The 55,833-nt window shown below is 71.0% G+C and carries 48 protein-coding genes, 1 tRNA gene, 1 pseudogene and 1 riboswitch; of the genes and pseudogenes, 23 read left to right on the top strand and 27 right to left on the bottom strand.

The window, feature by feature from the left end:
• The first annotated feature begins 163 nt into the window (after positions 1 to 163).
• Positions 164 to 1,450: a Cmx/CmrA family chloramphenicol efflux MFS transporter gene (locus tag ACZ4Z1_RS26800; RefSeq protein ID WP_468489263.1), complete on the top strand. Its 1,287-nt coding sequence runs from the start codon at positions 164 to 166 to the stop codon at positions 1,448 to 1,450.
• A gap of 222 nt (positions 1,451 to 1,672) precedes the next feature.
• Here ACZ4Z1_RS26800 and ACZ4Z1_RS26795 read toward each other — a convergent pair whose 3' ends face one another.
• Both ACZ4Z1_RS26795 and ACZ4Z1_RS26790 read right to left on the bottom strand, forming a co-directional pair.
• Entirely contained in the window at positions 1,673 to 1,960 is a 288-nt protein-coding gene (locus ACZ4Z1_RS26795) for a DUF4031 domain-containing protein (protein ID WP_468489165.1), read from the bottom strand.
• Position 1,961: 1 nt separating this feature from the next.
• Positions 1,962 to 2,324 carry a hypothetical protein gene (locus tag ACZ4Z1_RS26790; protein WP_468489164.1) on the bottom strand — a complete coding sequence of 121 codons (363 nt, stop codon included), beginning with the start codon at positions 2,322 to 2,324 and terminating at the stop codon, positions 1,962 to 1,964.
• A gap of 154 nt (positions 2,325 to 2,478) precedes the next feature.
• Between ACZ4Z1_RS26790 and ACZ4Z1_RS26785 the strand changes: the two genes are divergently transcribed.
• The 3 genes from ACZ4Z1_RS26785 (at position 2,479) to ACZ4Z1_RS26775 (ending at position 6,137) form a co-directional block, all read left to right on the top strand.
• Positions 2,479 to 3,426 carry a MurR/RpiR family transcriptional regulator gene (locus ACZ4Z1_RS26785; RefSeq protein ID WP_468489163.1) on the top strand — a complete coding sequence of 316 codons (948 nt, stop codon included), beginning with the start codon at positions 2,479 to 2,481 and terminating at the stop codon, positions 3,424 to 3,426.
• Positions 3,427 to 3,581: 155 nt separating this feature from the next.
• Positions 3,582 to 4,529 carry an N-acetylmuramic acid 6-phosphate etherase gene (murQ, locus tag ACZ4Z1_RS26780; RefSeq protein ID WP_468489162.1) on the top strand — a complete coding sequence of 316 codons (948 nt, stop codon included), beginning with the start codon at positions 3,582 to 3,584 and terminating at the stop codon, positions 4,527 to 4,529.
• A gap of 60 nt (positions 4,530 to 4,589) precedes the next feature.
• Positions 4,590 to 6,137: a PTS transporter subunit EIIC gene (locus ACZ4Z1_RS26775; RefSeq protein ID WP_468489161.1), complete on the top strand. Its 1,548-nt coding sequence runs from the start codon at positions 4,590 to 4,592 to the stop codon at positions 6,135 to 6,137.
• Here ACZ4Z1_RS26775 and ACZ4Z1_RS26770 read toward each other — a convergent pair.
• Complete coding sequence (locus ACZ4Z1_RS26770) at positions 6,130 to 7,053, bottom strand: alpha/beta fold hydrolase (protein ID WP_468489160.1); 924 nt, start codon at positions 7,051 to 7,053, stop codon at positions 6,130 to 6,132. The genes ACZ4Z1_RS26775 and ACZ4Z1_RS26770 overlap by 8 nt on opposite strands.
• 129 nt (positions 7,054 to 7,182) lie before the next feature.
• Between ACZ4Z1_RS26770 and ACZ4Z1_RS26765 the strand changes: the two genes are divergently transcribed.
• Positions 7,183 to 7,791 carry a CGNR zinc finger domain-containing protein gene (locus tag ACZ4Z1_RS26765; protein WP_468489159.1) on the top strand — a complete coding sequence of 203 codons (609 nt, stop codon included), beginning with the start codon at positions 7,183 to 7,185 and terminating at the stop codon, positions 7,789 to 7,791.
• Positions 7,792 to 7,818: 27 nt separating this feature from the next.
• Here the strand turns inward: ACZ4Z1_RS26765 and ACZ4Z1_RS26760 are convergent, their stop codons facing one another.
• From ACZ4Z1_RS26760 to thrC, 6 genes are all read right to left on the bottom strand, one after another.
• Positions 7,819 to 9,294 (bottom strand): alanine/glycine:cation symporter family protein, encoded by a 1,476-nt coding sequence (locus tag ACZ4Z1_RS26760; protein WP_468489158.1) that lies wholly within the window; start codon positions 9,292 to 9,294, stop codon positions 7,819 to 7,821.
• Positions 9,295 to 9,472: 178 nt separating this feature from the next.
• A complete protein-coding gene (locus tag ACZ4Z1_RS26755) occupies positions 9,473 to 10,336 on the bottom strand; it encodes an SDR family NAD(P)-dependent oxidoreductase (protein ID WP_468489157.1) in 864 nt (287 codons plus the stop codon).
• Between the two features lie 138 nt (positions 10,337 to 10,474).
• Entirely contained in the window at positions 10,475 to 12,097 is a 1,623-nt protein-coding gene (groL, locus tag ACZ4Z1_RS26750) for a chaperonin GroEL (RefSeq protein ID WP_030022296.1), read from the bottom strand.
• Positions 12,098 to 12,627: 530 nt separating this feature from the next.
• Positions 12,628 to 12,831: a cold-shock protein gene (locus ACZ4Z1_RS26745; RefSeq protein WP_003986833.1), complete on the bottom strand. Its 204-nt coding sequence runs from the start codon at positions 12,829 to 12,831 to the stop codon at positions 12,628 to 12,630.
• 445 nt (positions 12,832 to 13,276) lie between these two features.
• Positions 13,277 to 13,555: a MoaD/ThiS family protein gene (locus tag ACZ4Z1_RS26740; RefSeq protein WP_468489156.1), complete on the bottom strand. Its 279-nt coding sequence runs from the start codon at positions 13,553 to 13,555 to the stop codon at positions 13,277 to 13,279.
• Between the two features lie 174 nt (positions 13,556 to 13,729).
• Positions 13,730 to 15,019 (bottom strand): threonine synthase, encoded by a 1,290-nt coding sequence (gene thrC / locus ACZ4Z1_RS26735; RefSeq protein ID WP_468489155.1) that lies wholly within the window; start codon positions 15,017 to 15,019, stop codon positions 13,730 to 13,732.
• Between the two features lie 17 nt (positions 15,020 to 15,036).
• A riboswitch (SAM riboswitch) is annotated at positions 15,037 to 15,192 on the bottom strand.
• A 160-nt stretch (positions 15,193 to 15,352) separates the two neighbouring features.
• Here thrC and ACZ4Z1_RS26730 point away from each other — a divergent pair.
• Both ACZ4Z1_RS26730 and ACZ4Z1_RS26725 read left to right on the top strand, forming a co-directional pair.
• Complete coding sequence (locus tag ACZ4Z1_RS26730; RefSeq protein WP_468489154.1) at positions 15,353 to 16,300, top strand: glucosyl-3-phosphoglycerate synthase; 948 nt, start codon at positions 15,353 to 15,355, stop codon at positions 16,298 to 16,300.
• A 115-nt stretch (positions 16,301 to 16,415) separates the two neighbouring features.
• Entirely contained in the window at positions 16,416 to 17,876 is a 1,461-nt protein-coding gene (locus ACZ4Z1_RS26725; RefSeq protein WP_468489153.1) for an alpha,alpha-trehalose-phosphate synthase (UDP-forming), read from the top strand.
• 77 nt (positions 17,877 to 17,953) lie between these two features.
• Here ACZ4Z1_RS26725 and otsB read toward each other — a convergent pair whose 3' ends face one another.
• The 3 genes from otsB to ACZ4Z1_RS26710 form a co-directional block, all read right to left on the bottom strand.
• On the bottom strand, positions 17,954 to 18,808 hold the full coding sequence (otsB, locus tag ACZ4Z1_RS26720; protein ID WP_468489152.1) for a trehalose-phosphatase: 855 nt from the start codon (positions 18,806 to 18,808) through the stop codon (positions 17,954 to 17,956).
• 150 nt (positions 18,809 to 18,958) lie between these two features.
• Entirely contained in the window at positions 18,959 to 19,228 is a 270-nt protein-coding gene (locus ACZ4Z1_RS26715; RefSeq protein WP_468489262.1) for a DUF3263 domain-containing protein, read from the bottom strand.
• A gap of 97 nt (positions 19,229 to 19,325) precedes the next feature.
• Positions 19,326 to 20,594 (bottom strand): extracellular solute-binding protein, encoded by a 1,269-nt coding sequence (locus ACZ4Z1_RS26710; RefSeq protein ID WP_468489261.1) that lies wholly within the window; start codon positions 20,592 to 20,594, stop codon positions 19,326 to 19,328.
• A 259-nt stretch (positions 20,595 to 20,853) separates the two neighbouring features.
• On the opposite strand from ACZ4Z1_RS26710, the gene ACZ4Z1_RS26705 reads away from it, so the two are divergent.
• The 3 genes from ACZ4Z1_RS26705 (at position 20,854) to ACZ4Z1_RS26695 (ending at position 24,405) form a co-directional block, all read left to right on the top strand.
• Positions 20,854 to 21,786 (top strand): ROK family protein, encoded by a 933-nt coding sequence (locus ACZ4Z1_RS26705; RefSeq protein ID WP_468489151.1) that lies wholly within the window; start codon positions 20,854 to 20,856, stop codon positions 21,784 to 21,786.
• Complete coding sequence (gene nagA, locus ACZ4Z1_RS26700) at positions 21,786 to 22,994, top strand: N-acetylglucosamine-6-phosphate deacetylase (RefSeq protein ID WP_468489150.1); 1,209 nt, start codon at positions 21,786 to 21,788, stop codon at positions 22,992 to 22,994. Before ACZ4Z1_RS26705 ends, nagA begins: the two co-directional genes overlap by 1 nt.
• 481 nt (positions 22,995 to 23,475) lie before the next feature.
• A complete protein-coding gene (locus tag ACZ4Z1_RS26695; RefSeq protein ID WP_468489149.1) occupies positions 23,476 to 24,405 on the top strand; it encodes a 1-phosphofructokinase family hexose kinase in 930 nt (309 codons plus the stop codon).
• 156 nt (positions 24,406 to 24,561) lie between these two features.
• Here the strand turns inward: ACZ4Z1_RS26695 and ACZ4Z1_RS26690 are convergent, their stop codons facing one another.
• Together ACZ4Z1_RS26690 and cdgB are read right to left on the bottom strand one after the other, a co-directional pair.
• Entirely contained in the window at positions 24,562 to 25,503 is a 942-nt protein-coding gene (locus tag ACZ4Z1_RS26690) for a carbohydrate-binding protein (protein WP_468489148.1), read from the bottom strand.
• A gap of 189 nt (positions 25,504 to 25,692) precedes the next feature.
• Positions 25,693 to 27,381, bottom strand: coding sequence for a diguanylate cyclase CdgB (gene cdgB / locus ACZ4Z1_RS26685; RefSeq protein ID WP_468489147.1), 1,689 nt, complete (start codon positions 27,379 to 27,381; stop codon positions 25,693 to 25,695).
• 302 nt (positions 27,382 to 27,683) lie between these two features.
• On the opposite strand from cdgB, the gene ACZ4Z1_RS26680 reads away from it, so the two are divergent.
• The gene (locus ACZ4Z1_RS26680) at positions 27,684 to 28,286 is read left to right on the top strand and encodes a flavin reductase family protein (protein ID WP_468489146.1); all 603 of its coding nucleotides are present in this window, start codon (positions 27,684 to 27,686) and stop codon (positions 28,284 to 28,286) included.
• A gap of 218 nt (positions 28,287 to 28,504) precedes the next feature.
• Here the strand turns inward: ACZ4Z1_RS26680 and arfB are convergent, their stop codons facing one another.
• A complete protein-coding gene (gene arfB / locus ACZ4Z1_RS26675; protein WP_468489145.1) occupies positions 28,505 to 28,942 on the bottom strand; it encodes an alternative ribosome rescue aminoacyl-tRNA hydrolase ArfB in 438 nt (145 codons plus the stop codon).
• Between the two features lie 225 nt (positions 28,943 to 29,167).
• Between arfB and ACZ4Z1_RS26670 the strand changes: the two genes are divergently transcribed.
• Both ACZ4Z1_RS26670 and map read left to right on the top strand, forming a co-directional pair.
• The gene (locus ACZ4Z1_RS26670) at positions 29,168 to 29,743 is read left to right on the top strand and encodes a TerD family protein (RefSeq protein ID WP_468489144.1); all 576 of its coding nucleotides are present in this window, start codon (positions 29,168 to 29,170) and stop codon (positions 29,741 to 29,743) included.
• 227 nt (positions 29,744 to 29,970) lie between these two features.
• The gene (gene map, locus ACZ4Z1_RS26665) at positions 29,971 to 30,582 is read left to right on the top strand and encodes a type I methionyl aminopeptidase (RefSeq protein ID WP_468489143.1); all 612 of its coding nucleotides are present in this window, start codon (positions 29,971 to 29,973) and stop codon (positions 30,580 to 30,582) included.
• A 27-nt stretch (positions 30,583 to 30,609) separates the two neighbouring features.
• Here the strand turns inward: map and ACZ4Z1_RS26660 are convergent, their stop codons facing one another.
• On the bottom strand, positions 30,610 to 32,007 hold the full coding sequence (locus ACZ4Z1_RS26660; RefSeq protein ID WP_468489142.1) for an SGNH/GDSL hydrolase family protein: 1,398 nt from the start codon (positions 32,005 to 32,007) through the stop codon (positions 30,610 to 30,612).
• A 135-nt stretch (positions 32,008 to 32,142) separates the two neighbouring features.
• Here ACZ4Z1_RS26660 and ACZ4Z1_RS26655 point away from each other — a divergent pair, with 135 nt between their 5' ends.
• The gene (locus tag ACZ4Z1_RS26655; RefSeq protein ID WP_073759346.1) at positions 32,143 to 32,640 is read left to right on the top strand and encodes a hypothetical protein; all 498 of its coding nucleotides are present in this window, start codon (positions 32,143 to 32,145) and stop codon (positions 32,638 to 32,640) included.
• 313 nt (positions 32,641 to 32,953) lie between these two features.
• On the opposite strand, the gene ACZ4Z1_RS26650 is transcribed toward ACZ4Z1_RS26655, so the two are convergent.
• Entirely contained in the window at positions 32,954 to 33,598 is a 645-nt protein-coding gene (locus ACZ4Z1_RS26650; protein WP_468489141.1) for a pentapeptide repeat-containing protein, read from the bottom strand.
• A gap of 359 nt (positions 33,599 to 33,957) precedes the next feature.
• Between ACZ4Z1_RS26650 and ACZ4Z1_RS26645 the strand changes: the two genes are divergently transcribed.
• Complete coding sequence (locus ACZ4Z1_RS26645; protein ID WP_468489140.1) at positions 33,958 to 35,157, top strand: NAD(P)-binding protein; 1,200 nt, start codon at positions 33,958 to 33,960, stop codon at positions 35,155 to 35,157.
• 207 nt (positions 35,158 to 35,364) lie between these two features.
• Entirely contained in the window at positions 35,365 to 36,378 is a 1,014-nt protein-coding gene (locus tag ACZ4Z1_RS26640; protein ID WP_468489139.1) for a zinc-binding dehydrogenase, read from the top strand.
• Positions 36,379 to 36,458: 80 nt separating this feature from the next.
• Here the strand turns inward: ACZ4Z1_RS26640 and ACZ4Z1_RS26635 are convergent, their stop codons facing one another.
• Positions 36,459 to 37,574: a M24 family metallopeptidase gene (locus ACZ4Z1_RS26635; protein WP_468489138.1), complete on the bottom strand. Its 1,116-nt coding sequence runs from the start codon at positions 37,572 to 37,574 to the stop codon at positions 36,459 to 36,461.
• 173 nt (positions 37,575 to 37,747) lie between these two features.
• Here ACZ4Z1_RS26635 and ACZ4Z1_RS26630 point away from each other — a divergent pair, with 173 nt between their 5' ends.
• From ACZ4Z1_RS26630 to ACZ4Z1_RS26620, 3 genes are all read left to right on the top strand, one after another.
• The gene (locus ACZ4Z1_RS26630) at positions 37,748 to 38,623 is read left to right on the top strand and encodes an AraC family transcriptional regulator (RefSeq protein ID WP_468489137.1); all 876 of its coding nucleotides are present in this window, start codon (positions 37,748 to 37,750) and stop codon (positions 38,621 to 38,623) included.
• 1,256 nt (positions 38,624 to 39,879) lie between these two features.
• Positions 39,880 to 40,866: an SRA domain-containing endonuclease gene (locus ACZ4Z1_RS26625; RefSeq protein WP_468489136.1), complete on the top strand. Its 987-nt coding sequence runs from the start codon at positions 39,880 to 39,882 to the stop codon at positions 40,864 to 40,866.
• An 84-nt stretch (positions 40,867 to 40,950) separates the two neighbouring features.
• Positions 40,951 to 41,925 (top strand): hypothetical protein, encoded by a 975-nt coding sequence (locus ACZ4Z1_RS26620; protein ID WP_468489135.1) that lies wholly within the window; start codon positions 40,951 to 40,953, stop codon positions 41,923 to 41,925.
• Positions 41,926 to 42,190: 265 nt separating this feature from the next.
• On the opposite strand, the gene ACZ4Z1_RS26615 is transcribed toward ACZ4Z1_RS26620, so the two are convergent.
• A tRNA-Thr gene (locus ACZ4Z1_RS26615) sits at positions 42,191 to 42,264 on the bottom strand.
• A gap of 177 nt (positions 42,265 to 42,441) precedes the next feature.
• On the opposite strand from ACZ4Z1_RS26615, the gene ACZ4Z1_RS26610 reads away from it, so the two are divergent.
• The 3 genes from ACZ4Z1_RS26610 to ACZ4Z1_RS26600 all read left to right on the top strand — a co-directional run bounded on the left by ACZ4Z1_RS26610 (position 42,442) and on the right by ACZ4Z1_RS26600 (position 45,002).
• Entirely contained in the window at positions 42,442 to 43,578 is a 1,137-nt protein-coding gene (locus ACZ4Z1_RS26610) for an ABC transporter ATP-binding protein (protein WP_468489134.1), read from the top strand.
• A 248-nt stretch (positions 43,579 to 43,826) separates the two neighbouring features.
• On the top strand, positions 43,827 to 44,246 hold the full coding sequence (locus tag ACZ4Z1_RS26605) for a hypothetical protein (protein WP_468489133.1): 420 nt from the start codon (positions 43,827 to 43,829) through the stop codon (positions 44,244 to 44,246).
• Positions 44,247 to 44,276: 30 nt separating this feature from the next.
• Positions 44,277 to 45,002 carry a nucleotidyltransferase family protein gene (locus tag ACZ4Z1_RS26600; protein ID WP_468489132.1) on the top strand — a complete coding sequence of 242 codons (726 nt, stop codon included), beginning with the start codon at positions 44,277 to 44,279 and terminating at the stop codon, positions 45,000 to 45,002.
• 363 nt (positions 45,003 to 45,365) lie between these two features.
• On the opposite strand, the gene ACZ4Z1_RS26595 is transcribed toward ACZ4Z1_RS26600, so the two are convergent.
• The 8 genes and pseudogenes from ACZ4Z1_RS26595 to ACZ4Z1_RS26560 all read right to left on the bottom strand — a co-directional run bounded on the left by ACZ4Z1_RS26595 (position 45,366) and on the right by ACZ4Z1_RS26560 (position 54,177).
• Positions 45,366 to 47,033 carry a DoxX family protein gene (locus ACZ4Z1_RS26595; protein WP_468489131.1) on the bottom strand — a complete coding sequence of 556 codons (1,668 nt, stop codon included), beginning with the start codon at positions 47,031 to 47,033 and terminating at the stop codon, positions 45,366 to 45,368.
• A 338-nt stretch (positions 47,034 to 47,371) separates the two neighbouring features.
• Positions 47,372 to 48,328: a 23S rRNA (guanosine(2251)-2'-O)-methyltransferase RlmB gene (rlmB, locus tag ACZ4Z1_RS26590; RefSeq protein ID WP_468489130.1), complete on the bottom strand. Its 957-nt coding sequence runs from the start codon at positions 48,326 to 48,328 to the stop codon at positions 47,372 to 47,374.
• A gap of 299 nt (positions 48,329 to 48,627) precedes the next feature.
• On the bottom strand, positions 48,628 to 50,022 hold the full coding sequence (cysS, locus tag ACZ4Z1_RS26585) for a cysteine--tRNA ligase (RefSeq protein WP_468489129.1): 1,395 nt from the start codon (positions 50,020 to 50,022) through the stop codon (positions 48,628 to 48,630).
• A 244-nt stretch (positions 50,023 to 50,266) separates the two neighbouring features.
• The gene (locus ACZ4Z1_RS26580) at positions 50,267 to 51,358 is read right to left on the bottom strand and encodes an IS630 family transposase (RefSeq protein WP_468489128.1); all 1,092 of its coding nucleotides are present in this window, start codon (positions 51,356 to 51,358) and stop codon (positions 50,267 to 50,269) included.
• Positions 51,359 to 51,587: 229 nt separating this feature from the next.
• Positions 51,588 to 51,902 (bottom strand): annotated as a pseudogene (locus ACZ4Z1_RS26575) (PPOX class F420-dependent oxidoreductase); the annotation flags it as partial.
• 104 nt (positions 51,903 to 52,006) lie between these two features.
• A complete protein-coding gene (gene ispF / locus ACZ4Z1_RS26570) occupies positions 52,007 to 52,513 on the bottom strand; it encodes a 2-C-methyl-D-erythritol 2,4-cyclodiphosphate synthase (RefSeq protein WP_468489260.1) in 507 nt (168 codons plus the stop codon).
• Positions 52,506 to 53,291 (bottom strand): 2-C-methyl-D-erythritol 4-phosphate cytidylyltransferase, encoded by a 786-nt coding sequence (ispD, locus tag ACZ4Z1_RS26565; protein ID WP_468489127.1) that lies wholly within the window; start codon positions 53,289 to 53,291, stop codon positions 52,506 to 52,508. The genes ispF and ispD overlap by 8 nt, the downstream gene beginning before the upstream one ends.
• Positions 53,292 to 53,694: 403 nt before the next feature.
• Positions 53,695 to 54,177 (bottom strand): CarD family transcriptional regulator, encoded by a 483-nt coding sequence (locus tag ACZ4Z1_RS26560; protein WP_003953493.1) that lies wholly within the window; start codon positions 54,175 to 54,177, stop codon positions 53,695 to 53,697.
• Between the two features lie 803 nt (positions 54,178 to 54,980).
• Between ACZ4Z1_RS26560 and ACZ4Z1_RS26555 the strand changes: the two genes are divergently transcribed.
• Positions 54,981 to 55,655 carry a copper chaperone PCu(A)C domain-containing protein gene (locus ACZ4Z1_RS26555; protein WP_468489126.1) on the top strand — a complete coding sequence of 225 codons (675 nt, stop codon included), beginning with the start codon at positions 54,981 to 54,983 and terminating at the stop codon, positions 55,653 to 55,655.
• Positions 55,656 to 55,833 lie beyond the last annotated feature (178 nt).

Here is a 55,833-nt window from a genome sequence, read left to right as displayed (position 1 = left end):
CCGGGGTACCCCGGGCCCACGGGACAAAACGCCACGGGGGCGCGACCCGGCCACCGGTCCGGAACCGCCCGGTACCGTTCCGGGACCGACACCGCGGCCGGGAATGTCATGAGCATCGGCACTGTTCGTGCGTGACATGCAAGACCATCCCGATCACGCCCGCATGCCCCTCGCCGTCTACGTCCTCGGACTCTCCGTCTTCGCCCTCGGCACCAGCGAATTCATGCTGTCGGGCATCCTCCAGCCCCTGGCCCGGGACATGGGGGTGTCCATTCCGCAGGCCGGTCTCCTGGTCTCCGCCTTCGCGATCGGCATGGTGGTCGGCGCGCCGGTGCTCGCCGGCGCCACCCTCCAACTGCCCCGCCGCACCACGCTGATCGCCCTGCTCACCGTCTTCGGGCTCGGGCAGGTCGCGGGCGCGGTGGCACCGTCGTACGCCGTGCTGTTCGTCTCCCGCGTGGTCAGCGCGCTCGCCTGCGCCGGGTTCTGGGCGGTCGGCGCGGCCGTCGCGGTGTCGCTGGTGCCGGTCACGGCGCGGGCCCGCGCGATGGCCGTCATGGTCGGCGGGCTGAGCATCGCCAACATCGCGGGCGTCCCGGCCGGCGCGCTGCTCGGGCAGCACGCGGGCTGGCGGTCCGCCTTCTGGGCGGTGGCGGCCCTCTCGGCGATCGGCCTGGTCGGCGTGGTCACGCTGGTGCCCCGGACGGCCGTGCCGACCGGTGACGAGCGGCCCGCACTCCGCCGCGAACTGAGCATCTACCGGGACAAGCAGGTCTGGCTGGCGCTGATCGGCACCGCGCTGAACGGCGCGGCGGTCTTCGCGCTGTTCTCCTACCTGGCGCCGCTGCTGACCGACACCGCGGGCCTGGCCGAGGGCAGCGTGCCGACCGTACTGGCGCTGTTCGGCGTCGGCGCGCTGATCGGTACGTTCGTCGGCGGCCGGACAGCGGACGCGCACCCCTTCGGGACGATCATCGGGGGCATCAGCGCCTCGGCGACCGTACTGGCGCTGCTGGCCCTGACCGCGCACAGCCCCGTCGCCGCCGTCACGCTCTCGCTGCTGCTCGGCGTCACCGCGTTCGCCACCGCGCCGGCCCTGAACGCCCGGATGTTCAACGTGGCGACCGCCGCGCCGACGCTGGCGGGCGCGACCACCACCTCCGCCTTCAACATGGGCAACACCGTCGGGCCGTGGCTCGGCGGAGTCGTCATCAGCGCGGGCTGGGGCTACCCGGCCGTCGCCTGGACGGCCGCGGCACTCGCGGCGCTGGGCGTCGCCACCACGCTCGTCGCGCTGCGGCTGCACCGTACGAAGAGCGCTTCCCGCCTGGTCGCCTCCTCGGCTGACACGCGGCGGACGACGGCGCGGACGGCAGCGGCGTCGGAGGCGGCCGGGACGACGGAAGCGGCCAGGGTGTCGGAGACCGCCGGGGCGGCGGACCGGGGCTGAGGCCCCGCCGCAACCGCCCGCGGCCACGCCAGGCCGCCCGCTCACCGGCCACGCCAGGCCCGCCCGCTCACCGGGCGGGCCTTCGTCGTTCCGGACGCGGCACCCGACCCGTCCGGGCGCCGGTCCCGGCCTCACGCTCCCGCCCCCGCCCACCGCTCCGCCGGCCCAGCCCACTGCCTCGCCCGGCCGGCCCGACCAGCCCCGCCCACCTCCCCGGCCCGCCTACTTACCCGGCCCCACCGCCCCGCCCTCCCGGCGCTTCGGCCGCCGCAGACCGGCCTCCCGCAGCAGCCGCACCAGCTCCTTGCTGCCGATCTCCCGCGCGCCCGCGCGCACCGCGTCCGCGTGCCGCTCCGCCGGGATGTCGTAGTGATCGCCGTCGAACGCCCGGCGGGGGCAGCCGAGGCGTTCCGCGAAGGCGTGCAGTTCGTCGAACGAGGCGTCGCTGACCAGATGGGCCCACATCCGGCCGTGCCCGGGCCAGGTCGGCGGGTCGATGTAGAGCGCCACGTCAGCCCCCATGGGTGACGCCGAGAGAGCCGACCGGCGCCACCGACACCGCCGTCTTGGGGCAGACCCAGTGCGGGTCGGGCCCCAACTCGGGCTCGACGTCGAGGGCGTGGGGGTCGCCGCCGTGCGTGCACACGGGGCACAGCGGCCAGCGGCCGTACCGCTCCAGGAGCGCGTCCTGGACGTCCTGCGCTATCAGCCCGGCCACGAACTCGGCGCCCTCGGGCCACTGCTCCACCCACCATCGGCGGTGCGCCACGGAATCCTCGACGAGCGAGACGATCTCCGCGTCGGCGACTTCGCCCGCCACCAGATCCGCGAGGACCAGCGCGCGGGCCGCGTGCAGTGCCTGTTCGAGCTCCATGCCCCCATTCTCTCCCGCACCACCGACAACCGCTCCGGCCGCCCGCAACGGCGGCCCGGCCAGGCGCCGCGGGCCCGTCCGGCCGTTCGTCCACAACCCGCGCAGGTGTCCACAGGGTGTTGACGCGGACCACTGGTGAAATTACTTTTCAGCTGTGAGCCCCGAGCTGAAGGAAACTTTCAAGGACTCCGGCGCCGCCGTCCGGGCGGCCCAGAGCCCGCCCGCCCCCGCGGCCCTGGCCGCCAAGGTGCGGACGCTGGCGCCGTCCATGACCCGCTCCATGCAGCGGGTCGCGGAGGCGGTCGCGGGCGATCCGGCCGGCTGCGCCGCGCTGACCGTCACCGGCCTCGCGGAACGTACGGGCACGAGCGAGGCCACCGTCGTACGGACCTCGCGCCTGCTCGGCTACCCGGGCTACCGCGACCTGCGCATCGCGCTCGCCGCCCTCGCCACCCAGCAGGCCGCAGGCCGCGCGCCCGCCGTCACCGCCGACATAGCGGTCGACGACGCGCTGCCCGACGTGGTGGCGAAGCTGGCCCAGGAGGAGCAGCAGTGCCTGGCCGACACCGCCGCCGGGCTGGACCTGACGCAGTTGGAGGCCGCGGTCGGCGCGCTGGCCGCCGCCCGGCGCATCGACGTGTACGGCATAGGGGCTTCCAACCTCGTCGGCCAGGACCTGGTCCAGAAGCTGCTGCGGATCGGCCTGATAGCGCACGCCCATTCCGACCCGCACCTCGCCGTGACGAACGCGGTCCAGATGCGCGCCGGTGACGTGGCCATCGCGATCACCCATTCAGGGCGTACGACCGACGTCATAGAGCCGCTGCGGGTGGCCTTCGACCGGGGCGCGACGACCATCGCGATCACCGGCCGCCCGGACGGCGGCATCGCCTCGTACGCCGATCACGTCCTCGCCACGTCCACCGCCCGGGAGAGCGAGCTGCGCCCGGCCGCCATGTCCTCCCGGACGAGCCAACTGCTCGTGGTGGACTGCCTGTTCGTCGGTGTCGCACAGCGTACGTACGAGACCGCCGCGCCCGCCCTGTCCGCCTCCTACGAAGCCCTCGCCCACCGCCACTCGCCCCGTACGCCCAACCGCTGACCACCGGCCGCCCGCCGGGCCCGACCGGACACGGCCGTCCGCCGCCCCGCCGCCCCGCCGGCCCCGGCCGCACGAGACCACGCATCCACCCGTCCGCCCGCCGCCTCCGCTCCCCCGTACAGAGCCGTACGAGCCCGGAAAGAGCCGCCACCGCCATGACCTCCCCCGCCGAGTACGCACAGCTGCGCGCCCAGCTGGACACGCTGACCACCGAAGCCTTCCGCCCCGAACTCGCCGAGATCGACCGGCTGTCCACCCTGGAGATCGCCCGCACGATGAACGGCGAGGACACCACCGTCCCCGCCGCCGTCGCCGACCGGCTCCCCGAGATCGCCGCCGCCATCGACGCCACCGCCGAGCGGATGGCCCGCGGCGGCCGCCTGGTCTACGCGGGCGCGGGCACGGCCGGCCGCCTCGGCGTGCTGGACGCGAGCGAGTGCCCGCCCACCTTCAACACCGACCCGTGCGAGGTCGTGGGCCTGATCGCGGGCGGCCCCACCGCCATGGTCGCCGCCGTGGAGGGCGCCGAGGACAGCAAGGAGCTGGCCGCCGCCGACCTGGACGCGCTGGGCCTGACCGCCGACGACACGGTCGTCGGCATCTCCGCCTCCGGCCGCACCCCGTACGCGGTCGGCGCCGTCGAGCACGCCCGCGCGGCCTGCGGCGCGCTGACCGTCGGGCTGTCCTGCAACGCGGGCTCCGCGCTGGCCGCGGCCGCCGACCACGGCATCGAGGTCGTCGTCGGGCCCGAACTCCTCACGGGCTCCACACGGCTGAAGGCCGGTACGGCGCAGAAGCTGGTCCTCAACATGCTGTCGACGATCACCATGATCCGGCTGGGCAAGACCTACGGGAACCTGATGGTGGACGTCCGCGCCTCCAACGAGAAGCTGCGGGCCCGCTCGCGCCGCATCGTGGCGCTGGCCACCGGCGCCGGGGACACGGAGATCGAGGCCGCGCTCGCCGCCACGGACGGCGAGGTCAAGAACGCCATCCTGGTCGTCCTGGCCGGGGTCGACGGGCCGACGGCGGCCCGGCTGCTGGCCAATTCCGGCGGCCACCTCAGGGCCGCGCTGCACACCCCGCCCCTTCAGGAGGACTGAGCGGCCGGGCGTTCCCGCCGCCAGACCGTCCCGGCACGTACGCACAGCAAGGCACCCCGCATGTCCGATGAGAAGAACCGCGCCACCGCCGCCGCGATCCTCCCCCTGGTCGGCGGCGCCGCCAACATCACGTCCGTCACCCACTGCATGACCCGGCTGCGCCTCGGCGTCGCGGACCGTTCGCTGGTCCAGGACGCCGCCCTGAAGGCGCTGCCCGCCGTCCTGGGCGTGGTGGAGGACGACACGTACCAGATCGTGCTGGGTCCGGGCACGGTCGCCCGCGTCACCCCGGAGTTCGCCGCCCTGGTCGAGGCCGGACGGGACGCGGCGGCCGGTCCGGGGCACGGAGCCGGGGCCGGAGATGCCGCCCCGGGAGAAGCTCCCGGCAGGCCCCCCACCGCCGAAGAACTCGCCGCTCAGGGTGCCGCCTTCAAGGCCCGCCGGAAGGCCAGGAACGCCACCCCGGTCAAGCTCTTCCTCCGCCGGATCGCCGACATCTTCGTCCCGCTGATCCCCGCCCTCATCGGCTGCGGCATCATCGCCGGCCTGAACGGCCTGCTGACCAACTTCGGGGTGCTGCCCGCCCTCGTCCCGGCGCTGGCCGCCATCGCCTCCGGCTTCATGTCGCTGATCGCGGTGTTCGTGGGCCACAACACCGCGAAGGAGTTCGGCGGTACGCCCGTCCTGGGGGGCGCGGTCGCCGCGATCATCGTGTACGCGGGCGTCGCCAAGGTCACCGTCTTCGGCCAGCAGCTCTCGCCGGGCCAGGGCGGTGTCCTGGGGGCGCTGGGCGCGGCGCTGCTCGCCGTACAGGTCGAGAAGTGGTGCCGCCGCCACGTCCCCGAGGCGCTCGACGTCCTGGTCACGCCGACCGTGACGGTGCTGGTCTCCGGCCTGGTCACGCTCTTCGGCCTGATGTTCCTGGCCGGTGAGGTCGCCACCGCCATCGGGACGTGCGCGAACTGGCTGCTCGCCCACGGCGGCGCCGCGGCCGGGTTCCTGCTGGGCGGCCTCTTCCTCCCGCTCGTGATGCTCGGTCTGCACCAGGCCCTGATCCCCATCCACGCCACGCTGATCGAACAGCAGGGCTACACGGTCCTGCTGCCCCTCCTGGCGATGGCCGGCGCCGGCCAGGTGGGCGCCGCCCTCGCGGTCTACGTCCGCCTGCCGGGCAACCGCTCGATCCGTACGACCATCAGGTCCGCGCTGCCCGCGGGTTTCCTGGGTGTCGGCGAACCGCTCATCTACGGTGTCTCGCTGCCGCTGGGCCGCCCGTTCGTCACCGCCTGCGTCGGCGGCGCGTTCGGCGGCGGCTTCGTCGGCCTGTTCAACCAGCTCGGTACGGCGACGGGCTCCACCGCCATCGGCCCGTCCGGCTGGGCCCTGTTCCCCCTGCTCAAGGGCGACCGGCCGCTGGGTGCCACCCTCACCGTCTACGCCCTCGGCCTGCTCGTGGGGTACGCGGCCGGGTTCCTGGCGACGTACTTCTTCGGCTTCGGCAAGCAGGCCCTGACGGACCTGAACTCCGCCACGTCCCCGCCCGCCGCCGGCGCCCCGGCCGCCGGGACCACCGGTCGGCAGCCGTCCGGCCCGGCCCTGATCAGCTGAGGAGGAACGGCAGGAGGTGTTCGAGGAGCGCGTCGGGGCACTCCTCGGGGACGTAGTGCCCGCAGTCGGGCAGGACGACGCTGTCGAGCCGCTCCGTCACGGGGGCGAGGAGTGCGCCGAGCCGCTCGCCCTGCCCCCGGGCTCCGGCGACGCCGAGCACCGGCACGGTGAGCGGCCGCTGCCTGCGCCGCCGGTTCTGCGCCAGGTTGGCGTCGGTGGCCCGGTAGTACGCGAAGCTGGCCCGCAGCGCTTCGGGGTCACGGGCGAGGGTCTCCACGTAGAAGGCGACCGCCGGTTCGGGCAGCGGACGCGCGGCCTTGTGGCGGAACTGATCGCCGTAATAGATGTGCTCCCGGCCGCGGACGAGCTGTTCGTTGACCGACCGCTTGCGGTTGAAGGCGAAGTGCCACAGCAGGTCGTTCTGCGCCTCGGGGCCGAACAGGTCGACCGGCGGCGCGAGGCCGGGGATGGTGGCGTCGAGCAGGGCGAGGCGTTCGACCGCGTCGGGGTGGTCGGCGGCCAGCGCGTAGCCGAGCCACATGCCGACGTCGTGCCCGGCCATCGCGAAGCGGTCGTGGCCGAGCGCCCGCATGAGGGCGGCGAGTTCGGCTGCCACGGTGCCCGTGTCGTACCCGTCGCGCGGTTTGGCGGACGGTCCGACGCCGCGCGGATCGACGGCGACGACCCGGAAGTGTTCCGCCAGGCGCGGCATGACGTGGCGCCACACGTACCAGTTCTGCGGCCAGCCGCCGACCAGGAGGAGGGGCCGTCCGGCGCCGCCCTGCACGGTGTGCAGGTCCACCTCGCCGACCCGGACGAGGCTGCTGTCGAAGACGTCCGTGAAGCCGTCGGGAAGCCAGGGGACGCCGCTCACGGTGCCGAATCCGGTGAGCGGGCGGGTGCTGGTCGGGGGCATGTCTCCTCCTTGGCGGCCGCTGAACCGTTTTAACAGGTTCAACTGGTTCTCTTGAACCGATTAAGACGGTTCGCCCAGCGGAAGTCAACCGGCGGCCCGGCAGCGGCACAGGGAGTACCATGAACCACCATGACCGGTTCACCCGCCGCCCCGGACGCATCGCCCTCGACCGCCGCTCGGCGCGGCGCGGAGGGCTTCCGGCTCGGCAACGAGATCCTCGCGTTCCGTTTCGTCGCCACGCTCGGCGAGCGGCGCGGCGATCCGGTGGAGCGGATCGCCACCCCGGACCGGCTGCGGGCCTGGCTCGCCGTCAACGACCTCGGCAGTACGGACATGCCGGTCTCCGAGGCCCTGCTGCGGGACGCCCGCGAGCTGCGCGAGGCGATCCACCGCGCCGGTACCGCCATCGCCTCCGGCGGCGTACCGGAGACGGCCGACGAAGCGCTGCTCAACCGCTGGACCGCGCGGCACAGGGCCCGGCTCGTCCTCAGTGGCGGGCAGGCGCGATGGCACCTCCCGGAGACCGACCCCGCGCGCGCCGCACTCGCCGTCGTCGCGCTGGACGCCGTCGCGACCCTGGGCGGTCACCGCGACGGCGTGATCAAGCGGTGCGAGCAGCACACCTGCGGAGGCCTCTTCGTGGACACCAGCCGCGGCGGTCGACGGCGCTGGTGCTCCATGGCGACCTGCGGCAACAAGGTGAAGAAGGCCAACCTCAAGGCAGCGCGGGGCGCGTGACGGACGCCAAGGGCCGGTGTGGAGGATTCAGCGCGCGCCCGCGCTCACCCGTTCCCCGCGCCCTGCCGCGGCCGCGGGCCGCTCGTCCGGCCAGCACTCCACCCCCGTCAGATCCGGCATCCGGGACCTGGTGAACACCGGGTCGAGGCCCGACCGGCGCTGCGCCGTGTAGTCGTCGAGGAGGCGGAACGCGATCGCCGACAGAGGAAGGATGGCGAGCAGGTTGACCAGGGCCATCAGCCCCATGAAGACGTCGGCGAGATTCCAGATGACGCCGACCGAGCCCAGGGCTCCCAGGAAGACGACTCCGAGGACGAGGGCCCGGTAGACGGGCAGGACCCAGGCGCGCCGGGTCATGAAGCCGATGTTGGACTCGCCGTAGTAATAGTTGCCGATCATGGAGCTGAAGGCGAGCAGGAAGACGACGACCGTCAGCACGTGACCCGCCCAGCCCCCCAGCGTGTCGGTCAGCGCCGACTGGGTCAGGTCGGCGCCCTGGCGTCCGCCCGGCTCCGGGTCGGTCGTCAGGATGATGAAGGCGGTCATCGAACAGATCAGCAAGGTGTCGAAGAAGACGCCGAGGGACTGGACGAGCCCCTGCTTGACCGGGTGGGTGACCTCGGCCGCGGCCCCCGCGTTGGGCGCGGAGCCCAGGCCCGCCTCGTTGGAGAACATGCCCCGCCGGACCCCCTGCTGGATCGCCGCGCCGATCCCGCCGGCCGCCAGCTCCTTGAAGCCGAACGCGCCGCCGACGATGTCGCCGAAGACCCGCGGCAGGTCACCGAGGTTGAGGAGGACGACGGCGGTGCCCAGCAGCAGGTAGACGACGGCCATGACCGGCACGAGGACGGTCGTGACGGAGGTGATGCGGCGGACCCCGCCGCAGATCGCGAGGCCCAGCAGCCCGGCCAGCAGCAGGCCGACCGCCGGGGCGAACCACGACGATCCGCTGCCGGAGACGGACCCGGAGGCCACCGAAGTGATCGTGTTGGACTGCACGGCGTTGAAGACGAACCCGAAGGTCACGGTGATCGCCACGGCGAACAGGACACCGGGCCAGCGCTTCCCGAGGCCGCGCTGCATGTAGTACGCGGGGCCGCCCCGGTACCTGCCGGAACCGCCGCCGTCGCGGACCTTGTAGAGCTGGGCCAGCGCCGACTCGACGAACGCCGAGGCACCGCCGACGAGCGCCATCACCCACATCCAGAACACCGCGCCCGCGCCGCCCAGGGTGACGGCGGTCGCGACGCCGGCGATGTTGCCCGTACCGACCCGCGCGGCCGCCGAGATGGTGAAGGCGCCGAAGGACGACACCGGCTTGGAGCCGTCCTCCCGCGGCTGCGACCTGTCCTTGAGGACCCGCAGCATCTCGGGGAAGAGCCGCAGCTGTACGGCCCTGGAACGGACCGTGAAATACAGGCCCGCGCAGACCACCAGCGGTATCAGCAGGTAGGTCCAGAGGCCGTCGTTGAGGTCGACGACCAGGGAATCGAGCGTGCTCATGGGCGTCCTTGCGGGGCGTCCGGGTGCGGGGGCGGCCGGCGCGGAAGATCACCTTCCGGCGAGGCTCCGGAAAGTATGGCCGCCATGCCCATACCAGGACCAGCGCCGCCTTACATGCCGAATCTCACAGAAAGCGACATAACACCGGGCGCCCGGAGCACCCCGGCACCCCGCCCCCTCACATGGCGCAGCCGTGCAGCCCGCCGTCCACGACCAGGTCCTGCCCGTTGATGTACGACGCCTCGCCGGAGGCCAGGAAGGCCACCGCGTCGGCGATCTCCTCCGGTCGCCCGAACCGGCCCGCCGCCGTCTGCGCACGCAGCTTCTCCGCCTCCGCGTCACCGATGTCCGAGTCGGCGAACATCGGCGTCTCGACGTAGCCGGGACTGACCGAATTGACGCGGATACGGCGCCCGGCGAGCGCCGCCGCGAGCGTACGGGCGAGGTTGTGCGCGGCGGCCTTGGTCGCGGAGTGCAAGGTGGCGTCCGCCTGCCCGCGTTGCAGAAGCGACGAAGCGTTGATGACGACCGCGCCGCCGTCCCGCAGCAGCGGCAGCGCCCGCTGGACAGTGAAGAACACACCCTTGAAGTTCACGCCGACCGCGCGCTCGAAGTCGGCTTCGGTGATCTCCTCGAAGGGCGCGGCGGCGTAGCGGCCCGCGTTGGCGAAGATGACGTCGAGGTGCCCGAAACGGTCGCGTACGGCCCGGACCACGGTGTCCAGGTCGGCGACGGAAGCCGTGTCGGCCCGTACACCGAGCACCCGGTCCGCCGCGGCACCGGACGCTACCGCCCCCGTCCCTGTCGCGTTCGCAACGGCCGCCTCGCCGCCCGTCACCGCCTCGTGCGCCTGCTCCCTGAGCTGCGCCACGGCGGCGTCGAGACGGCGCTCGTCGCGGCCGCACACCACCACCCGCGCGCCGTCCGCGAGCAGCCGCCGCGCGGCTGCCAGGCCCACTCCGCTACTGCCGCCGGTGATCAGCGCGACGGTGTCCGCGGTGAACCGGTCCGGTCGGGCGGTCTGCCCGTTTCGAGTCGTCATGAGGCGATCGTGCCCCGCCGGGCCGGGGTCCGCGCAAGGACGCCACAGCACAATCGGCCCGGAAACGCCGCTGGGGCGGCACCCCCCTGGGAGGAGGAGTGCCGCCCCAGCGACCTGAGGACAGATGATCCGGGAGGATCAGAAGTCCATGTCACCGCCCGGCATGCCGCCCGGAGCGGCCGCTGCGGCCTTCTCCGGCTTGTCGGCGATGACGGCCTCGGTGGTCAGGAACAGCGCGGCGATCGACGCGGCGTTCTGCAGCGCGGAGCGCGTGACCTTGGCGGGGTCGATGATGCCCTCGGCGATCATGTCGACGTACTCGCCGGTCGCGGCGTTCAGACCGTGGCCGACGGCCAGGTTGCGCACCTTCTCCACGACAACGCCGCCCTCAAGGCCGCCGTTGACGGAGATCTGCTTCAGCGGGGCCTCCAGGGCCAGCTTCACAGCGGCGGCACCGGTGGCCTCGTCACCCTCCAGCTCCAGCTTCTCGAAGACCGAGGAAGCCTGCAGCAGGGCGACGCCACCGCCGGCGACGATGCCCTCCTCGACGGCCGCCTTCGCGTTGCGAACGGCGTCCTCGATGCGGTGCTTGCGCTCCTTGAGCTCGACCTCGGTGGCGGCACCGGCCTTGATGACGGCCACGCCGCCGGCCAGCTTCGCCAGCCGCTCCTGGAGCTTCTCGCGGTCGTAGTCCGAGTCGCTGTTCTCGATCTCGGCGCGGATCTGGTTGACGCGGCCCTGGACCTGCTCGCTGTCACCGGCACCGTCGACGATGGTGGTCTCGTCCTTGGTGATGACGACCTTGCGGGCGCGGCCCAGCAGGTCGAGACCGGCGTTCTCCAGCTTGAGGCCGACCTCCTCGGAGATGACCGTGCCACCGGTGAGGATGGCGATGTCGCCGAGCATGGCCTTGCGGCGGTCGCCGAAGCCCGGGGCCTTGACGGCGACGGACTTGAAGGTGCCGCGGATCTTGTTGACGACCAGGGTCGACAGGGCCTCGCCCTCGACGTCCTCGGCGATGATCAGCAGCGGCTTGCCCGACTGCATGACCTTCTCCAGCAGCGGAAGGAGGTCCTTCACGTTGGAGATCTTCGAGTTGACGATGAGGATGTACGGGTCGTCGAGCGACGCCTCCATACGCTCCATGTCGGTGGCGAAGTACGCCGAGATGTAGCCCTTGTCGAAGCGCATACCCTCGGTGAGCTCCAGCTCCAGACCGAAGGTCTGGGACTCCTCGACGGTGATGACGCCTTCCTTGCCGACCTTGTCCATGGCCTCGGCGATCAGCTCGCCGATCTGGGTGTCGGCGGCGGAGATGGAGGCGGTCGAAGCGATCTGCTCCTTGGTCTCCACGTCCTTCGCCTGCTCCAGCAGGGCGGCGGAGACGGCCTCGACGGCGCGCTCGATGCCGCGCTTGAGGGCCATCGGGTTGGCGCCGGCGGCCACGTTGCGCAGGCCCTCGCGGACCAGGGCCTGGGCCAGGACGGTCGCGGTCGTCGTGCCGTCACCGGCGACGTCGTCCGTCTTCTTCGCGACCTCCTTGACCAGCTCGGCGCCGATCTTCTCGTACGGGTCCTCGAGCTCGATCTCCTTGGCGATGGACACACCATCGTTGGTGATCGTGGGGGCGCCCCACTTCTTCTCGAGGACGACGTTGCGGCCCTTGGGGCCAAGGGTGACCTTGACGGCGTCGGCGAGCTGGTTCATCCCGCGCTCGAGACCGCGCCGTGCCTCCTCGTCGAACGCGATGATCTTGGCCATGTGAAGTGGTCCTCCCGGACTGGGGGTCCCCCCGGACTGCGTCTGGGGGAGGGTGGATACTCCGGACCGCGCTGGCGCCCGCGACGGACGGTCTGCGAGCCTGTGGTTCCTTGCCCCACCTGCCCGCGGACCTCACCGAGTCGGTCCTTAGCTGTCACTCTCACTCGTAGAGTGCTAACGCAATGATTAGCACTCGACCCATGAGAGTGCAAGCGGCTTCGCAGAAGCCTCCTACTGGGGCGGCGGTCGGGCGGCGGGCGGGAGCAAGCGGCTTCGCAGAAGCCTCCTACTGGGGCGGCGGTCGGGCGGCGGGCGGGAGCAAGCGGCTCCGCAGAAGCCCCCTATAGAGGTGACGGCCGGGCGACAGGAGGGGGCAAGCGCGTTGGCGAGAGCCCTCCCCCGGCGCGACAGCCGTCAAACCGGGTACGACCGAACGGTCCGGCGCCGCCCCTGGACCTCCATCCGAACACAGAAGGTCCGCGCCTCCTCGGGGAGACGCGGACCTCCGTACGCAGCAGTCGGTCGGCGCTTCAGCCGGCCACGCGGACCATGTCCGCCTGCGGCCCTTTCTGGCCCTGCGAGATCTCGAACTCGACCCGCTGACCCTCCTCAAGGGTGCGGTAACCGTCCATCTGGATCGCGCTGTAGTGGACGAATACATCCGCACCACCGTCGACCGCGATGAAGCCGTACCCCTTCTCCGCGTTGAACCACTTGACGGTGCCCTGAGCCATGCCTAACTCCCCTATTACTGGCCCTTGCACAGGACCGCACTCCGCGGACCCGGGTCAGACCTCACCCCCCGACATGAGGGGGTGTGCGCCGGAACGCGTCGACCGCCGCTGAATGTATCTGTCCAACTGCCCAGCGCAACAGGTCAGTCGGACGAGAATTCTGCTCGCGAAGAATCGTAAAAGTACGAAGAAAAGCCCATACGCCAGGGCAAGTCGGGCCGGGCAAAGCTCACCAACGCGACAAATCATGTCCACACTTCGCGCACAACTTGCCGGGGTCTCATATGCGTTCGGCACGCGCTCGACGAGGGATCGCCCCAACTGTATCGCCTTTAACAACACGGAATCGCCCCGTCCGCTTCGTGGCGGACGGGGCGATTCCAGCCGTTGGACCGGACAAGGGCCGAAAAAGATCGTTACGGCGTCCCGGCGTCCCGGAGGCGGGTCAGCAGCCGCCGGCCACCGCCGGGATGATCGAGACGCCCGCGCCGTCCGGCGTCGGCGTCTGCAGGCCCTGCTCGAAGCGCACGTCGTCGTCGTTGACGTAGACGTTCACGAAGCGGCGCAGCTTGCCGGTGTCGTCCAGGACGCGGGCCGCGATGCCCGCGTGGTTCTTCTCCAGGTCCGCGATGACCTCGGAGAGAGTCGCGCCCTCGGCGGGGACCTCGGCCCGGCCGCCGGTGTAGGTGCGCAGGATGGTCGGGATGCGGACGTTGACGCTCATGGTGTTCTGCCTTCCAGCTTGCGGGAGGGGGTGCGGAGGGGCGGGCGGGCGCGGGCGTACCGGTGGCCACGGGCGCGGGCAAAGGCGTACCGGCGCTGTCCGTGCTCGCAGGCGTGTGCCGGGGCTCGCGGGTGCGCGCGGCCGCGTACCGGTGTGTACGGCCGCGCGCGGCGGTCAGCCCGCCAGACCGGCGGCGCGGAACGCGTCCAGGCTCGGCCGGATCGTGGCCGTGGGCCCGGTGGTCGGCGCCACGGCGTCCAGCGTCTTGAGCCCGTCGCCGGTGTTCAGTACGACGGTGGTCAGCGCCGGGTCGAGCAGGCCGTCCTCGATCAGCTTCTTGGTCACGCCCACGGTCACCCCGCCGGCGGTCTCGGCGAAGATGCCTTCCGTGCGGGCCAGCAACTTGATCGCGTCGACCACCTGCGCGTCGTCGACGTCCTCGACCGCGCCGCCGGTGCGCCGGGCGATGTCGAGCACGTACGGGCCGTCGGCCGGGTTGCCGATGGCCAGCGACTTGGCGATGGTGTCGGGCTTCTGCGGCCGTACGACGTCGTGGCCCGCCTTGAAGGCGGTGGAGACCGGCGAACAGCCCTCGGCCTGGGCGCCGAAGATCTTGTACGGCCGGTCCTCGACCAGCCCGAGCGCGATCAGCTCCTTCAGCCCCTTGTCGATCTTCGTGAGCTGGGAGCCGGAGGCGATCGGGATGACGATCTGGTCCGGCAGCCGCCAGCCGAGCTGCTCGCAGATCTCGTAGGCGAGGGTCTTGGAGCCTTCGCCGTAGTACGGGCGCAGGTTCACGTTGACGAAACCCCAGCCCTCGCCCAGCGGGTCGCCGATCAGCTCCGAACAGAAGCGGTTGACGTCGTCGTAGGTGCCCTCGATGCCGACCAGCTCGCCGCCGTAGACCGCGGCCATGACGACCTTGCCCGCCTCCAGGTCGTGCGGGATGAACACGCAGGAGCGGAATCCGGCGCGGGCCGCCGCGGCGCCCACCGCGCCGGCGAGGTTGCCGGTGGAGGAGCAGGACAGGGTGGTGAAGCCGAAGGCGCGGGCGGCCTCGACGGCGATGGCGACGACGCGGTCCTTGAAGGAGTGCGTCGGGTTGCCGGAGTCGTCCTTGACGTACAGGCCGCCGGTGACGCCCAGCTCACGGGCCAGGTTGTCGGCCTTGACCAGCTTGGTCAGGCCGGGGTTGAGGTTCGGCTTGTCCGCGACGTCGGCCGGGACGGGCAGCAGCGGCGCGTAGCGCCAGATGCTGTCGGGGCCCGCCTCGATCCGCTTGCGCAGGCTCTCGGGGTCGCCGGCCGGCAGGTCGTACGCCACTTCCAGCGGCCCGAAACAGGACGCGCAGGCGAAGATCGGCCCGAGGCCGAAGCGCTCACCGCACTCGCGGCAGGACAGCGCGACGGCGGGGCCCAGGGAAACGGTGGCGGAAGTGGTGCTTTCAACGGATTGCACAGCCATGGAGGCGAGGCCCTTTCTCCTCATCTTCCCCGCGGCGCATCTCGCCGCGAGACGGAATTGGCACCTTCCCTAGCCGGGAGCCTCGCGGGCCGCACGATGTGCGGCGACGGAGACCGGCTGGAGGGTTGCCGGGGCTTCAACGGGCCGTATCCCTCTGCCCCTCTGGATGAGCGGTATGGCGCTGGGCCGGAACCCAGGCGTTTGTCGCGACCCCGGCATGTCCGGGGCGATCGCGTTGTTCAAGACTGTAGCCGAAGGGCAGGGCGGTCGAGACAGCCGTCCGCACCGCGAGATGGATCACATCGCTGGTCCGGGAACGAAGGAGACGCGCACGTGCTGGAAGAGGTGGAGCGCTGGCTGGCCAGCCGGTCCTGGTCGGCCGCGGACCGCCCGCTCGACCGGCTGCTGGCCGCGAAGCGCGAGTCGGGACAGACGGTCTCCGTCGTGCTGCCGGCGCTCGACGAGGAGGCGACGGTCGGCGCGATCGTCGAGGCGGTCCGTACGGAGCTGATGACACCGTCGGTGCCGCTCGTCGACGAGCTGGTGGTGCTGGACTCCGGATCCACGGACGGCACGGCCAAGGTCGCGGCCGAGGCGGGTGCGCGGGTGATCCACCGGGACGAGGTGCTGCCGCGGCTGCCCGCGCTGCCCGGCAAGGGCGAGGTGCTGTGGCGCTCCCTGCTGGCCACCGGCGGCGACATCGTCTGCTTCGTCGACGCGGACCTGCGCGAGTTCGACGCCGGTTTCGTCTCCGGGATCGTCGGTCCGCTGCTCACCGACCCGGACGTGCAGTTCGTCAAGGGGATGTACGACCGTCCGCTGGGTGAGGCGGCGGGCCAGGGCGGCCGGGTCACCGAGCTGGTCGCCCGGCCGCTGCTGAACCTGCACTGGCCGCAGCTGGCCGGGTTCGTGCAGCCGCTGGGCGGGGAGTACGCGGCGCGCCGGTCGCTGCTGGAGCGGCTGCCGTTCCCGGTGGGGTACGGCGTGGAGCTGGGCCTGCTGGTCGACGCACTGCACACGGCCGGGCTGGACGCGCTGGCCCAGGTCGACGTCGGGGTGCGCAAGCACCGCCACCAGGGCGGCCAGGCACTCGGCAGGATGGCGGCGGCGATCTACCGCACCGCGCAGCTGCGGCTGGCCCGCGGCCACCTGGTGCGCCCGCGGCTGACCCAGTTCGAGCGCGGCGAGGCCGGTTTCGTGCCGCGCACCTGGGACGTGGACACCGAGGAGCGGCCGCCGATGGCGGAGATACCGGAGTACGCGGAGCGCCGCGCGGCCTGAGGCGGCCGGCGCGGGGCGACCGTCCCGGACACCGGCGGTGGGCGCCGCGTAAACCGTGACGTTCCGCCTCCGTTCCGTACGTTTGAGCGGATCGGTGGCGGGCTAGTCTCGCAACATGGTCTCCGAGCGTTCTGGTGCCAAGGTCCTCGTCGCGTCCAACCGCGGCCCGGTCTCGTACGGGAAGAGGGAGGACGGCGCGCTGACCGCCAAACGCGGCGGTGGCGGGCTGGTCTCCGGACTCTCCGCGATCGGCCCGGACGCCGGCGCGGTGTGGGTGTGCGCCGCCCTCGGGGACGGCGACCGCGAGGCGGCCCGGCGCAGCGACGGCCATCTGGACCCGGCCGACACGGGCGGCCAGCACGTACGCATGCTGGACATCCCCGCCGACGTCTTCACCGACGCCTACAACGGCATCGCCAACTCGGTCCTGTGGTTCGTCCACCACATGCTCTACCAGACGCCGCTGGAGCCCTCCTTCGACGACGGGTTCCGCGCGCAGTGGGCGTCGTACGAGGCGTACAACGCGGCCTTCGCGGACGCGCTCGCCGACGAGGCCGCGCCCGGCGCCGTCGTCCTCGTGCAGGATTACCACCTCACGCTGGTGCCGGGCCTGCTCCGCGCCCGCCGCCCCGACCTGCGCATCGGGCACTTCTCGCACACGCCGTGGGCGCCCGCGGACTACTTCCGGATGCTGCCGGACGACGTGGCCGAGACGGTGCTGCGCGGAATGCTGGGCGGCGACCGCGCCGCTTTCCTGACACGGCGCTGGGCCGAGGCGTTCGCGGAGTGCTGCGCGGCGGTGCTGGGCGCCGAGGTGGCGCGCGACGGGGACGGGGAGCTGAGCATCGTCCACGACGGCAGCACGACCCGGCTCGGCGTGCACGGCCTCGGCGCGGACGCGGAGTTCCTGCGGGACCGGGCGCACCAGCCCGACGTGGACGAGCGGCTGGCGGCGCTGCGCGAGCAGATCGGCGGCCCGGACCGCAAGACGATCGTCCGGGTGGACCGTACGGAGCTGTCCAAGAACATCGTGCGCGGGCTGCGCGCCTACCGGGCGCTGCTGGCCGGCCACCCCGAGTGGCGCGAGCGCGTCGTACATGTCGCGTTCGCCTACCCCTCCCGGCAGGACCTGGAGGTCTACCGCGCGTACACCGACGAGGTCGGGCGGCTGGCCGAGGAGATCAACGAGGAGTACGGCACCCCGGGCTGGCAGCCGGTCGTGCTGCACGTGAAGGACGACTTCGCGCGGTCGCTGGCCGCCTACCGGATCGCCGACGTGGCGCTGGTCAACCCGATCAGGGACGGTATGAACCTGGTCGCGAAGGAAATCCCGGTGATCTCCGAGGCGGGCTGCGCGCTGGTGCTGTCCCGGGAGGCCGGGGCGTACGCGGAACTGGGCGAGGACGCGGTCTGCGTCAATCCGTACGACGTCTCGGCCACCGCCCGCGCGCTGCACGAGGCGCTGTCCATGGAGGACGGCGAGCGGGCCGAGCGCACGAAGCGGCTGGCCGCCGCGGCCACCGCGCTGCCGCCGGACCGCTGGTTCCTCCAGCAGCTGCGGGCGCTGGAGCGGTAGCGGCGCCGGGGTCCCGGGCGGGCCCGGGCCGCGTGCGTCACGGCGGGCGTGCCCGGCAGGGCCCCGGCCGCTTCGCGTCAGGCGGGTGCGCCCAGGCGGTCCGCGAGGGCGTGCAGCAGCGCGACGACGCCCGCCGGCCCGTCGACGACGAGGTCCGCCCGGTCGGCCAGCTCGGCGACCTCCGCGTTGCCGCTGCACACCAGCACCCCGGCCAGGCCGTCCGAGCGCAGTTTGTCCACGGCGGAGTAGGCGGCGAGGTCGCCGAGGTCGTCGCCCCCGTACAGGACGGTGGTGGCGCCGGTCTCCCGTACGTATTCGGCGAGCGCGACGCCTTTGTCCATGCCGGGCGGGCGCAGTTCGAGGACGTAGCGGCCGGGCTCGACGATCAGGCCGTGCCGTTCGGCGAGCGCGTACAGGGGCTCGCGCAGCACCTCGAAGGCGGCCTGCGGGTCCTCGGCGCGGCGGGTGTGCACGGCGATGGCGCGGCCCTTGTCCTCCACCCAGGAGGCGTGCCAGGCGCCCAGCCCGTCCAGTACGCCGGGGAGTTCGGCCTGGACGGCGGCGACGCCGGGCGGCGGTGCGGGGGCCCGTACCGTGCCGGTGGCCGCGTCCCAGCGCTCGGCGCCGTAGCCGCCGAGGACCACGAACTGCTCCAGGCCCGGCGCGTCCGTGAAGCCGCCCAGGCGGACCGCGACGCCGGCCGGGCGACCGGTGATGATCACCAGCGAGCCCAGCAGCGGCGCGAGGCGGGCGAGCGCGGCCACGGCGCCGGGGTGGGCGCGGGCCTTCTCGGGGTCGGGCACGATGTCGGCGAGCGTGCCGTCGAAGTCGAGAGCGAGCACGGCTCGGCCGGGGCTGTCCAGCAGCGCGGCGAGACCGTCCCGGCCCGCTTCGGTGACCGGCGTCGGCAAGGAGTTCGGGGGGCTGCCCATGGCGACGACATTACCGGTCGCGCGCGGGACCGCGTCGGGCGTACGGGCCCATGGGCGCAGCGCGGCCCCGGGGCGGCGGTGTAGCGGGGCTGGAACCGGCCATGACCAGGACCGGGCCCGGCCGGGGACCCGCGGCGCCCGGCGCACCGCTCAGCGGCGTCCGCGCCGGGCCTCGCGGACGCGGCGCAGCCGGTTGACCGTGACCGGGTCGTGGGCGAGTGCCCGCGGGTCGTCCAGCAGCGCGTTCAGCAGCTGGTAGTAGCGGGTCGGCGAGATGCCGAGCCGCTCGCGGATGACCCGCTCCTTGGCGCCCGGCCGGGGCCAGGAGCGGCGCTCGACGGCGAGCACCGCCTCGTCCTGGGGGGACAGTGCTCCTATGCCACCGCCTCCGGTGCCGCCGCCGGTGCCCTCGCTCGTCATCACCCGTCCACGATAAGGCCGCGGTACGACAATCCCCCGCCGCCCGCCCGGGGCCGGGGGACTGCGGCGGACCGCGCCCGCGGTCCGCCGCCGCGGCTCACTTGGCGGTGTTGTCCGCCTCGTTCGCGGTGTTCTGGATGTCGCTGAGCACGCTCGCCGGGTTGCCGTTGGCGCCCACCGCGGTGCCCATCTTGGCCTTGACGGTCTTGCTGACCAGCGGCCACGAGGTCTTGTTCGCGGGGTAGAACTCGGCGTTGTCCAGCTGGCGCAGGAAGCTGTGCAGCTTGGCGTACTTGTTGTCGGCGAGCATCGCCTGGGAGCCGGAGGTGGTGACCGGCAGCAGCCCGTAGTGGCCCGAGAAGTCCATGACGTTCTTCTCGTTGTAGACGAAGTCGAGGAACTTGCCGACCTGGTCGCGGTGGCCGTTCTGCTTGAACGCCGTCATCCAGTCGGCGACGCCCATGGTGGCCTGGGCCTTGCCGGAGGGGCCCGGCAGCTCGACGGTGCCGTACTCGACGCCCTTGGCCTCGGCCTGCTTCATCAGGGTGGGGTGGCCGTTGAGCATCCCGACGTCGCCGGCCGCGAACGCGTTGAACGCGTCCTGGCGGTTGAGCTTGGCCGGGTCGCCGCCGGTCAGGCCCGGGCCGACCAGGTCCTTCTTCAGCCACTCGAAGGTCTTGACGTTCTCCTTCGAGTCGATCGTGTACTTGCCGATGCGGTCGGTGTAGCTGCCGCCGCCGCTGAGCATCCACATCAGCGTCTCGGCCTGCGTCTCCTCCGGGCCCAGCGGCAGCGCGTACGGCATCTTCACGCCCTTGGCCTTGAGCTTGGCCGCGTCGGCCGCGACCTGCGCCCAGGTCTGGGGCGGGTCGGTGATGCCCGCCTCGGCGAAGAGCTTCTTGTTGTAGAACAGGCGGCGGGTGCTGGCGCCGAAAGGCATCCCGTACTGCTCGCGCCCGTACTCCCCCGCCTCCGCGAGGGCGGGGACGAAGTCGGCCTGCACGGGGATGGAGAGCACGTCCCTGGCCTTGTAGAGCTTGCCTTCGGCCGCGTAGTCCGCGTACGCGCCGATCTGCGCCATGTCCGGTGCCTTACCGGACTTGACCAGCTCCTCGACCTTCTTGTCGACGTCCGTCCAGCTGTAGACCGAGACGTCGACCTTGATGCCCGGGTTCTTCTTCTCGAACTCCTTGGTGAGCCTGTCCCAGTAGTGCTGGGAGGAGTTCGCCGCGTTGTCGCCGTAGTCCGCCGCGATGAGCTTGAGGGTGACGTCGCCGCCGTCCGCGCCGCTGCCGCAGGCTGACAGGGAAAGCGTCATGGCCGTGGTGAGTCCCGCTGCCGCCAGGCTCAAGTACCGCCGCTGCACTGCCATTACCGCCTTTGTCCCGAATGTTCCGTGCTTGCCGGGGAATGCCCCGTGGCTTCAGGGGCCCGCCCTCAACCGGCATGAACGACGAGTCTCCCCCGTTTACCTACACAAGGTCTACACCACCCCTCATTTCGCTTGCGTATCGCCTGTCACACGCGCAGGTCACGGCGGTACGACAGCGCCCGTCCGGAGCGGAACCACGCCATCCCCGCGAGTGGACTAGACCTTTCACGGCCGATCGCGCGAAACTGGTCCCGTGAGACACGTCATCGCCCTCGATGTGGGCGGCACCGGAATGAAGGCCGCCCTGGCAGGCGCGGACGGCACACTGCTGTACGAGGCACGGCGCCCCACCGGCCGCGAACGCGGCCCGGAAGCCGTCGTCGCCTCGATCCTGGACTTCGCCGAGGACCTGCGCGAGACCGGTCGGCAGCGGTTCGGCGGCACCGCAGCGGCGGCCGGCGTCGCCGTCCCCGGCATCGTCGACGACGCGCGCGGCATCGCCGTGTACGCCGCCAACCTGGGCTGGCGCGACATCCCCCTGCGCACCCTGCTCTCCGAGCGCCTCGGCGGCGTCCCGGTCGCGCTCGGCCACGACGTACGCACCGGAGGCCTCGCCGAGGGCCGCATCGGCGCGGGCCGCGGCGCCGACCGCTTCCTGTTCGTACCGCTCGGCACCGGCATCGCCGGCGCCATCGGCATCGAGGGCCGCATCGAGGCCGGCGCGCACGGCAGCGCGGGCGAGATCGGCCACATCGTCGTACGGCCCGGCGGCCCCGAGTGCGGCTGCGGGCAGCGCGGCTGCCTGGAGACACTGGCCTCGGCCGCCGCCGTCGGCCGCGCCTGGGCCGAGGCCTGCGGCGATCCGCAGGCCACCGCCGCCGACGCCGCCAAGGCCGTCGAGTCCGGCGACGCCCGCGCGCGGGCCGTCTGGCAGGACGCGGTGGACGCCCTCGCCGACGGCCTGGTCACCTCGCTCACCCTGCTCGACCCGCACACCCTGATCATCGGCGGCGGGCTCGCCGAGGCGGGCGACACGCTCTTCGAGCCGCTGCGCGCGGCGGTCCGCGCCCGGGTGACCTTCCAGCGGCTCCCCCTGATCGTTCCGGCCGCGCTCGGGGACGCCGCCGGCTGCCTGGGCGCAGGTCTGCTCGCCTGGGATCTTCTCTCCACGGAGGTAACTGCCTGATGCCGCTGCAACAGTCCGGGGACAGCGCCCCGAGCCCCCGGCGCACCGTCCTGACCGGCGCCCGGGTCGCCCTGCCGACCGGCGTGGCCGACGAGGGCCTGGTGGCCTTCGAGGGCACGCGGATCACCGGCGCCAGCGCCGCCGGGGCAGCCGCCCCGGCCCCCGGCGACCAGGTGATCGACCTGACCGGCCACCTCGTCGTCCCCGGCTTCGTCGACATGCACGTACACGGCGGTGGCGGCGGCTCCTTCTCGTCCGCCGACGCCGAGGAGTGCCTGACGGCGATCCGCACCCACCGGCAGCGCGGCACCACCTCCCTGGTCGCCTCGACCGTCACCGGCGACCTGGACGACCTGGCCCGGCAGGCCGCCGTCCTGTCCGAGCTGGTCGAACAGGGCGACCTGGCCGGCATCCACTTCGAGGGCCCCTTCATCTCCCCGCACCGCTGCGGCGCCCACCAGCCCGGACTGCTGCGCGACCCCGACCCGGCGGACGTGCGCAAGCTGGTCGACGCCGCGCGCGGCACGGCCAGGATGATGACGCTGGCGCCCGAGCTGCCCGGCGGCCTGGACTCCGTACGGCTGCTCGCCGACGCCGGCGTGATCGCCGCCATCGGCCACACCGACTCCTCGTACGACGCGACCCGCGAGGCCATCGACGCGGGCGCGACCGTCGCCACCCACCTCTTCAACGCGATGCCGCCGCTGGGGCACCGCGCGCCGGGCCCGATCGCCGCGCTCCTGGAGGACGAGCGGATCACCGTCGAGCTGATCAACGACGGTACGCACCTGCACCCCGCCGTCCTGGAGATGGCCTTCCGGGACGCGGGCGCCGACCGGGTCGCCTTCATCACCGACGCGATGGGCGCGGCCGGCATGAACGACGGCATGTACCCGCTCGGCCCGATGACGGTCGAGGTCAAGGACGGTGTCGCCCGCATCAGCGACGGCCCCACCGCCGGCTCCATCGCAGGCTCGACCCTCACCCTGGACCGCGCCTTCAAACGCGCGCTCACCATCGACGGCCTGACCGTCGCCCAGGCCGTACGGGCCCTGTCCGCCAACCCGGCCCGCCTGCTCGGCATCGACGGCCGCACCGGCTCGATCGAGCCCGGCAAGGACGCCGATCTGGTCGTCCTGGACGCCGCGTACGACCTGGTGGGCGTGGTGCGGCGCGGCGAGTGGGTGGTGCGGCCGACGGGGGTGTGAGGCCTCGGGGAGGGAGGGGCGGGGCGCCTGCCTCGGAGGCGTACGGGCGAGGGCGGCTGTCCCGGAGGCCACAAGCGGAGTGACTGCCCCGGAGGCGTACGGACCAGGGTGACTGTCCCGGAGACGTACGGACGAAGACGCCTGTCCCGGAGACGTACGGACGAAGACGCCTGTCCCGGAGGCGTACCGCGGGGAGACGAGGCGGAGGCGTACGGCGAGGAGACGGACCGAGGCGTACGGGGCAGAGACGTACGGGACAGGGCCGGACGGACCCCCATACGTGGCACATGGCCGGTTCGGCGTGCCCGGAGCGGTACCGGCCGTGCGGCGGTCGGCCCAAGGGCTGGGCCAACCGCCGCTCGCGATGGCATGATCGCTGCGCACTCGCGCACCCGCGCACCAGTCCGTCCCGTACGGGCCCACCGGCCGCCCGGCCCGGTGTGCCGCCGTCCGTCCACGTATGTTCCGGGGAGGGGGAACCATGATCCTCACGGTCACGCTGAACGCAGCCCTCGACATCACCTACCGCGTGCCCCGGCTCCAGCCGCACTCCACGAACCGCGTCACCGAAGTCTCCGAGCGCCCGGGCGGCAAGGGCCTGAACGTCGCCCGGGTGCTGACCGCGCTCGGCCACGAGGCGGTCGCCACCGGCTTCGCGGGCGGCGGCACCGGCGACGCGCTGCGCTCGCTGCTCGCCCAGGAGACCGCGGTGACCGACGCACTGGTCCCGGTCGGCGGCGCGACCCGGCGCACCGTCGCCGTCGTGGACGAGTCCACCGGCGACACCACGCAGCTCAACGAGCCGGGCCCGGTCGTCACGCCCGCCGAGTGGGACGCGTTCATGTCCACCTACCGCGAACTGCTCGCCGGCGCACAGGCCGTGGCCCTGTGCGGCAGCCTCCCGCCGGGCGTCCCCGTCGACGTGTACGCGCGGCTGACCCGCGCCGCCCGTACGGCGGACGTGCCCGTGCTCCTGGACACCAGCGGCGAACCGCTGCGCCGCGGCCTGGCCGCCCGCCCCGACCTCGCCAAGCCCAACGCCGACGAACTGGCCGCCCTCACCGGCTCCACCGAACCCCTGCGCGCCGCCCGCGACGCACGCCGCCGCGGCGCCCACACGGTGGCCGCCTCCCTGGGCGCCGACGGCATGCTCGTGGTCACCGCGGACGGCGCCTGGCAGGCCGCCCCGCCCCGCCGCATCGCCGGCAACCCGACCGGCGCCGGCGACTCCGCGGTGGCCGGCCTGCTCTCCGGCCTGGTCGAAGACCTCCCCTGGCCGGCCCGCCTGACGCGCGCGGTGGCCCTGTCGGCGGCGACGGTACGGGCCCCGGCGGCGGGCGAGTTCGACCGGGGGACGTACGAAGAGCTGCTGGAGAGCATCACGGTCACGGAGCATCCGGCGGCGGGGTGAGCGCCTCGCCCTGAGGTGTCTTCGCGGACGTTCCGGGCGAGCGGGACCGCTGTTTCGGAGGAGGGTCCGACGGACCGCTCCTCAGGGGCACCGACGGGCCACTCCGAGGAGCGCCGACGGACCACGCGGATCCGTCGTCGGCGTGCCCGCCGCGCCTCAGCGCGTCACGTGCCCCGCCTTGAGGTAGACCCGGTCGAGGTTGACCTCGCACTGGTCGCCCTGCTCGCAGGAGACCTTGATCGTGTTGGTGCCCTGATTGAGGGTGATCCACCGGTAGGTGGTCGTCCAGCCCTTGTCCCAGGCGCCTTCGGCGGCGTGCGCGAAGTTCGACATGTTGATCTTGTCGGACTTCCCGCCATTCACCCCGAGCGTCGTCTTCATGTCCTTTCCCGGCACGCCGTAATCGATGAGCAGCGTGTAGTCACCGCTCTTGGGGACGTCGACCGACCACGTCGCGGAGGCGCCGACCTTGTTCAGCGACACGTACGCGCCGTTCGCCGCCTTGGCGCCCGGCACCGACTTGTCCGTGCTCGCCTCCGGGCTGAGCGACAGCGACGCCGCGGCCTCCTTGGGCAGCGGCCCCTGGGACGGCTTGCTGGACGGCTTGTCGCTGGGCTTGACGGACTCGCCGGCCGTGGGCGTCGGGTCACCGCCGCCCGCTTCGTCCTTCTTGTTCCCGGCGTTGGTGATCATCGCCACGCCGATGCCGATGCAGACCACCGCGACGACCGCGACCGCGCCGATCAGCAGGCCCTTGTGGCTGCGCCGGGGCGCGCCGCCGTTGCCGTGGCCCGGGGGCGGGCCCTGGCGGGCGTTGTCGCCGCCAGGGAGCGTCTCCGGGGCCGCGTAGTGGGCGTTCTGCTGCCCGTACGGCTGCTGGGCGGGGACCTGCTGCTGGCCGTACTGGCGCTGCCCGTACTGGCGCTCACCGACCGCGCGCACCTGGTTGTACGAGGCACGCGGTACGCCCGGCCGGCGCGCTGCCGAGCCGCCGCCCGCCGCGCCCTGCGCGCCGCCTTCGCCGCCCTCGGAGCGATAGAGGTGCGCGAACGGGTCGTCGTCCTCGGGCGTGCCCGCACCGTTGTTGCCGGCCGTCATTCCGTGTCACTCCCCAGCGGTCTGTGCGAGATGGCTGTGCTGATCTTCAGGCCCCCGGCGGCGGCCCGCCGCATCGGCGCAGCCTACCCCGTTCGAGCGATCCGACGCCGAGCCGGAACTGCTACAGGACGGCTACGAACGCGGGGCGCGCAGCACGCCGGGGCGCCGGAGCGACGCGGGGCGCGCGGCTCACCCCGCGCGCCGGCTCGCCTTCGAACGGGACCGCTTCTCGACGTACATCCGCTGGTCGGCGGATTGCAGGACCTCCTCGGCGGACATCCCGCAGGCCGCCCACCCGATGCCGAAGCTCGCGCCGACCCGTACGCCCCGGCCGTCCACCCGGATGGGCGGGATGATGGCGTTGCGCAGCCGGACCGCGAGGTCCTGCGCGTCGGCCTTGCCCAGGCCGTCCGCGAGGACCACGAACTCGTCGCCGCCGAGCCGGGCGACCGTGTCGCCGTCCCGGACGCCGTTGGTCAGCCGCCGGGCCACCTCGATGAGCACCGCGTCACCCGTGTGGTGCCCGAAGCGGTCGTTGATCGACTTGAAGCCGTCCAGGTCGCAGAAGAGGACCGCGAGCCCCTTGGCCCCGTCGTCCTCCGGCCCGTCCGAGGGCGCGATGACGTGGACGTGGTGGTCGTACGGGCCGGACGGCCCCCGTTCCGGGCCGTCGGCGGCGTCGTACCCGTCGAAGACCTCGGGACCGTCCGTGCCGAACCCGTGCGCCTCCTGGAAGGCGGCCACCGACGCGGCGGAGGCGGCGGAGGCGTACGCGTCCGCGTCCGAGCCGGGCGGGCGGGCGCACAGCCGGGCGCCGAGCCGGGCCCGCAGCTCGGCGCTGTTGGGCAGGCCGGTCAGCGCGTCGTGGCTGGCGCGGTGCGCGAGCTGGAGCTCGTGGCGCTTGCGCTCTTCGATGTCCTCGACGTGGGTGAGCAGGAAGCGCGGCCCGTCGGCGGTGTCGGCGACGACGGAGTTGCGCAGCGAGACCCACACGTACGTGCCGTCGCGGCGGGCGAGCCGCAGCTCGGCGCGCCCGCCCTCGGCGGAGGTGCGCAGCAGGGTGCCGATGTCCTCGGGGTGGACGAGGTCGGAGAAGGAGTAGCGGCGCATGGCGGAGGCCGGGCGGCCCAGCAGGCGGCACAGCGCGTCGTTCGTGCGGTGGAGGCGGCCGTGCTGGTCACCGCCCATCTCGGCGATGGCCATGCCGCTGGGCGCGTACTCGAACGCCTGCCGGAAGCTTTCCTCACTGGCGCGCAGGGCCTGCTGCTCACGCTCCAGCCGGACCAGCGCGCGCTGCATGTTGGCGCGCAGCCGGGCGTTGCTGATCGCTATGGCGGACTGGAACGCGTACATCTGGAGCGCTTCCTGCCCCCACGCGCCGGGGCGGCGGCCGTTGCGCGGCTTGTCGACGGAGATCACGCCGAGCAGCTCGCCACCGCCGTTCGCGGCCGTGTACATGGGTGCGAAGAGGCGGTCCATCGGATGCCACTCGCCGGGGAAGCGCGGTTCGGGCCCGGCGGCGTGCCACTGCGGCACATCGTCGTCGTCCAGCACCCAGCCCTCGGTGTGCGGGATGAAGCACAGCCCGCCCCAGCGCTCGGCCATGTTCAGCCGGCGGTCCCATGAGGCGCGGGAGCCGACCCGGCCCGCCATGAGGGCCTCGGCACCGGCACTGCCGGCGACCGCGGCCACCACGAGGTCGCCGTCCGGCCGTACGAGGTTGACCGCGGCCAGCTCGTACCCGAGCCCCGTGATCACTCCGTCGGCGACGGTCTGCAGGGTGTCTGCAAGGCTGCGTGCGGTGTTCAGCTCGGCGACCACTTGGTGCAGCTGCCTCAGGGTCGCAAGACGGACGTATGGCTCCGACTCGGTCTCCATCGCTCGCTCTCCCCGAGACCTCGACAGCAACTCCAGGATTCTGTGTCGTCCGATTGCCACGGCCACTGAATCACAGTGAGCTGTTCACTCGGTACACAGGGTCAACAATTACCGGCTGCTGTGACTCAAGTCACAGAGCGTGGCGGCGGCTTGGCGATCTCCGAATGGGCGCCGCTGGAGGCGCTTCTACAATTCCTGAACGCAAATCCGGACGCAAGAGCCCACTCGGCCGCCGGACCTAGGGCGCGTCTGGTCCCCGGGCCCGATGCGGGCCGCCCACGACCCCCGTTAGCGTTCATGGCGTGTTCACGAAAACCTCCACCGCCACGCCCGGCGAGCGCCCCGCTGCGCCCGCCACACCACTCTCCGCGCCCGGTGACGGGGCGATCCCCCATCCTGGAGGGGTGAGTGACGACGAGTTCCGCGCCGCCCTGTCCCGGCTCGCCGCCGGGGTCGTACTGATCACCGCGCACGATCCGGAGGACGGACCGCGCGGCGAGGACGTGGGCATGACCGCCACGGCCTTCATGTCGGTGTCGCTCGAACCGCCTCTGGTGATGGTGAGCGTTCGCAACGACTCCCGCATGGACGACCTTCTGGAGCATCAGCCCCTCTGGGCGGTTTCGGTACTGTCGCAAGGGCAGCGGCACATTGCAGGCCGTTTCGCCATGAAGAACCGCATCAGCGACCGACTGCTCTTCGAGGACATTCCTACGGAACGGGGCGAACAGGCCGGCGCGCCCCTGATCGGCGGCGCCCTGGCCCACCTGGAATGCCGTACGGAACAGCGGGTCGTGGCCGGCGATCACACCCTGGTCGTCGCACGGGTACTGGCGGCGGACGTCGCAGGGGAGGACAAGGGGCCGCTGACGTACTTCCGGGGGAAGTACCGGCATTTGGGATGAGGAAGAGAGCGGGCGAGGCGGCCGGGCCGTCTCCTGCCGGGGGCAGGGCGGGGCGGTGCCTGGCCGGTTGGGGTGGGGGGTAGGGCGGCGCCCGGCGGCGAGGGGTGCGGGGTCGGCGGAACCCGGCCGCGAGGGGTGCGGAGTCGGGTGGCACCCGCGGCCGGTTGGGGTGCGGGGTCGGGCGCGCTGGGAGCCCGCCGGAATCACGTACTACGTCGTTACGTCCAGTCGCGGCCGGAGCGCCCGCGCTTGACGTCGCCGCGCTGCTTCTTCTCCCGCAGCCGGCGTTCGTTGATCCCGCGCGGTATCCGGCTCTTGCGCCTCGGCTTGGGCGGCGGCGCGGTGACCTCCGCGAGGAGCGAGGCGAGCCGTACGGCCGCGGTCTCGCGGTTGCGCCACTGCGAACGGTGCTCGGAGGCCCGTACGGACACCACCGCGCCGTTCAGCAGCCGGCCGCGCTCGGCGAGCCGCTGGAGCGCCCGTTCCTTCCACACCTCGGGCAGCGCCTCGGTGGCGGCGACGTCGAAACGCAGCTCCACCTGGCTGTCCGACGTGTTGACGTGCTGCCCGCCGGGCCCCGAGGAACGCGAGAAACGCCACACCAGTTCGGCCTCCGGAAGAGCGACCGAACCGCGGATGACATAGGGCCCTGACATGCCCCCATGATCCCGCGTCCGCCCGCCCCCGTCACCTTCTTTTGCCGCACCCCCACAGCCGCTCTCCCTTCGCCTGCCGCCCCTCCCCGCCATCCGGCATCAGGAATTGGCAAAGAAAGTAAAAGGAGCTGGAACCCGACGGTCCCTTCGTGGCGTTGTGCAGGGTGACGGTAGCTTCGTCCGCAGTACGGAGCCCGACGATTCGACGAGGAAAGGGACATCCCCATGGCTGTAAGCCTGTCCAAGGGCGGCAACGTCTCGCTCACCAAGGAGGCACCGGGCCTGACCGCCGTCACGGTCGGCCTCGGCTGGGACGTCCGCACCACCACCGGCACGGACTTCGACCTCGACGCGAGCGCCATCGCGGTCAACCCGAGCGGCAAGGTCTACTCGGACCAGCACTTCGTCTTCTTCAACAACAAGGTCACGCCGGACCAGTCCATCGAGCACACGGGTGACAACGTCACCGGTGAGGGCGAAGGCGACGACGAGCAGATCAAGGTCAACCTGGCCGCCCTCCCGGCCGACATCGACAAGATCGTCTTCCCGGTCTCGATCTACGACGCCGAGAGCCGCAGCCAGAACTTCGGCCAGGTGCGCAACGCCTTCATCCGCATCGTCAACCAGGCCGGCGGCGCCGAGATCGCCCGCTACGACCTGAGCGAGGACGCGGCGACCGAGACCGCCATGGTCTTCGGCGAGCTCTACCGCAACGGCGCCGAGTGGAAGTTCCGCGCCGTCGGCCAGGGCTACGCCTCCGGCCTGGCCGGCATCGCGAAGGACTTCGGCGTCAACGTCTGACCCCGAGCGGCCCTTCCCGACACGGGCCCCACTTGAGCGGCCTGCCGTTGAGCAGCCTGCCCTTGAGCGCCCTGGTTTGAACGGCTCACCCTTGAGCCGCCTGTTTCCCGGGCAGCCACGTCGCGCCCCGTCGAGAGCTTTTTCTCGGCGGGGCGCGGTGGTTGTCGGGGGCGGTGGTTGTCGGGAGGCGGGGTGGCGGGTATTGGTTGCTGTTGCTCCGATGTCGTATGGGGCTGCGCTCGGGTCGTAAGCGGCTGTCTGCTCATACGCGGCCGTACGCGGCTGTGCTCTGCACCTCCGTCAACGACGCCATCGTGCACGGCATCCCCGGCCCGTACCCGCTGCGCGACGGCGACCTGGTCAGCATCGACTGCGGCGCGACCGTGGACGGCTGGGCGGGCGACGCCGCCATCAGCTTCACGGTCAGCGCCCCGAGCCCGGCCGACCGGAAGCTGATGGACACCACCCGGCAGGCCCTGGAGGCAGGCATCGCCGCGGCCGTCGTCGGTGCCCGTATCGGCGACGTCGCCCACGCGATCGGCAGCATCGGGCGCGCCGCCGGCTACGGCACACCCGCCGACTTCGGCGGCCACGGCATCGGCCGCCGGATGCACGAGGACCCGGCGGTCCCCAACGAGGGCCGCCCGGGCCGCGGCTACGTGCTCCGCCACGGCCTGGTCATCGCCATCGAGCCGATGTTCCTGGCGGGCGGCGGTGACGATTACCACCCGGCCACCGCCGGCTGGACCCTGCGCACCACCGACGGCAGCCGGGCCGCCCACTTCGAACACACCGTGGCTGTCACGGACGAAGGCCCCCGCGTACTGACCCTGCCGTAACCGCCCCGCCGAACCGGCCCACCTACGTCACAGCTCGTCCAGGTCGACCGCCTCCGCCATCGCGCGATATCCGGCGTCGCTCGGGTGCAGGTGGTCACCGGAGTCGTAGGCGGCGGCCAGGCGGTCCCGGTCGGCCGGGTCGGACAGGGCCCGGTCCAGGTCCACGACCTCGTCGTACTCGCCGGAGGTGCGTATCCACTCGTTGAGCGCGTCCCGCTTGTCCTCGCCCCGCTCGGAGTAGTACGCGGCGCCCTTGAACGGCGTCACCGTCGCTCCGACCGCCTTCACCCCCGCCGCGTGTGCCTGGCGGATCAGTGCGCGGTGCCCCTTGATGAGCTGGGCGATCGACACGTCCGGGGCCGGGCCGCCGGGCCAGTCCGGCGAGGCGCTGGCGCCGATGTCGTTGATCCCCTCCAGCACGATGACCGTGCCCACGTTCGGCTCACCGAGTACGTCGTGCCGGAAGCGGGCCACGCCCTTCTCCCCGGCCCACGTCGAGTCCGCGGTGACCCGGTTGCCGCCGATGCCCTGGTTGAGCACGCTGCGCGGATGCCCGGTGGCCGCGAAGCGCTCCGCCAGCACGTCCGGATAGCGGCGGTTCGCGTCGACCGTCGACCCGTAGCCGTCGGTGATGGAGTCTCCGAACGCCACCACCGCGCTCCGGCAGGCGTCACCCTTGCCGCCGGCCACCTCCACTCCCGACAGGTAGTACCAGGACCGGGACTTCTCCTTGAAGGCCGCGCCCCCGGTGTCCGCGCGGTGATCGCCCGTCGCGCGGTACGTCGTGGCGAACGCCGCCGGATGGAAGGTGGCAGGGCCGGTCGGTCCGGCCAGGTACAGCGTCACCGTCAGGGACTCCAGCGCTCTGACCTTCATCGGCAGCCCGTCACTGCGCACCTCGCGGCCCGCCGGCACGGTCACCGACCGCTGCCCCTTGAAGAGCAGGTGCCGTACGGTCCCGTCCTGCACCGACGCCCCCTTGCCCGTACGGGCGACGGTCGCGCCGGTCACCGTCAGCGGCGTACGTCCGTAGCGGTTGGACAGTTCGATACGGGCCCGGGCGCCGCCCGTACTGACCCGGACCGCCTGCCGGACCGTCTGATCGGTGAAACCCTGCCTCGACCAGTCCGGAACCGACTCGTGCGGCGCCTGCGCGGAGGCCGCCCAGCCTCCTCGCCACCGCTGCCCGCTGCCGTGGTCATCCTCATGGCCCCGTTCACCACCGCTGCTGCCGCGGCCGCAGTCGCTGCCGATGCCGCTCTCCGCCGGTCTCTCCCCCGCCCCGGCGGCCCCCACCACGGGCGCCGCCGTGGTCGCCGCGGCCACCGCGGCCGTGTCCCGCTCCGTACCGAGTACCGGTAACGCCGCCAGTACCGCGGCGGCGAGCAGTGCGACGCCCGAGCGTCTGACCAGAGAACCCGTCATGATCCATCCCCACCCTCTGCCTCGTTGATCCGTTGATCCGCTGGCCAGCTGCCTCGCTGGTTCGCTGCCTCGCCTGTCCGTTCACGCCGACCGTGGCGGCGCGGCCGAACGTACGATCGTGACACCATCAAGAACGTGATCGACCTCGGCTACTCCCTTTCCCGCCGTTTTCCGGACCCGCCGCAGACGGACTACCGCACCGCGGACGTGCGGGCCCTGCGCCACGACCTCTTCTGCGGCGACGTCTACCTGGCCGACACCAAGGCGGACCGTGAGGTCCAGACCGCCTGGGGCTGGGTGCCGGTGCTGGACTTCGCCTGGGCTCTGTGCGACATCGTCGAACGGATCGACCGCGACCCCCTCGGCAACCGCGCAGCGCAGCCGCAGTTCGCGGAGCTTGATTTCACCGAATCGGCGGACCGGATGTACTTCGAACGCCGCTTCGGCTGGGTGGACGTCGACGCCGACTGGATGCCGGCCGACGAAGCCCCGCTCACCTTCCAGCACTCCGCCCTGCGCCGCGAGGCCCGCGACTTCCTGCACGACCTGATCGCCGACCTCACCGATCTGCACGACGGACTCGGTGACAACCCGGCCGTATGGGACCTCCAAGCCCGCTTCCCCCGCGTCTGAACGCCCGCCCGAACACCTCACACCCGCGCCCGGACACCCGCCCGGGCACCCCACCTCCACCTCCGGACACCCGCCCGAACACCTCACCACCACATCCGCACGCCCGCCTGAGCACCTCGTCGCCGCGTCCGGACGCCCGCCCGGTCACTTCGCTCCCGCATCCGGACGTCCGCCCGGCCGTCCCCCTCCTGAGCGTTGCCATGCCCCGTCACTCCCCTCCCCGGCCAGTCAGCCGAATCCCTCTTCCCCAGCCCGCTCCCATGAGCCCGCCCCGCTGAGCCCCCCCCAACTCACTCCCCACCGCTTCCCCTGGTCACTCCACCCGCACCCCTATCTCCGCCGCGAACGCCGGGGCCAGGTCCATCAGCTGCGCCGAACTGATCACCGCGCCCGCCAGCCGGTCGATCCCGCGGGCGATGTCCAGCCGGGCCACCCCGCGCAGGTCCACATCGCGCATCCGTACGCCGCTGAAGTCCACCCGGGACAGCGTGCAGTCGTCGAAGCTCACCCGTTCCAGCTCCGCGCCGGCGAAGTCCGCCTCCACCAGCACGCACCCCTCGAAGGCGACGTCTTTCAGCTTCGCCTTGCGCAGATTCAGGAAGTCGATCTTCCCGCCGCGCACCAGCACCCGCTCCAGCACCGCCCCGTGCATCTGGACGCCGCCGAGCCGTGCGTCCAGGACCTCGACGTCCCGCAGCGACGCCTGTGACAGGTCCGTCCCGACCCCGCGCACCCCGTCCAGCACGCTGTCGATGAACCGCGCCCGGCTCAAGACGGTTTCGTCCAGCGCGCACCGCCGTACCGCGCAGTCGATGAACCGGGCCCCGCGCCCCGGCTGCCCCGCCAGGTCGGCATCCGCGAACTCCGACCCGTCGTAGTCCCCTTCGACCTCCAACTCGGCGCCCGCGTACGGCTTCAGCTCCGGCAACCGCACCGTCGGCCGCCGCACCTCCCGCACCGGACGCCCCGCTCCGTCCCGCCGGGCCGAACGCCCCGCCCCTTCCCCTCGGACCGAACGCCCGCCGCCGTCCCGCCGCACCGGCCGCCCCGCTCCGCCGTCACGCTCCCTCACGACCGCCCACCGCCTTCCAGTCCAGTCCATCCACCCGGCCCGCGCCACCAACTGCCCCCATCGTGGACCACCCCACTGACAATCCCCCGGGCAGGCGCTCTGACCAGCGGAAACTCCCTCACATCCGCACGCATGTCACAACCGCCGCCACCCCACCCGTCCCCTCGACGAAGACCCGCGCACACCCGCACATCGACACATCCGCAAGCCCACACGCTCACCACCGACTCCGAGGAGCACCCACCATGCGACGACCCCACATCACCGTCATCGGCGGCGGCTTCGCCGGCCTGACCGCGGCCATCTCCTCCGCCGAAGGCGGCGCCGCGGTCACCCTCTACGAGGCGCACCGTTCACTCGGCGGCCGCGCCCGTACCGCCGACCGGCCGTACCGCACCAACGAAGGCCCCCATGCCCTCTACAACGGCGGCCCGCACTGGACCTGGCTCAAGCAGCGGGACCTGCTCAAGCCGCTCGCCCCGCTGCCACTCCTGCCCGCAACCCGCATTCGCTTCCACCGGAACGGAACGCTCCACCGCGTCCCCCCGGTGGGCCTGCTCAAGCTGCGCGGACGCCGGAACGCCCCGGCCGACCAGGACTTTTTCAGCTGGGCCGCCGCTCAGGTGGGCGAGGAGACGGCGCGCGCCGCCGCCCACTACATCGGCGTCGCCACCTTCCACCACGACCCCGGCCTGCTGTCCGCCGCGTTCGCGCAGGAGCGGCTGCGCCGCACCACCGCGCTCCCTCCTGAGGCGCACTACATCCGGGGCGGCTGGGGCGAGTTGATCGCCCGTATGTCCGACCGGGCCCGCGAGCTGGGCGTACGCATCGAGACGGGCGCCCGCGTCGACGTCCTCCCCGAAGACGGCCCGGTGATCGTCGCGACGCAGCTCGACTCGGCCCGGGCCCTGCTCAAGGACGACCGTCTGAGCTGGGAAAGCGCCCGTACGGCGCTGCTCGACGTCGCGTTGCGGTCCCGGCGCGGCGATCTGTTCGCGATCTCGGGGCTCGACTTCCCGGGCTGGGTCGAGCGCTTCACCACACAGGACCGCTCCCTCGCCCCGTACGGCGAGGAACTGCTCCAGTGCCAGGTCGGCATCGGCCCCGACGAGAACCGCGCCGACGGCATCGCCCGCGCCGAACTCCTGCTGGACGCCGGCTTCCCGCGCTGGCGCGACCGCCTCACCTGGCGCCGCGACGCCCTGGCCCTCGGCCGTACGGGAGCAGTGGACCTACCGGGCACCACCTGGCGTGACCGCCCCTCCGTGGACCGCGGCAACGGCATCTACCTGGCCGGTGACCAGGTGGCGGCACCCGGTGTACTCAGTGAGGTGTCGTTCAGCAGCGCCCTGGAGGCAAGCACTCTGGCACTCCGTTCCACCGGCACCACCGCTACCGGTCGCACCACCCCACCCCACACCCCCTCACGCCTCCGGTCCTCCTGACCCGCCCTCCCCCGCCTCCAGAAGCTCCCACCACCCGCCCCGGGCTTGACCTCAACCAAACTTGAGGAAGCAGGATGACGACCAACGGCACCGGCACCGACTCCGGCAGGCCGCACCTCACCAACACCCGCGCGTCCGCCGGCCCGCCCGCCCGTTCGCCCGCCGGCCCACCCGGCGGACGGCCACCACCCTCCCCAGGAGCCCACCATGCACGCGATCCGCCTGCACGCCTTCGGCCCCGCCGAGAACCTCACGTACGAGCAGGTCGAAGACCCCCGTCCCGGCCCCGGCCAGGTCCGGATCGCTGTGGCGGCGGCAGGCGTCCACCTGCTCGACACGGCCCTGCGCGAGGGCATGACCGGCGGCCCCGCTCCGCTCCCCGACCTGCCGACCGTCCCCGGGCGGGAGGTCGCAGGCACGGTGGACGCCCTCGGCGAGGGCACGGACCCCGCGTGGCTGGGCCGCCGGGTCGTCGCCCACCTGGGCATGAACCCGGGCGGCTATGCCGAGAAGGCCGTCGTCGATGCCGAAAAGCTTCACGGCATTCCCGGCAATCTGGACGAAGCCCAGGCCGTAGCCATGATCGGCACCGGCCGCACCACCATGGGCATCCTGCTCTTCGCCGACCTCACCACCGACGACATCGCGATCATCCCGGCGGCGGCCGGCGGCATCGGCTCCCTGCTCGTCCAGTACGCGAAGAACGCCGGCGCGACCGTCATCGGCCTCGCGGGCGGCCCGGTCAAGACCGAACGCGTACGGAAGCTGGGGGCCGACCTCGCCGTGGACTACAAGGAGGCCGACTGGCCCACCGAGGTACGCGCATTCCTGGACGGGCGTGACGCCCCCGGAGCCACCCTCGTCTTCGACTCCGTGGGCGGCGAACCGGGCCGCGCCGCCGTGAACCTGCTCGCCCGCAGCGGACGTCACCTCGTCTTCGGCTGGTCCTCGGGCGGCCTGCTGAGCGGCGGCCCGCTGGAGTTCGCCGAGGGCGAGCTGGCCGAACGCGGCATCACCTCGGAATCCGTACTCGGCCCGGCGATGATGGCCAAGGCAGGCGGTGACAACCCGATGCGCACACTGGAGACCGCGTCCCTCGCCGAGGCGGCGGCCGGCCGCCTCGTGCCGGACGTGCAGCGCTTCCCCCTCGCCGAGGCGGCAGCAGCACACCGCGCCCTGGAAAACCGCGGCACGATGGGCAAGGTCGTCCTCATCCCGTAGCCCGACGCCCCGAGCCACCCGACGCCCCGAGCCATACGGACCTACAGGGCCCCTAACCCCCTCTCCCTCCCCTCTTCCCCTCACCCCACCACCCCCAACCCCCGATCACTCCCGTTCAACCACACCCCACCCGTCTCCGTACACGTCACCACGTCCCCGACCCGCACACCGAAGCGCCCAGGAAGGTAGATCCCCGGCTCCACCGAGAAGCACATCCCCGGGACCAACGGCAGTTGCTCACCCTCCACCAGGTAGGGCGGCTCGTGCGTGAGGGCACCGACCCCTCGGCCCGTACGGTGGGTGAAGTACTCCCCGTAACCCGCCGCCTTGATGACGCGCCGGGCCGCCCGGTCGATCTCCTGGCAGGCCGCCCCCGGGCGTACCGCCTCGAAGGCGGCCTGCTGCGCCTCCCGAACGACACCGTGCACCTTGCGCTCCTCGGCCGACGGCGGCCCTACGTGTACGGTCCGCCCGGTGTTCGAGCCGTACCCGCCCTTCAGCCCGGCGAAGTCGAGCACCACCATGTCACCGCTGTTGATGACCCGTTCGCCCGCCTCGTGCCGCGGTTCGGCACCGTTGGGACCCGACCCGACGACCGCGAAGGCGATCACCTCGTGCCCGTACTCGGTCATCAACGCCGCTACGTCACCCGCGACTTCGCTCTCCCGCCGCCCGGCGAAGCGCAGGCCGAGGGCCGCCTCGTACACAGCGTCCGAGGCGGCCGCGGCAGCCGCCAGCCGCTCCACCTCGAAGGCGTCCTTGACCGCACGCAGCATCGGCAGCGCCTCCGTCACCGCGATGTACGAGGTCCCCGGCGCGGCACGCTGCAAGGCCAGCAGATCGCGCGCCCATGTCATGTCCGAAACGCCGTAACGGCCACTCCTCCCCAGCCACTCGGCCATCAGACCGTACGGGTCCGCACCCTCCGCCCAAGCGGACACCACCAGCGCACCCGCCCCCGCAGCCTCCTCCGCCACAGTCTTCTCATCCGCCGGTACCAGCAAGCGCGGCTGCCCCTGCGCGGGAACGACCAGCGCGGTCACCAACCCCCTGAACCGCGCCGGCGTGTACCCGCACAGCCACACCATCAGCGGCCCCGGCGTCACGATCACCCCCGCCAGCCCAGCGTCCTCCGCGGCGCGGGCCGCCCGCGTCATCCGCCGCTCGAAATCCTCAGCCCTCATCGAAGTCGCCATGACGAGAACCTAAGCCGCTACGCGCGGATGCCACCCCACCGAACACGCCACACAAAGAGCCCAACCGGCTCCCCCGCCCTCCCGCCCCGTACCCGACCGAACCGGGCTCAAGATGTCGGGTGCGGGACCATGCAGTCTTCCTAACGTCATGGGGTTGAGGGAAGGAGACCGGAGTGCTGGAGCGGCTGAACGAAGCCCTGGAACATATCGAGGCACACATCTGCCGCCAGATCGAGGTGACCGATCTGGCGAGAATCGCCATGACCTCGGAATACCACTTCCGCCGTATGTTCTCCACGCTCGCCGGGATTTCGCTGTCGGAATACATCCGCCGCCGACGGCTCACGGTCGCGGGCGCCGAGGTGCTCGCCCGGGACCGGACACTGCTGGAAATCGCGGTGCGGTACGGATACGGCTCGGGCGAAGCGTTCGCGCGGGCTTTCCGGGCCGTACACGGTGTGGGCCCGGGCGAAGCCCGGCGGAACGGCGCGACGCTGCGTTCCCAGCCCCGGATGTCCTTCCGCCTCATTGTCGAAGGGAGCAGCAGTATGCGGTACCGGGTCGTGGAGAAGGAACAGTTTTACGTCGTCGGAAAGAAGGCGCGGGTCCCCCTCGTCCACCAGGGGGCGAATCCGGCGATCGCCGAGTTCATCAGAGGCATCGACCAGCAGACGATCCAACGCATCACCGCCCTCTCCGACCAGCGCCCGAAAGGAATCGTGGCCGTCTGCGACGACCTCGACCCGAGCCGGGCGGAGGGCACCGAACTCGATTATTACCACGGCGTGATAACACAGGCGAATGCCCCGGAGACCGAACTGGACACGCTGTCCGTCCCGCCGGGAACCTGGGCAGTCTTCGAAAACTCCGGACCGTTCCCGGAGGCCCTGCAAACCCTGTGGCGCGACGTATTCACACAGTGGTTCCCCTCCAATCCGTACCAGAGCAGGCCAGGCCCCGAAATCCTCCGCACCCACCTCACGGAAGACGGCACACAGGCGGACACTGAACTATGGATTCCGGTGGAGCGGGTGAAGGTCTCCGACTGACGGGTGAAGGAGCGATCCTCCCATCCGCGGGAAACGATCGCCCAAGCACTGCACTCAGCCCCGCCCAACCCACCGGCGAGGCTGAGCACGTCCAACCATCCCCCCAACGACCGCGCCCAACAGGAAGAGCCCGCCCTTGCCCCACAGCTCTGGCGCCGAAGGGCACCTGGACGGCCCCGTTCGCATACGGATCTCCATCGGCGCCGAGGTACTCGACCGGAATGACGTCATCGGAAGGAATAGGTCGTTCCCTTCCCTGACCACGGAGTAGATCGGCGTCCTCCCGGGACCACCGAACAGCCCACTCGCCTTGTGGATGGGTTGGCTGCGGGCGCCTGCATGAACGAGCGCGCGAGAGAGCGGAGCCGCCGCCGGGACCTGCCCGTGACCTGAGGAGAAACGCTGACCAGGCCGGCCACGCACAAGAACAGCAGCCTGCGTAACGCAACGCCCAACGACTTGGCCCGCCTCACATGAAACAGGAGAGCAGCCGCTCGGCGAGTCAGCCGCTCCACCTGTTGCCCCGAGGGCAGAGCCGTAGCGGAAGGGGGCGAACTAGCACGAGCTGCGGGCTTCTCAGTCTCAGAGCTCCCTGCCGATTTCGAACCGACGACCTGCGCTCGCGGTCCGCTACCGTCTGCGGTCGTCAACGCGCCAGGCCGAGTGCACCCCCACTCTGCAACGTACCTCCGCAAATCACTCGGGACTCATGCATGATTGAGACCAGAAGTGAGAACAGGTAGCTACGACGGCCATGCTCTCGAGAAGCCCCCAGAGTCTCAAGCAGAACATCCATCGACGCTCCTCGGAAGCTACGCACACGACTCCAGGGGCTCTGCCTGTTTGGAAGGTAACCGCACGTCCTTGTCACAGGGGTCACGTGACGTTGAGAGTCCGGTTCACGGAGAGTCCCCAGGGCAAATAGACGCAGAACGATGGCGCAATATCGCCTGGCGTATCGCCTGAACAGGCATATACCACCTATGTGTGGCCTAAGTTGTGCAGAGATGAGCGTGAGCTGCAGATGCACGTTGCTCGCGCTCTGCGCCCCTGTCCCGCACGAGACTAAGCTCTGATCGGGAGACCACCGATTGCTTGCCACCGCTTCAACACTTCGCTGCCGCCCCAGTGCTGTGCACTGTCTCACGTGCCGAGCAGAGGAAGGCAGCGAGGCTGCCACCCCTTGCCAAGCTTGCGTCTTATTCAAGACGTTGAAGTCAGCCTTCGATGTCACCGGTGTCCGATAGCTTCTAGGCATGACCGACATCCCGATCAAGCCCGGCCAGCTCACCACCCGTGCGGAGATGCAGCGCGTCTTCGGAGGAGGAGAACGCGAGGGGATCGTCCCTTCGACGACCACTCCGAGCATCCTCATCTACACCGACCACGACAGTGGCAAGGAGTACGGCTACCAAGACGGTTGGTTGGCAGAGGAGGACGAGCAAGGCCCGATCTTTGAGTACACCGGCAGGGGGCGCATCGGCGACCAGACGTTTCTAGGACAAGCAGGATCCCGAAACAAAGCTATCTTGCAACACGTCGAAGATGGCAGGGTTCTCCACCTATTCATTGCAGCGGGAAAGGTGCCCGGATCTAGCTCTGCCGCGAAGCAGCAGCGTTACCTTGGCGAATTCCGGCTCGACGCCAACCTTCCATATACGATTCGTGAGGCGAGCGACCCAGAAGGCAACTCTCGACGAATCATTGTATTTCGACTTCGCCCGGCTGGGGCAGTCCAGCATGTAAGCCAAGACATACTCCCACCCGCAGAAAAGACACACGCAAGGCGAGTATCTGCCGACGTATTGGCGGGTTCGATGACGGAGCCCGCAAGGGGCAAGAAATCCAGCCTCCGCTCAGCACAACCAAGTACGATGGCCGAGCACCGCCAAACACAGATTTCGCTAGCATTTCGCGAGTTTCTCGAGGTTCGACAGCATGAGATTTTCGTTTACCAGATCAGAATTGCTGACACCACTTCGATTCTGAAAACCGATCTCTATGACGCCACCGATCACGTACTGTACGCGATCAAGGGGTCTAGTGATCGACAGGAGATCCGCATGGCTATTGGACAGTTGAAGGACTATTGTCGCCATATCAATCCGCCAGACCCAACCCTGGCAGTAGTACTCCCCGAGAAGCCGAACTCAGATTTGCAAGATCTACTGAAGAGGGAGAACATAAAACTGATCTATCGAGAAGAAGGAACGTTTCATCAATCGGGTCGCCGCACACTTTGACCTTGACGACTAATTCACACAATCAGGCATTTAGCGGCTCGGCTAGCCAAATGCGGGGGCACACAGCTACTGGAGGGAAATAGTATGCCTTCACCGGAACATGAATTTTTGTCAGACGCCGCCCTGGATATTATGGAAACTACATCCAAGTCCGGCCTCTACACCTATAAGGAGGGGCAACGCAACCTCTTCGACTTCTCCTGCGAACTCGCCAAGGATTGGTCCAAAGCCGTATCCGGTCAGACCCTCTGGACGCATAATCGCGACGGCATCGATAAGGACCTACGAACTCTCCTCACGGAAAACGACATATCGGCGGCCGTCTACGTAGCCAGACACTCGACAGCGAATAAGGCAAGGGTGGCTGAAGTAGCTGGATCGTATAAGGCCACGCCTCTGGGTGGCAGGCTTTCTCGGCTGCGCGTATTTTGGATACCGGGGGACTTCGACGCGGACGACGAGACCGCCCGAAAGAGCATCTACCGGTCTCTGAAAGAGGAGATGACGAGGGACCTCCTTCTGTACGTGACACTGGGTGGGCTTACGGCCACCGACGTAGCACGTTTCGCAACTTCCACGCGCCCTGGCTACCCGCTCAGCATCCTATCGCATGTCAAACACCACGGATTCACAAACCTGACGAGCACGGCCAAGGCACTAGGTATTAGCACGCCCGTTCTGAAGGATGAGATTCAACGCCTGTTTCTGTTCGAGATGGTTGAAAGCGACTACCTAACGGGAGGCGTATACCGAATCAGCGAAAGAGGTAAAGCCATGCTAGACATATGCTCGCGCCTTAAAGATTACCTCAATGGAAACCTTGGCGACAACAAAGAATTCGAGCATGTGTGCCGGCTTCTGGGGATTGAATATCTCGACATCGACACGAGCATGGGCCCCAAGATTGGTTACAAGTGGGTTCCGGCCAAAGCAGGGCGATCAGAGCTACAATATGACGCCGAAAATCCAAGTGCGCTCTTGATGGCGCACGTATATCAGGCAAGCGTGGACGGTTCAGTCGTTTGGCCTGACCCATATTTCGCGCTGCCTACCGTGTAACGGCAGCACACGATCACGACTGAGCTGGGGTCGGTATGCCCACGGACATGAAGACCATGGGACACCTCCACCTGAGCGCGACCCGGCCCTACGTGAAGTCGACGGACCCACTGGCGCGGGAGGTCGCGCTTCGGATCGGTGAGGTTCTGTGGCCGCAAACTGAGACCAGGAGCAGCAAGGACGCACGCGCCTGGGGCCGCCGTCGGATTAAGTGGCAGCGAGAAGCCCCAGGTCACGGCTGCGACCTGGGGCTTCCCTCCCTCAGAGCCCCCTGTCGGATTCGAACCGACGACCTACGCTTTACAAGAGCGTTGCTCTGACCAGCTGAGCTAAGGAGGCGTGCCTGGTGCAGTGTACCCAGGCAGGAAGCCTACCTGGCGCCGCTATTTCGTGACCCGCGGGCTACTGACACCGGGCGTCGGCGCGGGTAGCGTCACGGGCAGTCCGCAGCAGTGGACTACACCACTCCTTTTACTCGGATCGTCCGGCACGTTCCTGCCGGTGAAGGGACACGTCATGGCTACGGTCACGTACGACCAGGCAACCCGCATCTACCCGGGTTCCGAGAAGCCCGCCGTCGACAAGTTGGACATCGAGATCGAGGACGGCGAGTTCCTCGTCCTGGTCGGGCCGTCCGGCTGCGGCAAGTCCACGTCGCTGCGGATGCTGGCAGGACTGGAGGACGTCAACGACGGCGCGATCCGGATCGGGGAGCGGGACGTCACCCACCTGCCGCCCAAGGACCGGGACATCGCCATGGTGTTCCAGAACTACGCGCTGTACCCGCACATGACCGTCGCCGACAACATGGGCTTCGCGCTCAAGATCGCGGGCGTGAACAAGGCGGAGATCCGGCAGAAGGTCGAGGACGCGGCGAAGATCCTGGACCTGACCGAGTACCTGGGGCGCAAGCCCAAGGCGCTCTCCGGTGGTCAGCGGCAGCGGGTGGCCATGGGGCGCGCCATCGTGCGTGAGCCTCAGGTGTTCCTCATGGACGAGCCGCTGTCCAACCTGGACGCCAAGCTGCGCGTGCAGACCCGTACGCAGATCGCCGGCCTGCAGCGGCGGCTCGGGATCACCACCGTGTACGTCACCCACGACCAGGTCGAGGCCATGACGATGGGTGACCGGGTCGCCGTCCTCAAGGACGGGCTGCTCCAGCAGATCGACTCGCCGCGCAGCATGTACGACCGGCCCAGCAACCTCTTCGTCGCGGGCTTCATCGGGTCGCCGGCGATGAACCTGGTCGAGGTGCCGATCACCGACGGCGGCGTGAAGTTCGGCAACAGCGTCGTGCCGGTCAGCCGGGAGGCGCTGGCCGCCGCTGCCGACAGGGGCGACCGTACGGTCACCGTCGGCGTCCGGCCCGAGCACTTCGACATCGTCGAGCAGAACGGCGGCGCGGCCAAGTCGCTCTCCAAGGAGGCCGCGGACGCACCGGCGGGCCTGGCCGTCACCGTCAACGTCGTCGAGGAGCTGGGCGCGGACGGGTACGTGTACGGGTCCGCGGTCGTCGGTGACGAGCACAAGGACCTGGTCGTACGCGTCAACGGGCGGCAGGTGCCGGAGAAGGGCACCGAGCTGCACGTCGTGCCGCGGCCGGGCGAGACGCACGTCTTCTCCACGTCGACGGGTGAGCGGCTCAGCGACTGAGGCAGCCGGGCGGTTCGGCGGTCGGATCACGGCGGTGTCGTCCCTTCGGGGACGGCACCGCCGCTTCGTGTACGTGGGCGCGTCCGCGGGCCGGCGTCGGCCGCCGTACGCGCCTTGTCGACAAATACCCCGGCAGAGCCGTCATTTCGAGCCTGTACGTCAACATCGCGTGCACGCATCCAGCGAAAAGATCCCTCGATTCGGTGACTAAATGTCGCCAAATCATCACTACTCGCTACCATCACCCCGTGAACTCCGCAGCCCGCCGTATCGGCCGAACCCTCGCCCTTGTCCTTCCCGTCGTGCTCGTCCTGTCCGGGACGCTCGCGGTCACCCGCGTCCCGTGGGCCTCGCCGGGGACGGACTCGCAGATGCTGACCGCGTCCTCCGAGAACGCCTCCACCAAGGCGCGTTCCCGGGCGCCGCAGGACGTGCTCCGCGACCGGCTCCTGGTGGAACTCCAGGAGAAGAACCCCGGTGTCGCGCTGACCCACCTCCAGGAGGAGACCACCAAGCGCCCCTCGCTGGCCAAGCACTGCGTGGCCATCGCGCGCGCCCTCGGCCGTGCCGCGGTCGCCAAGTACGGCGGTGCCGCGCACCGTGCGCAGGCCTGGTCCCGGCCCGTTTGCGATACGTCGTTCGCCACCGGCGTCGCCTCTGTCCAGTGAGCCCGGCTCGCACCGCATAGGGTGCGAACCATGACAGCCCCGTACCCGTACCCCACGCAGGCCGTGGTCCTGGCCGGAGGCCAGGGTTCGCGACTCCGCCCGTACACCGACGACCGTCCCAAGCCGATGGTCGAGATCCCCGGCACCGGGACCCCGATCATCGGCCACCAGCTCGCGTGGCTGGCCGCCGAGGGCGTCACGGACGCGGTCGTCTCCTGCGGCCACCTCGCCGAGGTGCTCCAGGACTGGCTGTCCCAGACGCAACTCCCCCTGAGTGTCACAACCGTTGTCGAGACCGAACCACTCGGTCGCGGTGGCGGTCTCAAGTACGCCGCCGCCTCGCTGCCCCGCCCCGAAGAGCCCTGGTACGCGACCAACGGCGACATCTGGACCCGCTTCTCGCTGCGCGAGATGGCGGACTTCCACCATGAGCGCGGCGCGGACGCCACGCTCGCGCTGGCCCGGCCGCGCATTCCCTGGGGCGCCGTGGAGACCGACGAGTTCGGCCACGTCCTCGACTTCATCGAGTCGCCGCCCTCGCCTTATCTGATCAACGCCGGTGTGTACGTCTTCTCCGCCGCCTTCACCGGGCTGCTGCCCGCGCGCGGGGACCACGAGCGCACCACCTTCCCCCGCCTGGCCCGGGAGCGCCGACTGGCCGGCTTCCCCCTGCCGAACGGCGCCTACTGGCGCGCCATCGATACGGCCAAGGACCTCACCGAGGCTGCGAAGGAGCTCGGCGCGCGGGGCGCTTGAGGGGTGCACCACCTGGACCACGCCCACTTGGACCGCACGGCCCGCCCGTAGAGCCCGTAGAGCCCGTAGAGCCCGTACAGTACGTGCGGTCCGTGCAGCCCCACAGGCCCGTACCAGACCGCAACGAACCGCCCCACGGCCGAGGCCGTGGGGCGGTTCGTTCATCCGTAGCGGCCGGGACTGGGGCCTATTGAGGGCCCGGGACGGCCCGGGAGAGGGGCAGGAGAGCCGGGAGAAGGGCCGTAAGAGGCCAGGAGGGCCGAGGAGGGGGCTCGCGAGGAACTAGGACGAGGCCGAGCCCCACAGGCCTTCAGAAGCCCCGCGAGGCCACGGCCCCCTCCCCGCCCCCCTCCTCCCCTCGCCTCATCCCAGCAACCCGCCCAGCGTCCCCCCACGCCCTCCCCTGCCGCTGCTGGAGCTGCTCGAACCGCTCTCGCTCGCGCCGCCGTTGGTGCCCCCGGCCGTGCCGCCGACGGACGGCGCCTGGGGGGTCGTCGCCGGGGCCCGGGTCGGTGCGGACTGGCGGGACGGCGTGCCGTTGGAGCCGCGGCCGGAGTCCGGTGCCGAGCCGCTCACGCTGCCGGTGGCCCGTGCCGTACCGGGGGCCGAGGCCGAGGGGGTCTTCGCCTTCGGGGAGCCCGCCTTGCGGGAGGCGCCCGCCGACGGCTTGCCCGGGTGCTTCGGTGACTTGCCGATGTGCCCGGGGTCGTGCTGCGCCTTCGAGCCGCCGGGCCGGGACTGCTGCGGCAGCGGCGAGCCGGGGAGGTTGTTCGTCGCGGGCTCGCCGGGCTCCGGTACGGACGGCACCGAGGCGGACCGTACGGCACCGCCCAGCAGCGAACCGACCAGCAGCGTCAGACCGGCGACCACGGCCGTCAGGACGGCGCCGCGGCGCAGTACCCGGCGCCGCAGGTCCCACAGCTCGACGCGTGGGCCCAGCCGCCGCCATGCCTCGCCGGCGAGGCGGGCGTCCATCGAGTAGACGGGCGCGCCCGCGATGATCAGCGGGCTCCAGGCGGCGAGGTAGATGATGTCGGGCGCGTCGTAGACCGGTACGGTGCGCCAGCTGACCGTCATCAGGAGGGCCGCGGAGAGCAGCGCGCCGAACGAGGCGGCGACCCGCTGCCACAGTCCGCACATGGTCAGCACGCCGACCACGACCTGGAGGAAGGCCACGGTCAGGCCGGCTCCCACGGGGTGCGAGAGCGCGAAGTCGCGGAGCGGTGCGACGAGGGACCAAGGGTCCAGCGACTGGAGCCATTTGACCATCGAGCCGCGTTCGCCGCCGTCGAAGTAGACGGGGTCGCAGAGCTTGCCCATGCCCGCGTACACGCTGATGAAGCCGAGGAAGACGCGCAGCGGCAGCAGTACGACACCGAGGTTCATCCGGCGGCCGGGGTAGTACGCGTGCCGGATTGTGTCGCCGCCGCGCCGCTTGGGCCCGTCGCCGTACCGCTCGTACGCCGCCGTCTCCTCGTCCGAGTACGGCGGCTCGTCGTCGTAGTGGTCGTAGGCGCCGGTGGTCGGCCGCACGCCCTTGAGGAGGGTGGTGTCGGCGTCCACGGGGCCGCGCTGGCCGACCACGGTCGAGGCGGGGCCGCCGGAGCCGGTGCCGGTGACGGGCTGCTCATCGTCGAGCCGGACCCGGGGCAGGACCTGGGTCGTGGTGCCGATGTCGTCGCTGTGCTCGGCGGTGACCGTGGTCCGGCCCGACTTCCTTACGGCATGGAGAAGTTGGCTGGTCGCGGCGGTGGTGCCGCCCGGTTCGGTGCGGCCGCTCCACACCACGGGTGCGCGGCGTCTGCCGCCCGCCGGCTCCCGGACCACGGGGATGCGCGCGGTGTCGGCCATGGCACCGCCGCTCGCGGCGGGCGCGGCGGGCGCGGCGAGCTGCACGCGGAAGCTGGCGTGATTGACAATGACCTGCGCGGGATCGCACGGCACCTTGACCGAGCTCAGCACCGGCTCGTCATCGAAGCCCGGCGAGCGTCCCCCCGTAGGCGTGCGGGGTGTTCTGGTGTCCACGCTCATCTAACCGAGTGACCCGCGTTTAAGACACTGCCTTGACCGCCTCGATCTGTCCGAGACCCGTCAAGGGAACGTGAGATCCCCGCCGGTCCTGCGGGTGACCTCCGCCAGGCCGCTCCGGCGCACCGGCGGCGCGGTTTCATACGGGCCGCCGAACAGTCTTCCGGAGGACTGTTCGCACGGTCGTACGAAAAGAAGGCGGGAGAGGGTGGAATGCTCCGGTACGGAGCGCGCGCGGTCCGGAGCTCCCGTCCGCGCGCCCTCACCACCCCGCCGCCCTGCCCTCGTCACCCGACCGCCCCGCCCCCGACGTACGGACGCAGGCACCTACAGGCACGGACTCACCCGCGCCGACGCGCCGCCTCCCACAGCACCACGCCCGCCGCGACGCCCGCGTTCAGCGACTCCGCACCGCCCGGCATCGGGATGCGTACGCGTACGTCGCAGGTCTCGCCGACCAGCCGCGACAGGCCCTTGCCCTCGCTGCCGACGACGATGACGACCGGGCCGTCCAGCACCTCCAGGTCCTGGAGCTCCATCTCGCCGTCCGCCGCCAGGCCCACGACGGTCATGCCCGCCTTCTGGTAGCCCTCCAGGGCGCGCGTCAGGTTCGTCGCGCGGGCGACCGGCGTGCGGGCCGCCGTGCCCGCCGAGGTCTTCCACGCGCCGGCCGTCATGCCGGCGGCGCGCCGCTCCGGTACGACCACGCCGTGCCCGCCGAACGCGGTCACCGAGCGCACCACGGCGCCGAGGTTGCGCGGGTCGGTGACACCGTCGAGCGCGACGATCAGCGGGTCCTCGCCGTCGTCGAAGGCGGCGGCCGCGAGGTCCTCCGGGTGCGCGTACTCGTACGGCGGCACCTGGAGCACCATGCCCTGATGGTTGAGCCCGTTGGTCATTCGGTCGAGCTCGGGGCGCGGCGCCTCCATCAGGTTGATGTTGCCGCGGTCGGCGGCGAGCTGCAGCGCCTCGCGCACCCGCTCGTCGTTCTCGATGAACTGCTGCACGTACAGCGTCGTCGCGGGCACGCCGTCGCGCAGCGCCTCGAAGACCGGGTTACGGCCGACGACCAGCTCCGAGGTGCCCTTGGCGCCACCGCGCCGCGGGGCCGGGCGCCGGTTGGCCGCCTGCTTGGCCTGGGCGTTGGCGATGCGGTTCTTCACATGCCCCTTGCGCGCGGACGCGGGCGGGGTCGGGCCCTTGCCTTCCAGGCCCCGGCGCCGCTGGCCACCGCTGCCGACCTGCATACCCTTCTTGTTGGACGTGCGGCGGTTCCTGCGCTGGCTGTTGCCGGCCATGGGTCACCTGTCTCTTCACTGCTCTCGACGTCTCGCGACGTGGAGTGGATACGTACGTACGGATGTGTGTCTGCAAGAAGTGTCGCCCGGAGGCGGCCGGTACGGCCAACCGGCACCCGCCGGTGCGGGCACCCGGCCGATACGACCGGTACGGGCACCGGCCGGGCGGGACCGGCCACCAGGGCGGTGACCGGCAGCTTTAAGGGCCGCGAGGCCGAGGGAACCTCAGGCCGAGGCCCCGTCAGGCCGAGGATCACCTCGGGCCCGGGATCACCCCGGGCCAAGGATCACAGATCGCCTCAGGACAACGACCACCGCGGACCCGAAGGAGTGTCCTCGATGGCCAGCCCGGACTGCTGGAGCTGGTCGCGGATGGCGTCGGCGGTCGCGTAGTCCTTACGGGTACGGGCCGCCTGGCGCTGCTCCAGGACCAGCCTGACCAGCGAGTCGACGACGCCGTGCAGGTCCTCGCCGCGGTCCGTGCCGCCGCCCGCCCACTGCTCGTCCAGCGGGTCCAGACCGAGCACGCCGAGCATGGCGCGGACCTCGGCCAGGCGGGCGACGGCCGATTCCTTGTCGTCGGCCGTCAGCGCGGAGTTCCCCTGGCGGACGGTGGTGTGCACGATGGCGAGCGCCTGCGGTACGCCGAGGTCGTCGTCCATCGCCTCGGCGAAGGCCGGCGGCACCTCGGCGGCGGGCTCCACGGGGCCGGCCTTCTCCACCACGCGCTGGACGAAGCCCTCGATCCGCGCGAACGCGGACTCGGCCTCGCGCAGCGCCTCCTCGCTGTACTCGATCATCGAGCGGTAGTGCGGGGTGCCCAGGTAGTAGCGCAGCACGATCGGGCGCCAGCGCTTGACCATGTCCGAGACCAGCACCGAGTTGTCCAGCGACTTGGACATCTTCTCGCCGCTCATGGTCACCCAGGCGTTGTGGCACCAGTACGCGGCGAAGTCGTCGCCGTACGCCTTGGCCTGCGCGATCTCGTTTTCGTGGTGCGGGAAGACCAGGTCGACGCCACCGCCGTGGATGTCGAAGGCGGTGCCCAGGTACTTGTGCGCCATCGCCGAGCACTCCAGGTGCCAGCCGGGACGGCCGCGGCCCCAGGGGGTCTCCCAGCTCGGCTCGCCCGGCTTGGCCGCCTTCCACATGGCGAAGTCGCGCGGGTCGCGCTTGCCGGTCTCGTTGTCGCCGGAGGGCTGGAGGAGATTGTCCAGCTCCTGGTTGGACAGCTCCAGGTAGTCCCGGAAGGAGCGCACGTCGAAGTAGACGTTGCCGTCCGCGGCGTAGGCGTGGCCGCGGTCGATCAGTCCCCGCATCATCTCGATCATCTCGGGGACGTGGCCGGTGGCGCGCGGCTCGTAGGTGGGGCGCAGGCAGCCGAGCGTGTCGTAGGCCGTGTTGAAGGCGACCTCGTTCTCGTAGCCGATGGCCCACCACGGGCGGCCCTGTTCGGCGGCCTTCGTGATGATCTTGTCGTCGATGTCCGTCACGTTCCGGATGAACGTCACGTCGTAGCCGCGGTGCAGGAACCAGCGGCGCATGATGTCGAAGTTCAGCCCCGACCGGATGTGCCCGATGTGCGGGGCGGCCTGTACGGTCGCGCCGCACAGGTAGATCGAGACACAGCCCGGCGTGAGCGGGGTGAAATCGCGAGTCTGCCGGGCGCTGGTGTCGTACAGCCGAATAGTCACGCATCAAGGGTAGTCCGAACCGGACAGTGCCCCGCGACCACCGGGACCACGGACACAGAAGCGTGACATTTCGCCGCGAGCGGCAGCGCCGCACACGGACACCGCGACGGACCGGCCGGACGTCCCGGGTTCAGAGCCGGCCGGCCGCCTTGCGCGCGGTGATCCGTACGACGACACGCTCCCCGTTGTCCGGCACGCCGGGGTTGACCTCCGCGTACGGCTTGCCCGTGTAGGTGTACGACAGCTAGTGACCTGAGTCAGAGATTCGTCGGCAGTATGCGGCGACTTTGTCGAGGATCTCGTCGGCGGTCTTCGTCCAGACGAATGGTGTGGGGTGTTCGTTCCAGACGGCGAGCCAGGCCCGGATGTCGCGTTCAAGAGCCTGGACGGAGCGGTGGACGCCGCGCCGGAGCTTCTTGGGTGTCAGTTCGGCGAACCACCGCTCGACCAGGTTCAGCCAGGACGCGCTGGTCGGCGTGAAGTGCAGGTGGAAGCGGGAGTGTGCCAGCAGCCACCGCTTGATGTCGGGCGTCTTGTGGGTCGCGTAGTTGTCCAGGATCAGGTGGACATCAAGGCCTTCAGGGACTTCCCGGTCGAGCTTGGCCAGGAACTTCTTGAACTCCGCTGCCCGGTGCCGGCGGTGCAGGGAGCCGATGACCTTGCCGGTGGCGACCTCCAGGGCGGCGAAGAGCGTGGTCGTGCCGGCCCGGATGTAGTCGTGGCTGCGGCGTTCAGGGACACCGGGCACCATCGGCAGGACGGGCTGGGAACGGTCCAGCGCCTGGATCTGCGACTTCTCGTCCACGCAGAGCACCAGCGCCTTCTCCGGCGGATCAAGATAGAGGCCGACGACGTCGCGGACCTTGTCGATGAACAGCGGGTCGGTGGACAGCTTGAAGGTCTGCGCCCGGTGCGGGGCCAGGGCGAACGCCCGCCAGATCCGCGAGACCGCCGACTGGGACATGCCCGTGGCCGCCGCCATCGACCTCGTCGACCAGTGGGTGGCGTTCTTCGGCCTCTCCTCCAGCGTCTTGACGATGACCCGCTCGACATCCGCGTCGGTGATTTTCCGGGGCACACCGGGACGAGGGGCGTCGCACAGGCCCTCCAGGCCCCGTTCAAGGAAACGGCGCCGCCAGGTGCGGACCGTGTCCGGAGCGATCCGCAGCCGGCGGGAGACCTCCAGGATCGAGTGTCCCTCGGCGCACTCCAGCACGATCCGCCACCGCAGGGCCAGCGCCTGAGCCGTCGTACGCCTGCGCACCCACCCTTCCAGCACCACCCGCTGGACATCAGTGACCGACAACGGCGCAATCTTCGGACCCGGACGACTCATACCCAACCAACGACGAATCTCCGACTCAGGTCACTAGGGCGTTTCTGATGGATCTCCGTGGAGGGCACCGAGCGGCGTTCGGTGCGTGCGCTTGGGGGCCCCTGCTCGAAGAGCTTGGGGGAGTGCGGTGTGAAGGGTCACGTGGCGGAGCCACCAGTCCCTTCACGCCGTGCGGCGAGGGTGCGCGCCGGGCGTCGCGAGGCCACGGAGATCCATCAGAAGCGCCCTAGTCGATCAGCTCCCGGCCGCCTTCGCTGCTCAGGACGGCCGGGCCGCGTATCTCCGCGTATGCGTACGGCGCGTCGGACGGGTGCACGAGCAGCGTGACACGGGGGTCCCGCTGAAGATTCCGCGCCTTGCGGCAGCCCGCGGTGGTGGAGAACAGGACGCCGTCGCCGTCCCGCTTCGCCCGGACCGGGGAGAGCTGCGGGCTGCCGTCGGGCTGGACCGTCGCGACGGTGACGAAGACCGGGCTGTCGAGGAGGGCCTTGAGAGGGGCGGGCAGCTCGGCGGGCGCAGCGCGCTCGGCATGTTCAGCGGACACAGCCGTCCCTCCATGCGCAGCGGTCCCTGCCACCCTGCTCAACTCCCGTAACGGGCAAGGAGTTCCCGTACCGGGCCACCCGCCACCCGCCCGTCTCGCCGCTCCTACCTCGCAGGCAGCACCAACGCCGTGGCCACCGCCGCCAGCCCCTCCGCCCGGCCCGTCAGGCCCAGGCCGTCCGAGGTCGTGCCGGACACCGAGACGGGGGCGCCGGCCGCTTCCGACAGGACCTTCTGCGCCTCCGCGCGCCGCTTGCCGACCTTCGGGCGTACGCCGATGACCTGCACCGCGATGTTGCCGACGATGAAGCCCTCGGCCCGTACGATGCGGGCGGCCTCGGACAGCAGCGTCACCCCGGACGCGCCGGAGTACTCCGGGCGGCTGGTGCCGAAGTGCGCGCCGAGGTCGCCGACGCCGGCGGCCGAGAAGAGCGCGTCGCAGGCCGCGTGCGCGGCGACGTCGCCGTCACTGTGCCCGGCGAGGCCGTACCCGTCGCTCGCCTCGTCGTCCCAGAGCAGGCCGGCCACCCACAGTTCGCGGCCCTTCTCGAAGGCGTGCACATCGGTGCCGACGCCCACCAGCGGCATCATCTGCAACTGCGGTTCATACATACCCATCGGTGGCCCTCCTACGGGCGAGCACGGCTTCGGCGAGGACCAGGTCCAGCGGCCGGGTCACCTTGAACGCCTCTTCATGTCCGGGCACCACCACTACGGGGGCGCCGAGCTGCTCGACCATCCCGGCGTCGTCGGTCGCGCCGTCACCCTGGAGGGCGATGCTCTCGTGGGCCTTGACCAGGGTCGCCCGGTCGAAGCCCTGCGGAGTCTGTACGGCGCGCAGCCGGGCGCGCTCCGGCGTGCCCACGACGGGCTCCGGCTCGCCGGCCTGCTCGCCGGTGCGTGGTTCGACCTGCTTGACGGTGTCCGCGAGCGGCAGCGCCGGCACCACGGCCGGGGCGCCGTCCCGTACGGCGGCGATCACCGAGTCCACCGTGTCGGCGGGGACCAGAGGCCGGGCGGCGTCGTGCACCAGCACCACGTCGATCGCCTCCGGCAGGGCCTCCAGGCCGCGGCGGACGGACTCCTGGCGGGTCTCGCCTCCGGGGACGACCAGCAGGTCGGTCCGTTCGGGCAGCGGGTACTGGTCCAGCAGGTTGCGCACCTCGGTGGCGCCGTCCGGCGGGGCGACGACCACGACGAGGGAGACGGCGCGGGAGGCGGCCATCGCGCGTACGGCGTGGACGAGCATGGGCGTGCCGCCCAGCGCACGGAGTGCCTTGGGGGCGCCCGGCCCCAGCCGTACGCCGCGTCCGGCGGCCGGGATGACGGCCGCGGTGCGGAGCCGGGGCGTGCCGGAGGGGTTGGCGGAATCTGGGGATACGTCTGACATCGGTTGCTCCGAAGCCCGGGGAGTCCCCGGAATTAGCGCAGACAGGTTTGTTTCCTGAGCCGACATGGGTATGGCCGCAGTGTGCCGGGCGCGACGCCCCGATCCGGACCCTTCCGTGACACCGGTCGGGACAGCTGCCCGGGCCCGGCACGCCATGAGCGGGCACGACGGCGGATCTTTTCGGGGACGAGCACGGGGGCGGTCACCACGGGGAACGATTACAGGGTTGTGTAGTGGTGCACGGCTTCCGCACGCGAGCTTCCGCTTCCGTGCGTACGCCAGCCGTATGTACCGACGCCCTTACGGATGCGGGAAGCCGCTGCGGATATGCCGCAGCGCCCGGCAACTGACCGCTCCTGGCCGGAGTCGGCCGCCACTCGGGCGCCGCGGCATTCGCACGTCGTCAGGACGCGAGGACCTCGTCGAGCAGAGCCTCGGCCTTGTCCTCGTTGGTGTTCTCCGCGAGGGCGAGTTCGCTCACCAGGATCTGGCGGGCCTTGGCGAGCATGCGCTTCTCACCGGCGGAAAGACCGCGCTCCCGCTCACGGCGCCACAGGTCACGCACTACCTCGGCGACCTTGATCACGTCACCCGAGGCGAGCTTCTCCAGATTTGCCTTGTAACGACGGGACCAGTTCGTCGGCTCTTCGGCATATGGTGCGCGCAGCACCTCGAAGACCCGGTCCAGCCCGTCCTGGCCGACCACATCGCGTACGCCGACGAACTCCGCATTGTCCGCTGGCACACGAACAGTCAAGTCGCCCTGGGCGACCTTCAGCACCAAGTAGGTCTTGTCCACGCCTTTGATCTGGCGAGTTTCGATGGCCTCGATCAGCGCGGCCCCGTGATGGGGATAGACCACGGTGTCGCCAACCTTGAACGTCATGTGACAGGTACCCCTTCCGTGGCTATCCATGCTAACACGGGAACGGGCCGTTCTGAATGGCGTTTTCGCAGGTCAGGGCATATCTCGGGGCTTGACAACAGCGGCCGGAACGTGCTTCGACGGCCCTCCGGACGCAGGAATTCGCAGGTCGGAGGCGCTTCGCGCGCAGCCTGAAACACGTACCTCACACCCCCGGAAGCGCCCGGAGCGGCGCCCGTACGTCCCGTTTTGCCGGAATCCGGATGTCGCAGTTCCGCTACTCCGTTCGGTTCTGGAGAGCAGGTGTCCGCCGTTTCGCGAATTGATCACCAGGTGATCACCTCACGAACACCGGACCGCCACCGCACGCCGGCCACCGCAGGTGATCAATTCCGGGAAGCCGGCGCATTCCCTGCGAATGCCGATTTACCTCGGGGGAAACCGCCCGGGCATCACCCGAACAGCCGCTTGCCGGATATTCGGGTTTCTTCCTGACCCCGATCGTGATCTTCCGTGTTCTTCCGTGGAGCAGGTCCGGAAAGCTCCGGGAGGGTCGGCAGTGTGTGGCAATCGGCCGTACGGCGGCGGGCGGGCGCGGCGCGTCGGGGCGGGCCGGAACAGGATGTGAGGAGGGTGTGATCGTCCTGGGGGCGGGTCGGGTGCGGCGGCCCGGGGGCGGCTCGGTAACCTAGCGGCGCTGACACACCCTTAGGGCGGCTTTACGCGGATGCCGGTACGGCGACCGCGCACGGCCGTCCAGCCGCCCATCCGCGACCGGGCTCGAAGTTCGGCCGCCGTAGTTCGTCCAAGGAGATGCCGCCGCCGTGAGCCGCAGCCTTCGACGCGGCGTCCTCGCCGCCACCGTTCTCACGCTCTCGATCGCCACGCTCTCCGCGTGCGGAGCCGGGAACGAAGCCCAGACGCTTCAGGTCAAGCCGGACAACGCCGCGACCAGCGTCGGCGACCTCAAGATCCAGAACGCTTCCGTCGTCACCCAGCCCAAGCCGGACGCCGAGGGCCCGGCCGTGGTGACCGCGACCGTGTTCAACAACGGCAGCAAGGACCAGACGCTGGAGTCCATCAAGGTCAACGGTACGAACAAGGAAGCGAAGCTGTCGCCTGCCAAGGGCACCGGACCGATCGTGGTCCCGGCCGGCGGCTCGATCGTGATCGGCGGCAAGGACAACGCCTCCGCCGTACTGGACAGCGGCCGCGAGTCCGTGAAGAACGGCGACGCGCAGTCCGTGACCTTCGACTTCAGCGCCGCCGGGAAGGTCACCCTGCGCGCGTTCGTCGTCCCGGCCAAGAGCTACTTCAAGGACTTCGGCCCGAGCGAGGTCCCGACGCCGTCCGGTTCCCCGCGCCCGTCCGGCAGCCCCGCCTCGCCGTCCGGCAGCCCGTCGGCGACGGCCACGCCGACCGGTACGGCCGGCGCCACCGCCGGCGGCAGCGCCTCGCCGAACAACGGCGCGCCGCAGTCGCCGGAAGCCGGCCGCTGACGCTGTAGCGGGTCCGGTCGGCGCGGCACCGTCCGCCGTGCGGCCCCATCGCCGTACAGCACCACCGCAGTACCACCACGAGCGCCGTGGGGGGGGGGGGGGGGGGGGGGGGGGGGGGGGGGGGGGGGGGGGGGGGGGGGAGGGAAGGGGGGGGGGGGGGGGGGAAAAGGAGAGGGAG

It is taken from the genome of Streptomyces sp. NPDC030165 (assembly GCF_055573595.1).
Note: the sequence above shows the minus strand (reverse complement) of the source record. Positions and strands in the feature narration are given on the sequence as shown.

Excerpts from the sequence above, each read along its gene's own strand:
- otsB (WP_468489152.1), bottom strand. The coding sequence starts at position 18,808 with ATGGGCAGCCCCCCGAACTCCTTGCCGACGCCGGTCACCGAAGCGGGC.
- murQ (WP_468489162.1), top strand. The coding sequence starts at position 3,582 with ATGACCTCCCCCGCCGAGTACGCACAGCTGCGCGCCCAGCTGGACACG.
- ACZ4Z1_RS26760 (WP_468489158.1), bottom strand. The coding sequence starts at position 9,294 with ATGAGCACGCTCGATTCCCTGGTCGTCGACCTCAACGACGGCCTCTGG.
- ACZ4Z1_RS26620 (WP_468489135.1), top strand. The coding sequence starts at position 40,951 with ATGCCTTCACCGGAACATGAATTTTTGTCAGACGCCGCCCTGGATATT.
- ACZ4Z1_RS26775 (WP_468489161.1), top strand. The coding sequence starts at position 4,590 with ATGTCCGATGAGAAGAACCGCGCCACCGCCGCCGCGATCCTCCCCCTG.
- ACZ4Z1_RS26640 (WP_468489139.1), top strand. The coding sequence starts at position 35,365 with ATGCACGCGATCCGCCTGCACGCCTTCGGCCCCGCCGAGAACCTCACG.
- ACZ4Z1_RS26645 (WP_468489140.1), top strand. The coding sequence starts at position 33,958 with ATGCGACGACCCCACATCACCGTCATCGGCGGCGGCTTCGCCGGCCTG.
- ACZ4Z1_RS26600 (WP_468489132.1), top strand. The coding sequence starts at position 44,277 with ATGACAGCCCCGTACCCGTACCCCACGCAGGCCGTGGTCCTGGCCGGA.
- ACZ4Z1_RS26595 (WP_468489131.1), bottom strand. The coding sequence starts at position 47,033 with ATGAGCGTGGACACCAGAACACCCCGCACGCCTACGGGGGGACGCTCG.
- ACZ4Z1_RS26740 (WP_468489156.1), bottom strand. The coding sequence starts at position 13,555 with ATGAGCGTCAACGTCCGCATCCCGACCATCCTGCGCACCTACACCGGC.
- arfB (WP_468489145.1), bottom strand. The coding sequence starts at position 28,942 with ATGTCAGGGCCCTATGTCATCCGCGGTTCGGTCGCTCTTCCGGAGGCC.
- ACZ4Z1_RS26715 (WP_468489262.1), bottom strand. The coding sequence starts at position 19,228 with ATGACGAGCGAGGGCACCGGCGGCGGCACCGGAGGCGGTGGCATAGGA.
- ACZ4Z1_RS26745 (WP_003986833.1), bottom strand. The coding sequence starts at position 12,831 with ATGGCTCAGGGCACCGTCAAGTGGTTCAACGCGGAGAAGGGGTACGGC.
- ACZ4Z1_RS26625 (WP_468489136.1), top strand. The coding sequence starts at position 39,880 with ATGACCGACATCCCGATCAAGCCCGGCCAGCTCACCACCCGTGCGGAG.
- nagA (WP_468489150.1), top strand. The coding sequence starts at position 21,786 with ATGCCGCTGCAACAGTCCGGGGACAGCGCCCCGAGCCCCCGGCGCACC.
- ACZ4Z1_RS26580 (WP_468489128.1), bottom strand. The coding sequence starts at position 51,358 with ATGAGTCGTCCGGGTCCGAAGATTGCGCCGTTGTCGGTCACTGATGTC.
- cdgB (WP_468489147.1), bottom strand. The coding sequence starts at position 27,381 with ATGGAGACCGAGTCGGAGCCATACGTCCGTCTTGCGACCCTGAGGCAG.
- ispF (WP_468489260.1), bottom strand. The coding sequence starts at position 52,513 with ATGTATGAACCGCAGTTGCAGATGATGCCGCTGGTGGGCGTCGGCACC.
- thrC (WP_468489155.1), bottom strand. The coding sequence starts at position 15,019 with ATGGCTGTGCAATCCGTTGAAAGCACCACTTCCGCCACCGTTTCCCTG.
- ACZ4Z1_RS26610 (WP_468489134.1), top strand. The coding sequence starts at position 42,442 with ATGGCTACGGTCACGTACGACCAGGCAACCCGCATCTACCCGGGTTCC.
- ACZ4Z1_RS26670 (WP_468489144.1), top strand. The coding sequence starts at position 29,168 with ATGGCTGTAAGCCTGTCCAAGGGCGGCAACGTCTCGCTCACCAAGGAG.
- ACZ4Z1_RS26790 (WP_468489164.1), bottom strand. The coding sequence starts at position 2,324 with ATGGAGCTCGAACAGGCACTGCACGCGGCCCGCGCGCTGGTCCTCGCG.
- groL (WP_030022296.1), bottom strand. The coding sequence starts at position 12,097 with ATGGCCAAGATCATCGCGTTCGACGAGGAGGCACGGCGCGGTCTCGAG.
- ACZ4Z1_RS26800 (WP_468489263.1), top strand. The coding sequence starts at position 164 with ATGCCCCTCGCCGTCTACGTCCTCGGACTCTCCGTCTTCGCCCTCGGC.
- ACZ4Z1_RS26635 (WP_468489138.1), bottom strand. The coding sequence starts at position 37,574 with ATGGCGACTTCGATGAGGGCTGAGGATTTCGAGCGGCGGATGACGCGG.
- ACZ4Z1_RS26695 (WP_468489149.1), top strand. The coding sequence starts at position 23,476 with ATGATCCTCACGGTCACGCTGAACGCAGCCCTCGACATCACCTACCGC.
- ispD (WP_468489127.1), bottom strand. The coding sequence starts at position 53,291 with ATGTCAGACGTATCCCCAGATTCCGCCAACCCCTCCGGCACGCCCCGG.
- ACZ4Z1_RS26765 (WP_468489159.1), top strand. The coding sequence starts at position 7,183 with ATGACCGGTTCACCCGCCGCCCCGGACGCATCGCCCTCGACCGCCGCT.
- rlmB (WP_468489130.1), bottom strand. The coding sequence starts at position 48,328 with ATGGCCGGCAACAGCCAGCGCAGGAACCGCCGCACGTCCAACAAGAAG.
- ACZ4Z1_RS26660 (WP_468489142.1), bottom strand. The coding sequence starts at position 32,007 with ATGACGGGTTCTCTGGTCAGACGCTCGGGCGTCGCACTGCTCGCCGCC.
- map (WP_468489143.1), top strand. The coding sequence starts at position 29,971 with ATGGGGCTGCGCTCGGGTCGTAAGCGGCTGTCTGCTCATACGCGGCCG.
- ACZ4Z1_RS26690 (WP_468489148.1), bottom strand. The coding sequence starts at position 25,503 with ATGACGGCCGGCAACAACGGTGCGGGCACGCCCGAGGACGACGACCCG.
- ACZ4Z1_RS26725 (WP_468489153.1), top strand. The coding sequence starts at position 16,416 with ATGGTCTCCGAGCGTTCTGGTGCCAAGGTCCTCGTCGCGTCCAACCGC.
- ACZ4Z1_RS26755 (WP_468489157.1), bottom strand. The coding sequence starts at position 10,336 with ATGACGACTCGAAACGGGCAGACCGCCCGACCGGACCGGTTCACCGCG.
- ACZ4Z1_RS26770 (WP_468489160.1), bottom strand. The coding sequence starts at position 7,053 with ATGCCCCCGACCAGCACCCGCCCGCTCACCGGATTCGGCACCGTGAGC.
- ACZ4Z1_RS26560 (WP_003953493.1), bottom strand. The coding sequence starts at position 54,177 with ATGACGTTCAAGGTTGGCGACACCGTGGTCTATCCCCATCACGGGGCC.